At 70.0% G+C, this 55,508-nt stretch carries 56 protein-coding genes and 2 riboswitches (1 of these 58 cut by a window edge); of the genes, 14 read left to right on the forward strand and 42 right to left on the reverse strand.

Going from position 1 to position 55,508, the window contains the following annotated elements:
• Window positions 1–57: 57 nt before the first annotated feature.
• From murC to IE191_RS05590, 17 genes are all read right to left on the reverse strand, one after another.
• Window positions 58–1,482, reverse strand: a complete 1,425-nt coding sequence (gene murC / locus IE191_RS05510; RefSeq protein WP_191323361.1) for a UDP-N-acetylmuramate--L-alanine ligase — start codon at window positions 1,480–1,482, stop codon at window positions 58–60.
• The gene (murG, locus tag IE191_RS05515) at window positions 1,479–2,681 is read right to left on the reverse strand and encodes an undecaprenyldiphospho-muramoylpentapeptide beta-N-acetylglucosaminyltransferase (RefSeq protein WP_191323362.1); all 1,203 of its coding nucleotides are present in this window, start codon (window positions 2,679–2,681) and stop codon (window positions 1,479–1,481) included. Before murG ends, murC begins: the two co-directional genes overlap by 4 nt.
• Entirely contained in the window at window positions 2,678–3,901 is a 1,224-nt protein-coding gene (locus IE191_RS05520) for an FtsW/RodA/SpoVE family cell cycle protein (protein ID WP_373299245.1), read from the reverse strand. Before IE191_RS05520 ends, murG begins: the two co-directional genes overlap by 4 nt.
• Before the next feature lie 5 nt (window positions 3,902–3,906).
• Window positions 3,907–5,202, reverse strand: coding sequence for a UDP-N-acetylmuramoyl-L-alanine--D-glutamate ligase (gene murD / locus IE191_RS05525; RefSeq protein ID WP_191323363.1), 1,296 nt, complete (start codon window positions 5,200–5,202; stop codon window positions 3,907–3,909).
• Complete coding sequence (gene mraY / locus IE191_RS05530; RefSeq protein ID WP_191323364.1) at window positions 5,199–6,263, reverse strand: phospho-N-acetylmuramoyl-pentapeptide-transferase; 1,065 nt, start codon at window positions 6,261–6,263, stop codon at window positions 5,199–5,201. The genes murD and mraY overlap by 4 nt, the downstream gene beginning before the upstream one ends.
• Before the next feature lie 13 nt (window positions 6,264–6,276).
• Window positions 6,277–7,740 carry a UDP-N-acetylmuramoyl-tripeptide--D-alanyl-D-alanine ligase gene (locus IE191_RS05535; protein WP_191323365.1) on the reverse strand — a complete coding sequence of 488 codons (1,464 nt, stop codon included), beginning with the start codon at window positions 7,738–7,740 and terminating at the stop codon, window positions 6,277–6,279.
• On the reverse strand, window positions 7,737–9,203 hold the full coding sequence (locus IE191_RS05540) for a UDP-N-acetylmuramoyl-L-alanyl-D-glutamate--2,6-diaminopimelate ligase (protein ID WP_191323366.1): 1,467 nt from the start codon (window positions 9,201–9,203) through the stop codon (window positions 7,737–7,739). The genes IE191_RS05535 and IE191_RS05540 overlap by 4 nt, the downstream gene beginning before the upstream one ends.
• Window positions 9,200–10,939: a peptidoglycan D,D-transpeptidase FtsI family protein gene (locus IE191_RS05545; RefSeq protein WP_191323367.1), complete on the reverse strand. Its 1,740-nt coding sequence runs from the start codon at window positions 10,937–10,939 to the stop codon at window positions 9,200–9,202. The genes IE191_RS05540 and IE191_RS05545 overlap by 4 nt, the downstream gene beginning before the upstream one ends.
• Window positions 10,936–11,727 carry a hypothetical protein gene (locus tag IE191_RS05550; RefSeq protein ID WP_191323368.1) on the reverse strand — a complete coding sequence of 264 codons (792 nt, stop codon included), beginning with the start codon at window positions 11,725–11,727 and terminating at the stop codon, window positions 10,936–10,938. The genes IE191_RS05545 and IE191_RS05550 overlap by 4 nt, the downstream gene beginning before the upstream one ends.
• The gene (gene rsmH, locus IE191_RS05555; protein ID WP_229815127.1) at window positions 11,724–12,728 is read right to left on the reverse strand and encodes a 16S rRNA (cytosine(1402)-N(4))-methyltransferase RsmH; all 1,005 of its coding nucleotides are present in this window, start codon (window positions 12,726–12,728) and stop codon (window positions 11,724–11,726) included. The genes IE191_RS05550 and rsmH overlap by 4 nt, the downstream gene beginning before the upstream one ends.
• On the reverse strand, window positions 12,725–13,225 hold the full coding sequence (locus IE191_RS05560; protein WP_168556852.1) for a division/cell wall cluster transcriptional repressor MraZ: 501 nt from the start codon (window positions 13,223–13,225) through the stop codon (window positions 12,725–12,727). The genes rsmH and IE191_RS05560 overlap by 4 nt, the downstream gene beginning before the upstream one ends.
• A gap of 403 nt (window positions 13,226–13,628) precedes the next feature.
• Window positions 13,629–13,982, reverse strand: a complete 354-nt coding sequence (locus IE191_RS05565) for a hypothetical protein (protein ID WP_191323369.1) — start codon at window positions 13,980–13,982, stop codon at window positions 13,629–13,631.
• A 17-nt stretch (window positions 13,983–13,999) separates the two neighbouring features.
• Entirely contained in the window at window positions 14,000–14,995 is a 996-nt protein-coding gene (locus IE191_RS05570; RefSeq protein WP_191323370.1) for a cysteine synthase A, read from the reverse strand.
• Between the two features lie 62 nt (window positions 14,996–15,057).
• The gene (gene ccmB, locus IE191_RS05575) at window positions 15,058–15,720 is read right to left on the reverse strand and encodes a heme exporter protein CcmB (RefSeq protein ID WP_191323371.1); all 663 of its coding nucleotides are present in this window, start codon (window positions 15,718–15,720) and stop codon (window positions 15,058–15,060) included.
• Complete coding sequence (gene ccmA, locus IE191_RS05580) at window positions 15,717–16,331, reverse strand: heme ABC exporter ATP-binding protein CcmA (protein WP_191323372.1); 615 nt, start codon at window positions 16,329–16,331, stop codon at window positions 15,717–15,719. The genes ccmB and ccmA overlap by 4 nt, the downstream gene beginning before the upstream one ends.
• 25 nt (window positions 16,332–16,356) lie before the next feature.
• Window positions 16,357–17,148, reverse strand: a complete 792-nt coding sequence (locus tag IE191_RS05585; protein ID WP_191323373.1) for an SDR family oxidoreductase — start codon at window positions 17,146–17,148, stop codon at window positions 16,357–16,359.
• Window positions 17,145–17,762 carry a DNA-3-methyladenine glycosylase family protein gene (locus tag IE191_RS05590; protein ID WP_191323374.1) on the reverse strand — a complete coding sequence of 206 codons (618 nt, stop codon included), beginning with the start codon at window positions 17,760–17,762 and terminating at the stop codon, window positions 17,145–17,147. Before IE191_RS05590 ends, IE191_RS05585 begins: the two co-directional genes overlap by 4 nt.
• A 111-nt stretch (window positions 17,763–17,873) precedes the next feature.
• Here IE191_RS05590 and IE191_RS05595 point away from each other — a divergent pair, with 111 nt between their 5' ends.
• The 5 genes from IE191_RS05595 to IE191_RS05615 all read left to right on the forward strand — a co-directional run bounded on the left by IE191_RS05595 (window position 17,874) and on the right by IE191_RS05615 (window position 21,260).
• Window positions 17,874–18,179, forward strand: a complete 306-nt coding sequence (locus tag IE191_RS05595) for a 2Fe-2S iron-sulfur cluster-binding protein (RefSeq protein WP_191323375.1) — start codon at window positions 17,874–17,876, stop codon at window positions 18,177–18,179.
• A 184-nt stretch (window positions 18,180–18,363) separates the two neighbouring features.
• Window positions 18,364–18,873: a GNAT family N-acetyltransferase gene (locus tag IE191_RS05600; protein ID WP_191323376.1), complete on the forward strand. Its 510-nt coding sequence runs from the start codon at window positions 18,364–18,366 to the stop codon at window positions 18,871–18,873.
• A gap of 22 nt (window positions 18,874–18,895) precedes the next feature.
• A complete protein-coding gene (locus IE191_RS05605; RefSeq protein WP_191323377.1) occupies window positions 18,896–19,471 on the forward strand; it encodes a DUF1285 domain-containing protein in 576 nt (191 codons plus the stop codon).
• Window positions 19,468–20,076 carry an NUDIX hydrolase gene (locus tag IE191_RS05610; protein WP_191323378.1) on the forward strand — a complete coding sequence of 203 codons (609 nt, stop codon included), beginning with the start codon at window positions 19,468–19,470 and terminating at the stop codon, window positions 20,074–20,076. Before IE191_RS05605 ends, IE191_RS05610 begins: the two co-directional genes overlap by 4 nt.
• Window positions 20,073–21,260 carry a CCA tRNA nucleotidyltransferase gene (locus IE191_RS05615; RefSeq protein ID WP_191323379.1) on the forward strand — a complete coding sequence of 396 codons (1,188 nt, stop codon included), beginning with the start codon at window positions 20,073–20,075 and terminating at the stop codon, window positions 21,258–21,260. Before IE191_RS05610 ends, IE191_RS05615 begins: the two co-directional genes overlap by 4 nt.
• A 134-nt stretch (window positions 21,261–21,394) precedes the next feature.
• On the opposite strand, the gene cobU is transcribed toward IE191_RS05615, so the two are convergent.
• Genes cobU through cbiE form a run of 14 tightly spaced genes read right to left on the reverse strand, consistent with a single transcriptional unit; the run spans window position 21,395 to window position 33,051 of the window.
• Window positions 21,395–21,916 carry a bifunctional adenosylcobinamide kinase/adenosylcobinamide-phosphate guanylyltransferase gene (gene cobU / locus IE191_RS05620; RefSeq protein ID WP_191323380.1) on the reverse strand — a complete coding sequence of 174 codons (522 nt, stop codon included), beginning with the start codon at window positions 21,914–21,916 and terminating at the stop codon, window positions 21,395–21,397.
• Entirely contained in the window at window positions 21,909–23,372 is a 1,464-nt protein-coding gene (locus tag IE191_RS05625) for a cobyric acid synthase (RefSeq protein ID WP_191323381.1), read from the reverse strand. The genes cobU and IE191_RS05625 overlap by 8 nt, the downstream gene beginning before the upstream one ends.
• Window positions 23,360–24,313, reverse strand: coding sequence for an adenosylcobinamide-phosphate synthase CbiB (gene cbiB / locus IE191_RS05630; protein ID WP_191323382.1), 954 nt, complete (start codon window positions 24,311–24,313; stop codon window positions 23,360–23,362). The genes IE191_RS05625 and cbiB overlap by 13 nt, the downstream gene beginning before the upstream one ends.
• A complete protein-coding gene (locus IE191_RS05635) occupies window positions 24,306–25,277 on the reverse strand; it encodes an aminotransferase class I/II-fold pyridoxal phosphate-dependent enzyme (protein ID WP_229815149.1) in 972 nt (323 codons plus the stop codon). The genes cbiB and IE191_RS05635 overlap by 8 nt, the downstream gene beginning before the upstream one ends.
• Window positions 25,274–25,996, reverse strand: a complete 723-nt coding sequence (gene cobS / locus IE191_RS05640; protein ID WP_191323384.1) for an adenosylcobinamide-GDP ribazoletransferase — start codon at window positions 25,994–25,996, stop codon at window positions 25,274–25,276. Before cobS ends, IE191_RS05635 begins: the two co-directional genes overlap by 4 nt.
• Window positions 25,993–26,562, reverse strand: a complete 570-nt coding sequence (locus IE191_RS05645; protein WP_191323385.1) for a histidine phosphatase family protein — start codon at window positions 26,560–26,562, stop codon at window positions 25,993–25,995. The genes cobS and IE191_RS05645 overlap by 4 nt, the downstream gene beginning before the upstream one ends.
• Window positions 26,559–27,575: a nicotinate-nucleotide--dimethylbenzimidazole phosphoribosyltransferase gene (cobT, locus tag IE191_RS05650; protein WP_191323386.1), complete on the reverse strand. Its 1,017-nt coding sequence runs from the start codon at window positions 27,573–27,575 to the stop codon at window positions 26,559–26,561. Before cobT ends, IE191_RS05645 begins: the two co-directional genes overlap by 4 nt.
• Window positions 27,572–27,979, reverse strand: a complete 408-nt coding sequence (locus tag IE191_RS05655) for a DUF1636 domain-containing protein (protein ID WP_191323387.1) — start codon at window positions 27,977–27,979, stop codon at window positions 27,572–27,574. The genes cobT and IE191_RS05655 overlap by 4 nt, the downstream gene beginning before the upstream one ends.
• Window positions 27,980–28,011: 32 nt before the next feature.
• On the reverse strand, window positions 28,012–28,620 hold the full coding sequence (gene cobO / locus IE191_RS05660) for a cob(I)yrinic acid a,c-diamide adenosyltransferase (protein WP_191323388.1): 609 nt from the start codon (window positions 28,618–28,620) through the stop codon (window positions 28,012–28,014).
• A complete protein-coding gene (gene cobF, locus IE191_RS05665; RefSeq protein ID WP_191323389.1) occupies window positions 28,607–29,374 on the reverse strand; it encodes a precorrin-6A synthase (deacetylating) in 768 nt (255 codons plus the stop codon). Before cobF ends, cobO begins: the two co-directional genes overlap by 14 nt.
• Window positions 29,371–30,702 carry a cobyrinic acid a,c-diamide synthase CobB gene (locus IE191_RS05670; protein ID WP_191323390.1) on the reverse strand — a complete coding sequence of 444 codons (1,332 nt, stop codon included), beginning with the start codon at window positions 30,700–30,702 and terminating at the stop codon, window positions 29,371–29,373. Before IE191_RS05670 ends, cobF begins: the two co-directional genes overlap by 4 nt.
• A complete protein-coding gene (cobM, locus tag IE191_RS05675) occupies window positions 30,699–31,463 on the reverse strand; it encodes a precorrin-4 C(11)-methyltransferase (protein ID WP_191323391.1) in 765 nt (254 codons plus the stop codon). Before cobM ends, IE191_RS05670 begins: the two co-directional genes overlap by 4 nt.
• Window positions 31,460–31,837, reverse strand: coding sequence for a cobalamin biosynthesis protein (locus tag IE191_RS05680; protein ID WP_191323392.1), 378 nt, complete (start codon window positions 31,835–31,837; stop codon window positions 31,460–31,462). Before IE191_RS05680 ends, cobM begins: the two co-directional genes overlap by 4 nt.
• On the reverse strand, window positions 31,834–33,051 hold the full coding sequence (gene cbiE / locus IE191_RS05685; protein ID WP_373299246.1) for a precorrin-6y C5,15-methyltransferase (decarboxylating) subunit CbiE: 1,218 nt from the start codon (window positions 33,049–33,051) through the stop codon (window positions 31,834–31,836). The genes IE191_RS05680 and cbiE overlap by 4 nt, the downstream gene beginning before the upstream one ends.
• On the opposite strand from cbiE, the gene IE191_RS05690 reads away from it, so the two are divergent.
• Entirely contained in the window at window positions 33,050–33,823 is a 774-nt protein-coding gene (locus IE191_RS05690; RefSeq protein ID WP_191323393.1) for a cobalt-precorrin-6A reductase, read from the forward strand. The genes cbiE and IE191_RS05690 overlap by 2 nt on opposite strands.
• Here the strand turns inward: IE191_RS05690 and cobJ are convergent.
• The 7 genes from cobJ to IE191_RS05725 form a co-directional block, all read right to left on the reverse strand.
• The gene (gene cobJ, locus IE191_RS05695; protein WP_191323394.1) at window positions 33,775–34,548 is read right to left on the reverse strand and encodes a precorrin-3B C(17)-methyltransferase; all 774 of its coding nucleotides are present in this window, start codon (window positions 34,546–34,548) and stop codon (window positions 33,775–33,777) included. The genes IE191_RS05690 and cobJ overlap by 49 nt on opposite strands.
• A complete protein-coding gene (gene cobI, locus IE191_RS05700; protein ID WP_191323395.1) occupies window positions 34,545–35,267 on the reverse strand; it encodes a precorrin-2 C(20)-methyltransferase in 723 nt (240 codons plus the stop codon). Before cobI ends, cobJ begins: the two co-directional genes overlap by 4 nt.
• Window positions 35,264–35,893, reverse strand: a complete 630-nt coding sequence (locus tag IE191_RS05705; RefSeq protein WP_191323396.1) for a precorrin-8X methylmutase — start codon at window positions 35,891–35,893, stop codon at window positions 35,264–35,266. Before IE191_RS05705 ends, cobI begins: the two co-directional genes overlap by 4 nt.
• Window positions 35,893–37,011, reverse strand: coding sequence for a ferredoxin-like domain-containing protein (locus tag IE191_RS05710; RefSeq protein ID WP_191323397.1), 1,119 nt, complete (start codon window positions 37,009–37,011; stop codon window positions 35,893–35,895). Before IE191_RS05710 ends, IE191_RS05705 begins: the two co-directional genes overlap by 1 nt.
• Window positions 37,008–40,292, reverse strand: a complete 3,285-nt coding sequence (cobN, locus tag IE191_RS05715) for a cobaltochelatase subunit CobN (RefSeq protein WP_191323398.1) — start codon at window positions 40,290–40,292, stop codon at window positions 37,008–37,010. Before cobN ends, IE191_RS05710 begins: the two co-directional genes overlap by 4 nt.
• A gap of 12 nt (window positions 40,293–40,304) precedes the next feature.
• A complete protein-coding gene (gene cobW / locus IE191_RS05720; protein WP_191323399.1) occupies window positions 40,305–41,342 on the reverse strand; it encodes a cobalamin biosynthesis protein CobW in 1,038 nt (345 codons plus the stop codon).
• A gap of 194 nt (window positions 41,343–41,536) precedes the next feature.
• Window positions 41,537–41,759, reverse strand: a riboswitch (cobalamin riboswitch).
• Between the two features lie 71 nt (window positions 41,760–41,830).
• Complete coding sequence (locus IE191_RS05725) at window positions 41,831–42,859, reverse strand: HoxN/HupN/NixA family nickel/cobalt transporter (protein WP_229815128.1); 1,029 nt, start codon at window positions 42,857–42,859, stop codon at window positions 41,831–41,833.
• Between the two features lie 207 nt (window positions 42,860–43,066).
• Window positions 43,067–43,301, reverse strand: a riboswitch (cobalamin riboswitch).
• A gap of 151 nt (window positions 43,302–43,452) precedes the next feature.
• Between IE191_RS05725 and IE191_RS05730 the strand changes: the two genes are divergently transcribed.
• Entirely contained in the window at window positions 43,453–44,451 is a 999-nt protein-coding gene (locus tag IE191_RS05730) for a hypothetical protein (RefSeq protein ID WP_191323400.1), read from the forward strand.
• A 4-nt stretch (window positions 44,452–44,455) separates the two neighbouring features.
• Here the strand turns inward: IE191_RS05730 and IE191_RS05735 are convergent, their stop codons facing one another.
• Window positions 44,456–45,340, reverse strand: a complete 885-nt coding sequence (locus IE191_RS05735) for an oxygenase MpaB family protein (RefSeq protein WP_191323401.1) — start codon at window positions 45,338–45,340, stop codon at window positions 44,456–44,458.
• Between the two features lie 101 nt (window positions 45,341–45,441).
• Here IE191_RS05735 and IE191_RS05740 point away from each other — a divergent pair, with 101 nt between their 5' ends.
• Complete coding sequence (locus tag IE191_RS05740) at window positions 45,442–47,196, forward strand: cation:proton antiporter domain-containing protein (RefSeq protein WP_191323402.1); 1,755 nt, start codon at window positions 45,442–45,444, stop codon at window positions 47,194–47,196.
• A 4-nt stretch (window positions 47,197–47,200) separates the two neighbouring features.
• Here IE191_RS05740 and hrpB read toward each other — a convergent pair whose 3' ends face one another.
• Entirely contained in the window at window positions 47,201–49,759 is a 2,559-nt protein-coding gene (gene hrpB / locus IE191_RS05745) for an ATP-dependent helicase HrpB (protein ID WP_191323403.1), read from the reverse strand.
• Between the two features lie 39 nt (window positions 49,760–49,798).
• Window positions 49,799–50,179, reverse strand: a complete 381-nt coding sequence (locus tag IE191_RS05750; protein ID WP_191323404.1) for a glutaredoxin — start codon at window positions 50,177–50,179, stop codon at window positions 49,799–49,801.
• Between the two features lie 189 nt (window positions 50,180–50,368).
• Here IE191_RS05750 and IE191_RS05755 point away from each other — a divergent pair, with 189 nt between their 5' ends.
• Entirely contained in the window at window positions 50,369–50,557 is a 189-nt protein-coding gene (locus IE191_RS05755) for a hypothetical protein (protein WP_191323405.1), read from the forward strand.
• A gap of 19 nt (window positions 50,558–50,576) precedes the next feature.
• Here IE191_RS05755 and IE191_RS05760 read toward each other — a convergent pair whose 3' ends face one another.
• Window positions 50,577–51,590: a polyprenyl synthetase family protein gene (locus IE191_RS05760; RefSeq protein WP_191323406.1), complete on the reverse strand. Its 1,014-nt coding sequence runs from the start codon at window positions 51,588–51,590 to the stop codon at window positions 50,577–50,579.
• Between the two features lie 103 nt (window positions 51,591–51,693).
• Here IE191_RS05760 and IE191_RS05765 point away from each other — a divergent pair, with 103 nt between their 5' ends.
• From IE191_RS05765 to IE191_RS05785, 5 genes are all read left to right on the forward strand, one after another.
• Window positions 51,694–51,996: a chorismate mutase gene (locus tag IE191_RS05765; RefSeq protein WP_191323407.1), complete on the forward strand. Its 303-nt coding sequence runs from the start codon at window positions 51,694–51,696 to the stop codon at window positions 51,994–51,996.
• A 139-nt stretch (window positions 51,997–52,135) separates the two neighbouring features.
• Window positions 52,136–52,819, forward strand: a complete 684-nt coding sequence (gene gmk / locus IE191_RS05770; protein WP_191323408.1) for a guanylate kinase — start codon at window positions 52,136–52,138, stop codon at window positions 52,817–52,819.
• A 4-nt stretch (window positions 52,820–52,823) separates the two neighbouring features.
• Window positions 52,824–53,723, forward strand: a complete 900-nt coding sequence (locus IE191_RS05775) for a metallophosphoesterase (RefSeq protein ID WP_191323409.1) — start codon at window positions 52,824–52,826, stop codon at window positions 53,721–53,723.
• Between the two features lie 77 nt (window positions 53,724–53,800).
• The gene (locus IE191_RS05780; protein WP_191323410.1) at window positions 53,801–54,892 is read left to right on the forward strand and encodes a Zn-dependent alcohol dehydrogenase; all 1,092 of its coding nucleotides are present in this window, start codon (window positions 53,801–53,803) and stop codon (window positions 54,890–54,892) included.
• Between the two features lie 57 nt (window positions 54,893–54,949).
• Window positions 54,950–55,508 carry the 5' portion of an alginate export family protein gene (locus IE191_RS05785; protein ID WP_229815129.1) on the forward strand. It continues 812 nt past the right edge of the window, so the window shows 559 of its 1,371 coding nt (coding positions 1–559); it begins with the start codon at window positions 54,950–54,952; its stop codon lies beyond the right edge, outside the window.

A 55,508-nucleotide genomic window follows, 5' to 3' on the forward strand; every position in this document is an offset into this window, starting at 1 on the left:
GCAAAGCCTCCTCCTCTTCAGAGGAGGGGGTTTGGGGGTGGTGCTGCGACGCATCCGTCATGCGCCACCCCGCAAAGCCACAATCGCCGGCGCCAGACCAGCCGCCCACTTGGTGATATCCCCCGCGCCCAGGCACACAATCATGTCGCCCGCCTGCAACTGCGGCGCCAGTTCCGCCGCCAGCGCCTCTGCCCCGGCGATCAGGTGCGCGCTGCGGTGGCCGCGCGCCTTGATGCCTTCGACCATCGCGGCGCTGTCCACGCCTTCGATCGGCTGCTCGCCGGCGGGATAGACCGGCGCGGCATAGACCACGTCGGCATCGTTGAACGCGGCCTGGAAATCTTCCATGTGATCGCGCAAGCGGGTGAAGCGGTGCGGCTGGACCACCGCGATCACCCGGCCACGCACGCCTTCGCGCGCGGCGGCCAGCACGGCGCGGATTTCCACCGGGTGATGGCCATAGTCATCGATCACCGCCACTTCGCCGCCCGGCACGGTGACTTCGCCCACCTTGGTGAAGCGGCGCTTGACCCCGCCGAACTTGGCAAAGCCGGTGCGCACCAGATCGTGCGGCACGCCCATTTCCACGGCCACGGCGATCGCGGCCAGCGCGTTCTGCACATTGTGGCGCCCCGGCATGGGCAAGTGAATGTCCTCGATGCGCTGGAACGAGCCGTCGCGCTGGCGCAGCACGGCGGTGAAACGATTGCCGCCCGGCCCGGGCGTCACGCCTTCGCCGCGCACGTCGGCCTGGGCGGAAAAGCCATAAGTCACCACGCGGCGGTCGCGCACCTGGGGGATGATCGCCTGCACTTCGGGGTGATCGATGCACAGCATCGCCGCGCCATAGAACGGCACGTTCTCGATGAATTCGACAAAGGCGCGCTTGACCTTGTCGAACGAGCCATAGTGATCGAGATGCTCGGGATCGATATTGGTGACCACGGCGATCGTGCCATCCAGGCGCAGGAACGAACCATCGCTCTCGTCGGCTTCCACCACCATCCATTCGCTGTCGCCCAGCCGGGCGTTGGAGCCATAGGAATTGATGATGCCGCCGTTGATCACCGTGGGGTCGACGCCCCCGGCATCGAGCAGGCAGGCGACCAGCGAAGTCGTGGTGGTCTTGCCGTGGGTGCCGGCCACCGCCACGGTGTTTTTCAGGCGCATCAGCTCGGCCAGCATTTCCGCGCGGCGCACCACGGGAATGCGCGCTTCCAGCGCGGCGACCACTTCGGGATTGTCGCGCTTGACCGCCGTGGAGGTGACCACCACTTGCGCATTGGCGACGTTTTCGGCGCGCTGGCCGATCATCACCGGAATGCCCCGCGCGCGCAGCCCTTCGACGACATAGCTTTCCGCCATGTCCGAACCCTGCACGGCATAGCCCATGTTGTGCATCACTTCGGCAATGCCCGACATGCCGATGCCGCCGATGCCGACGAAATGGATCGTGCCGATTTCGACGCCGACGCCCTTCATGCTTCATTCTCCAGCGCCAGCGCTTCCGCGCCGGCCGTTGCCGGGGCGGCCGTGGCCGCATCCACCCGGATCACATCCATCAGCGGCGCACCGCCAAATCCTTCGACCAGATCAGCGAGGTCTTCCACCGCGCGTGGCAAGCCGCAGTTCCACCCGGCATGGGCGGCATGGCCCAGCCCGGCCGGGTTCATTGCCATGGCCTGGATCTGCTTGGCCAGTTCGGTGGGGGTAAAGCCGGTCTGGCGGATCGCCCGCGCACCGCCGGCCTTGACCATCTCGCGCGTGTTGGCGGCCTGGTGATCGTCGGTCGCGATCGGCAAGGGCACCAGGATCGCCGGGCGGCCCACGGCGGTCAGTTCGGCAATGGTCGATGCCCCGGCCCGGCCGACGAACAAATGCGCGCCCGCCAGGCGGCTGGCCATATCCTCGAAATAGGTGCCGAGTTCAGCGGGAATTTCATGCGCGGCATAGCGCGCGCGCACCGCTTCCAGGTCTTCCGGGCGGCACTGCTGCGTCACTTGCAGGCGATGGCGCAGCGCAGGCGGCAGCATCGCCAGCCCATCGGGCACCACGCTCGCCAGGATCGAGGCGCCCTGGCTGCCCCCCGTCACCAGCACGCGAAACAAGCTGTCGTCGGAAAATTCGGGGAACGGCTGCCCGCGCAGCGCCAGCACTTCGGGGCGGACCGGATTGCCCACCAGGTGGACCTTGCCGGCAAAGCGCGGGTCAAGCCGGTCCACTTCGTGATAGGCCGTGGCAATGGCATCGACCGACTTGGCAAGATAGCGGTTCACCCGGCCGAGCACGGCGTTCTGTTCGTGAATCACCGTGGGAATGCGCGCGGCCCTGGCGGCCAGCAGCGCGGGCAGCGCGGGATAGCCGCCAAAGCCGATCACGCAGGCCGGCTGAAAGCTTTCGAACAGGCGCAGCGCCATCGACCGGCCCTGCCAGATCGCGCGCAGGCCCTTGAGCAGCGCTACCGGATTCTTGCCCAGCCGCCCGGCGGGCAGCACATGGGCGGTCAGGAAATCGGGCTTGCCGGGAATCTTCGCGCCACGCGCATCGGTGATCAGCGCGACATGGTGGCCGCGCGCGTGCAGTTCGGTGGCGAGGGCAAAGGCGGGAATCAAGTGCCCGCCCGTGCCGCCGGCGGCCAGCACGAAATGGCGCGATACGCCGGGTTGGGGTTGTGCAGTCATTTGCGCGTCAGTTCGCCCAGGTGAAAGGTTTCGCGCGTCAGATAAGGGTTGCGGCGCGTGATGGCGAGCAGGAAACCCACGCCCAGCAAAAGCGCGATGGTCGAAGAACCGCCATAGCTGATCAGCGGCAGCGTCATGCCCTTGGACGGGAACAGTTGCAGGTTGACCAGGATGTTGATGAAGGCCTGGCCCGCCAGTTGCGCGACCAGGCCGGTGGCCGCCAGCACGGTGAACAGGTCTTCCTCGTCCACCAGGCGCAGCAGCACGCGCAGCACGATGGCACAGTAGAGAATGACCACCACGGCGCAGGAAATCAGCCCGAATTCCTCGCCGATCACCGAGAAGATATAGTCGGTGTGCGCCTCGGGCAGCGCGTTCTTGCGCGCGCCCAGCCACAGCCCGGTGCCGCTCCACCCGCCGGCCACCAGCGTGCGCATGGCCAGGTCCACCTGGTCGAATTCCGACCCGCCCGAAAGGAACGCATCGATGCGATGGGTTGCGTTGGGATAGAAGAAATAGGCAAGGATCACCGCGACGATCCCCGCGCCCAGCGCCCAGCCGACCCGCGCCAGCGGCAGGCCCGACAGCAGCACCAGCACGAACCACACCCCGCCGAACAGCACGGTGGAGCCGAAATCGGGCTGCGCCATCAGCAGGATCGCCACCAGCGCCATCGGCACCATGGACAGGCGGATCACCGGCATGTGCGGATCGCGCACTTTCCAAGAGAGAATCCAGGCCACGGCAATGGCGAAGCCGGGCTTGAGGAATTCCGAAGGCTGGATGCCCAGCACCCAGCGCTTGGCGCCTTTCACTTCGGTGCCCATGATCGGCACCAGCACCAGCGCCACGATCATCACCCCTGCCAGCATGATCGCCGCGCGGCGCGCGGTATCCTTGGGCAGCAGCGAGACGGCGAACATGCCGATCAGGCCCAGCGCCTGCATTTCCAGTTGGCGCCAGAAGAAATAGAGATCGCCCAACGCCTTCTGGTGGGTGGACAGGCGATGCGCGCTGGCCGGCGAAGCGGCGGCCACGGCAATCGCGCCCACGATCATCAGCACCAGGACCAGGCCCAGCAGCACGCGATCGATCTCGCGCCACCAGATCACCAGTTCGCTGCGCCGTGTGCGCCGGAACCGCTGCATGGCCGAAGGCGAAGGCACGGCGGCAGAGGCGGTGCCCGTTGCCGGGGGCATCAGGGGGCCACCGGAAGTCATGCCGTTCAACTCCCCGCCGTCAGCGCGGCCACGATCTGGCGAAAGCATTCGCCGCGTGCCTCGAAATCGCGGAACTGGTCAAAGCTGGCGCAGGCCGGCGAAAGCATGATCACGTCGCCCGGCACCGCCTGCTCCATCGCCGCGCGCACGGCATCGCCCAGCATTTCCGCGCGGGTGACCGGCAGCACCGGCTCCAGGATTTCGGCAAAGCGCGGCCCGGCTTCGCCAATGGTATAGGCGCGCACGACGTGGCTGAAATGCGGGGCGCAATCGTCCAGGTCATCACCCTTGGGCAACCCTCCCACGATCCAGTGGATGCGCGGAAAGGCGGCAAGCGCCGGCGCGGTGGAGGCCGGGTTGGTCGCCTTGCTGTCGTTGATGAACAGCACGCCGGCCTTTTCGGCCACACGCTCCATGCGGTGCGGCAGGCCGACAAAGCTTTTCAGGCCCGCCTCGATCGTGGCCTCGTCCAGGCCCAGATAGCGCGCCGCGCCCACGGCCGCGGCGGCATTGGCGCGGTTGTGCGGGCCTTGCAGGCTGGGCCACTGCGCCGGATCGCCGGGCAGGTCGATCGCGTTGATGAACGTGAAATTGGCCGCTTCCGGGGCAAAGCGCAGCACGTCGTCGTCCAGTTCGGCCTGCATGTCGACCAGCGCGAGATGGCCCAGTGCCTGCATGCCGAACAGCCGCGCCTTGGATGCGACGTAGGCGTCATAGCCATCGTAGCGATCAAGGTGATCGGGGCTGACGTTGAGCAGCACGGCCACATCGGCATCGAGCCGCTGCGTCAGGTCGATCTGATAGCTCGATAGTTCCAGCACATAGACCCCGCCGGCGGGCAGCGGCACCTGCTCCAGGATCGGCTTGCCGATATTGCCGCCCATCAGGCTGGGCACCCCGGCCTGCTGCAACAGGTGATGAGTCAGCGCCGTGGTCGTGGACTTGCCATTGGTGCCAGTGATCGCCACCACGCGGTGCGGCGGCAGATCGGCGCGGGCTTGGGCAAACAGTTCGATGTCGCCGATCACCGGCACCCCGGCGGCGCGGGCATGGGTGGCAATCGGATGGCGGTTGAGCGGCACGCCGGGCGAAACCACGACGCCGGCAAAGCCGGTCAGGTCGATCGCCAGCGGATCGGCCAGCGTGGCGCGCCCTTCCAGCGCGGCGCGCGGTTCCTCGCGCGCGTCCCACGCCGTCACTTCGGCGCCACTGGCCAGCAGGCATTCCACCGTGGCCATGCCCGAGCGCGCCAAGCCCAGCACGGCATATTTCTTTCCCGCAAAGGCAGACGAGACGATCATCGCACCTTCAGCGTGGCAAGGCCGAGCAGCGCCAGCACGATCGAGACGATCCAGAAACGGATCACCACGGTCGATTCCTTCCAGCCCAACTGCTCGAAGTGATGGTGGATCGGGGCCATGCGAAACACTCGCTTGCCGGTGCGCTTGTAGACAAAGACCTGGACGATGACCGAGACCGCTTCCATCACGAACAGCCCGCCCACGATCGCCAGCACAATTTCATGGTGCGCCGCCACGGCGATCACGCCCAGCGTGCCGCCCAGCGCCAAGCTGCCGGTATCGCCCATGAACACCGCTGCCGGCGGCGCGTTGAACCACAGAAACGCCAGCCCTGCGCCCATCACTGCCGCGCAATAGATTGCCAGCTCGCCCGCGCCGGGCACGTGGGGAATGCCCAGGTAATGGGCATAGTCGGCGCGGCCCGCGAGATAGGCGATGATCGCGAAGGTGCCGCAGGCGATGATCACCGGCATGATCGCCAGGCCATCGAGCCCGTCTGTCAGGTTCACGGCATTGCCCGCGCCGACGATCACGAAGGCGGCAAACACGAAGTAGAACGGCCCCAGCGGGATATAGAGATTGCTGAAAACCGGCACATAGAGGTTGGTTTCGGTCACCACCAGCCACGCCGCGATACCGGCAATGACGAATTCCAGCAGCAGGCGGACCTTGGCCGGCACGCCCTGGTGCGCGTACTTCGTCACCTTGTCGTAATCGTCGAGAAAGCCGATCAGGCCGAAGCCCAGCGTCACGATCAGGCAGGCCCAGACATAGCGGCTGGACAGGTCCATCCACAGCAGCAGGCCAAGCACGAGCGCCGTCACGATCATCAGCCCGCCCATCGTCGGCGTGCCGCGCTTGGCAAGGTGGGTTTGCGGCCCGTCCTCGCGGATCGGCTGGCCCTTGCCCTGACGGATGCGCAGCATGTTGATGAAACGTGGCCCTATCAGCAGGCCGATCATCAGCGCGGTCAGCAACGAGGCCCCGGCCCGGAACGACTGGTAGCGGAAGAGATTGGTCAGGCCTTCATAGTGCAGCCAGTGGGCCAGGAGATAGAGCATTCACCGTTCCTTGTCAGGCCAGCGCCTTCACCAGCGCGCCCAGACCAACCGAATTCGAACCCTTGACGAGGATCGCGTCCCCGCCCGCAATGCCGATCCGCGCCAGCACATCGGCGGCCTCGGCGCTGGTCTGCACATGATCGACTTGCAGGGGCGCTGCAAGCGCGGCGGCGCCGCTTTTCCCCAAGGCGTCGGCCAATGCCGCCATTTCGGGGCCAACCAGCACGGCATGGGCAATCCCGGCGCCAAGCAGCGGTTCGGCCAGTTCGGCGTGATAGCGGTCCTCGTCCGCGCCCAGCTCGCGCATCGCGCCCAGCACGGCAATGCGCCGCGCCGCAGGCGTCTTGCCCAGTTCGGCCAGCGTCGCCGCCATCGAGGCGGGATTGGCGTTGTAGCTTTCGTCGATCAGCAGGGCTTGGCCGCTGCCGTCGCCGCCCGGCGCCGCCAGGGTATGGCGCGCGCCGCGCCCGGCAAGGCCCGCCATTTCCGCGAGCGCCAACCCGGCCGCGCCCAGATCGCCACCGGCGGCCTGCACGGCCGCCATCACCGCCAGCGAATTGATCACCCAGTGATCGCCCGGCTGTGCCACGGTGTAGCACAGCTTGCGGCTGCCCAGGTCTGCCGTCACCAGCGAGCCGCCACCCGGCGCCGGCACCACATCGAGCAGGCGCACGTCGGCATGGGCGGCGCGCCCGAAGGCGATGATCGTGCCGGCGTGCTGCGCCGCTTTGGCGCGCAGGCGCTCATAGTGCCGGTTGTCGGCCGGAATGATCGCCACCCCGCCTGGCTCCAGCCCTTCAAAGATCTCGCCCTTGGCGTCGGCAATGCCCTCTTCGCCGCTGAAATGGCCGATATGGGCCGGGGCGATGGTGGTGACGATGGCCACGTGCGGGCGCACCAGGCGGGTGAGCGCGGAAAGCTCCCCGGCGTGGTTCATGCCCATCTCGAACACGCCGAACTGCGTGCGCGCGGGCATGCGCGCCAGGCTGAGCGGTACGCCGACGTGGTTGTTGTAGCTTTTCACGGAGCGGTGCGCCCGGCCCCGGCTGCCGCGATCGAGCGCGGCAAACAGGGCTTCCTTCACCGACGTCTTGCCTGCCGAACCGGTCACGCCAATCACGCGCGCCTCGGGCGCGATCCGCGCGCGCGCGGCGCGGCCTAGGGCATCAAGCGCGGCGGTGGTATCGTCCACCAGCACATGGGGGTGCAGCACCGGATGCTCGACCAGCGCGGCCGCAGCGCCTTTGCCGAACGCGCCACCCAGAAAACGATGGCCATCGGCGGTTTCGCCGCGCAGGGCGAGGAACAGGTCGCCCTCCATCACCTCGCGGCTGTCGAACGCCACGCCGTTTACGGCAAAGGCGGTGGATGCCTTGCCACCGGTTGCCGCCGCGATCTCGCCTGCGCTCCACAAGGCCAGCGGGGTGTCGTCCTCGGCCTCCAGCGGCCAGTCGATCAGGGCGGCAGTGGCGCTCATCCGGTTATCTCTCCCACGCATTCGCGGGCCACCTGCACGTCGTCGAACGGCAGCACCCGCATCGCTTCTCCACGCCCCACGATCTGTCCCTGTTCGTGGCCCTTGCCGGCCACCAGCACGATATCGCCCTTGCCCGCCTGGCTGACGGCAGCGGCAATCGCGGCGCGGCGGTCAGCCACTTCCACGGCCCTGCCATCGCACCCGGCCATCACGGCCGCGCGGATCGCGGCCGGGTCTTCGCCGCGCGGGTTGTCGTCGGTCACGATCACCACGTCCGATCCGGCGCAGGCCGCCGCGCCCATCGGCGCCCGCTTGCCCGCATCGCGATCGCCACCGGCACCGATCACGGTGATCAGCCGCGCCCCCACATGCGGGCGCAGCGCGGCAATCGCCGCCTCGATCGCATCGGGCGTGTGGGCATAATCGACATAGACCGGCGCCCCGGCCCGATTGATCGCGGCGCGCTCCAGCCGCCCGCGCACCGGTTGCAGGCGCGACAGCGCATCGAGCGTGGCACCCGCATCGCCGCCGCTGGCGATCACCAGCCCAGCCGCGACCAGCGCGTTGGCCGCCTGATAGGCGCCGATCAAGGGCAGCGTGACCTTGCGCGTGGCACCGGCGTGGACGAGTTCCAGCACCTGCCCCAGTTGCGTGGGGGTGCGGCTCGCCAGGCGGATCGCTTCGCCCTTCTCGCCCACGGTCAGCACGGTCAGGCCCCGCGCCGCCACATGGGCCAGGGCCTTGTCGCTCCACGCATCGTCCGCCCAGACCACCGCCGTGCCGCCATCGGCGACGACTTCATCGAACAGCCGCATCTTGTCCGCAAAATAGGCGTCCATCGTCTCGTGATAGTCGAGATGGTCGCGGCTCAGGTTGGTGAACCCGCCGGCCACCACCCGCAGCCCTTCGTTGCGGAACTGCGAGAGGCCGTGGCTGGAGGCTTCATAGGCCACATGCGTCACGCCTTCGCGCGCCAGGCCGTGCATGTTGGCCAGGAAGGTGACGATATCGGGCGTGGTCAGGCCGGTGGAAACGCTTTCATCGGCCGTGGTCACGCCCAGCGTACCGATCGAGGCCGCCGCATGCCCGGCCATGCGCCAGAGCTGCCGGGTCATTTCCACGGTGGAAGTCTTGCCGTTGGTGCCGGTCACCGCCACCACGGTTTCGGGCACGGGGGCAAAGAACGGCGCGGCGAGATGGGCAAACAGGCGGCGCGGGGTGTCGCTGGCCAGGTGCAGCGCGCCGTCCACTTTCGCTTCGGGGCGGGCGACCACGGCCACCGCCCCGGCGGCGATCGCGGCGGGAATGAAGTCCTCGCCATTCACCTGCGCCCCGGCAAAGGCGCCGAACACCGTGCCCGGCGCAACCTTGCGGTTGTCGATGGCAAAGCCGGTCACATTGATGTCGCCTGCCGCCTCGGGCAGCGTCACGCCGGCAGACCGTGCCAGCACACCCAGCTTCATTCACCTTCTCCATTGCCGATCAACGGCGAAAGATCCGAAATATCCACATCGCGGCTGGCATCGGGCACCACGCCCAGCAGCGGCCCGATGCGCGGCACCACGCGGCCCACGATCGGCGCCGCATTCCACGCCGCCGTGCGCTGGCCCGACGTGGCCGCCGTGCCCTGCGGTTCATCGAGCATGGCGATGACCACGTAGCGCGGCTTGTCCATCGGGAACGCAGCGGCGAACGTCGCCACCAGCGAGGTCTTGCGATAGCCGCCGTTGCCCGGCTTTTCGGCCGAGCCGGTCTTGCCGCCCACGCGAAAGCCCGAGGCATCGGCCTTGCGGCCCGTGCCATCGGCCACGATCATCCGCAAGAGCTGGCGGATGCGCGCGCTGGTCGAGGCCTTGAACACGCGCGTGCCGGCCGGAATGTGCGCCGGATCAACCTTGAACAGCGTGGCCGGGCGCCAGATGCCGCCGTTGACCAGCGCGGCATAGGCGCAGGCCAGGTGCAGCGGGGTCACGGCGATGCCGTGGCCATAGCTGACCGTCATCGTGGTGATCCGGCTCCAGTCGCCGGCCTTGTTCTCGCCGCGCGGCCACAGCGGGAAACCACGCGCGGGCAATTCGATGGTCGGCCGCTGGTTCATGTGCAGCGCCATCATCGTCTGCTTGAGCAGCGGCCCGCCGAGCTTGTCGGCCACTTGCGCCGTCACGATGTTGGACGAATGGATCAGCGCCTCGGGCACGTTGAGCGAGGCACCGAAATTGTGGCTGTCATGGATCGTGCGCCCGGCGATGTGCAGGGGCGCGGCCGGATAGCGTACGGAAAGATCGGTCACCACCCCGGCATCGATCGCGGCGGCAATGGTGATCGGCTTGAACGTGGAGCCAAGCTCATAGACCTGGTTCGACACGCGGTTGAACACCAGGTCGTTAAAGGCGCGGTCGGACCGGTTGGGATTGAACGAGGGCAGCGAGGCCAGCGCCACCACTTCACCGCTGTCCACATCGAGCACGATGCCCGCCGCGCCCTTGGCATTGCTCTCCTGCATGCCGCGCAGCAGTTCGTCTTCCAGCGCGCCCTGCGCCCGCGAATCGATCGACAGCGCCACCGGCGTGCCGCGCTGCGCCGGATCGAGCAGGCGCGGTTCCAGCACCTGCTCCATGCCGACATGGCCCTTGCCCTCTTCATCCACATAGCCGAGCACGTTGGCCGCCAGCGAGCCTTGCGGATAATAACGCTGGTTCTCGCGCGGGAACTCCAGCGCCGGCTCGCCCAGGGCAAAGACCTTGTTGGCCTCTTCGGGCAACACGCGCTTGCGCAGATAGCTGCCCCGACCCGATTTCAGGCGCTCGACCAGATCCTTGTAATCGGCATCGGGAAAGATCTGTACCAGCGCGCGGGCCACTTCCTCGGGCGTCTTGACCAGGGGATTGCCGCCCTCGCCCAGCGCCTTGGGATTGAACCACAGCGAATAGGAGGGAAACGCGCGGGCCAGCGGCACGCCGTTGCGATCGGTGATCTCGCCACGCGGCGGCAACAGCGCCTCGGCCAGCGAGCGGCGATCGGGCGCCTGCTCGAACAGGCCAAGCTGGGTCAGCCGCACCAGGGCGGTGAGCGTCAGGAACACGAAGCCCACCGCCACCACCAGGACGCGAACCTTGGCAGTGACCAGCAGGCGCTGGCGCACGCTGGCCAACTGGACGCGGCCCGTGGCGATGGCGGCCGAGGCGGTAAGCTGGTTCACCGGCTCGTCTTCACTCCTGTCTTGCGATCCCCGTGGATGGTCTTCTGCGCGGTCTTCACCGCCGGCTTGGCCTCCCTGCCGGATTTCGCCGCGGATTTGGAGTCCGACCGGGCAGATTTGCCCACAGCCTTAGTTTGTGCGCCACCTTCGCGGGAAGCCGTAGACTTGGCCTTGTCCACCGTTGCCGTGCGCTTGGCGATGGGCTTGCCGTGCTTTTCGCGCTTTTCGTCGGCCGCATCGGCCTGTCGCGCGCCGGCTGCGTGCAGCGTGCCGAGCTTTTCCGCCAGCGTCGCCGTCGCGGCGGCATGGTCGAGCGCGCGGCTGCGTGGCTTGCCAGCCCCGCCATCGTCGTCCGCGTGTTCGGCTTCATGGGTTTCGGAAAGCGGCCGCACCGCCGCATTGCTGCCCGAAAGCGCCGGGAATGCAGCGGCGGCAATCACGCTGTCATCCACCGTGGCAACGCGAATCGGCGCCGGGGCATCGGGCTCGGCCGGCTTGCTCAGCACCGCAAGCTGGCGCTCGTTTTCCAGGTATTGCCCGGCCACCGGGGCGACATAGCCGAATTCCAGATCGTTCCACGCCTTGAGCTGCTGCTGGTTGGCGCGTGTCTCGAATTCCGTTTCAAGATACATCTTCTGCTGCTTGAGCGCCACGATCTGCCCCTCGGCGCGGTGCACCTGGCTGCGCAGGGCATTGACCCGGAAAGACAGAATCATCACCAGCGCGCCGCACACCGCAAGCAGCGCGAGCCAACCGATCGACCGCAGGCGTTGGGCAGACAGGATCATGCCGATTGGCTCCCCGCACTTTGCGAAAACGCACGCGCCCGGGCAGTGGTTCGCACCGCCCAGCGCAAGGTGGCAGACCGGGCGCGCGGGTTGCGCGCCTCTTCCTCGGCCCCCGGTCGGATCGCCGCCGAAGGCTTTTCAAAGACCGCCGCAAAGGCTTGCGCCTGGGGCGGGAGATGGCGCGAACCAGACGGCAGGGCACCGGCAGCCTCGCGCAGGAACTGCTTGACGATGCGGTCTTCCAGGCTGTGGAAGCTGACGACGGCCAGGCGCCCGCCCGGCGCGAGCAGCCGCTCGGCCGCATCGAGCGCGGCGCGCAACTCGTCCAGCTCGCCATTCACATGGATGCGCACGGCCTGGAAGCTGCGCGTTGCCGGATCCTTGGCCGCGCCGGGGCGATAGCCCAGCGCCTTGCGCACCACGGCGGCAAACTGCGCGGTGGTGGTCAGCGGCCGCGCGGCCACCACCGCGCGCGCCACGCGGCGCGACTGGCGCTCTTCGCCATAGACATAGAGCACGTCGGCGATCGCCGCCTCATCCGCCTCGTTGAGGAAATCGGCGGCGCTCATGCCGTCTTGCGACATGCGCATGTCGAGCGGGCCATCGCTGGAAAAGGCAAAGCCGCGTTCGCGCTGGTCGAGCTGCATCGAGCTGACCCCGATATCGAGCACCACGCCGGCCACTTGCGTCACCCCCGCTTCGGCAAGGGCCGTGGCCATTTCCGAAAAGCGGCGCGGATGCAGCACCAGGGTGGGCGCAGCGCCGGTGGTTTCGGGCCATTGCTGCCCGGCGGCAATCGCATCGGGATCGCGATCGAACGCATGCACCGTCGCGCCCTGCGCCAGGATCGCGCGGGTATAGCCGCCCGCGCCGAACGTGCCGTCAACGATCACGTCGCCGGCCTGCGGGGCCAGCGCGGCGATCACTTCATCGAGCAGCACGGGAATGTGCGGGGCCTGCGCGGGCACGAGGGCGGAAGGGGGCGTGGTGGCGGCGCTCACTTGCGCTTCCCCTTCTGCGCGGCTTCGGCCAGCAGGGCGCGGCAGGTGGCCTTGGCACTGTCCCAACCGCTGTCCATCTCGAACAGAACTTCGGGCGCCCAGATCGTGAAGAATTCGCCGCCGCCGTGGAAATAGAGCGCGTCGCTCACGCGGGCCTGCTCCCCGAGGTGATCGGGCAGGATGAAACGACCGGATTCGTCAAAGCTGGCACGCAGGAAACCATAGAGTTGGGCAGCACGGGTATCGGGATCGAAGTCTTCCCCACGCTTGAAGGCCATTTCCTCTTCCCGGGCGATGCGGGCGGGAAAGGTTTCCACGCGGGACAGCCCGAAACCGGTGAGGCAGGGGAACTTGTGATGGCGATCGAGGCACAGCAGGCGCTGGCCCTGCGAGGCGTCTTTCACGGTGGCGCGGAAGTCTGCGGGCAGGACGAAGCGGTTCTTCTCGCCACGCGGCGAGAAGCCCTGCCCCCAGTAGTTTGACGGTGCTCCCGCCACGTCCCGTCACCACCTTGCCCGCCGGACAAAAGCTTCCCGTCATCAGCCGATGTGCGCACACCAGCCGAACCATCCCCCACGGATGCGACATGAAAGCTTGTCCCGATGGCGCCATGCTATCGCGGGAGCCTCCGGGCGAAAAGGGGAAATTACGGGAAAGAACGGTCAGAACCTGATTCAATTGGGGTTTTTTATGGTATTTTACTCTTAACCAAACCAATGTTCATGATATGTTTCATCCTGAAACCCTTGGAATCCCGCCAGTTTCCGAATCACGGCCATTTCGGAGGTGCTTTTTCCCGTGCTTTCCCGTGCCAAGCCGGGAATCAGGCGCTGCCCGTCCCGCGTTTTCCCAGACCAGACCTGGCCCAGTCTTGGCGCATGGAAACGGCCGCGTGGCCGCTCAGTGTTGCGGAGTGTTGGTCGGTTGCGGGGCCGGGGCGGCGCCCACCGGCAATTCGGGGGCAACGCCCATGTCCACCAGCGGATCGTTGGCTGCGGTGGAGCTGGCCTCCACCGTGGGATCGAGCGCGGCCGCGCGGTTGGCCAGCGTCACGCGCTCCATGATCACGTTGGCCAGGCTGATCAGCAACAGGATCGCGCCCAGTCCGAACAGGCCCACTTGCAGGCGATAGACCGCCTGGGCGCGCAGTTCGCGCGGCGAAAGGGGAACGTGGTGGACCGGCGCAACGGGCGCAGCCGTGGCGGCCCCGAACGGGGAAACCTTGCGTTCGCGTTGCAATCCAAACAGCGCCATCGCGCCGCTATACCGTATTACTCAAGCCACGGGAAGACCGGCAGCCCCTTGGCCCGCAACCACTCGGGATTGTAGAGCGAGGACAGGTAACGGAAGCCGGTGTCGCACAGGATCGTGGCGACCCTTGCGCCCGGCCCTATCTGCTTGGCGAGCGCCACGGCGCCGGCCACGTTGATGCCGCTCGACAGGCCCAGGCACAGCCCTTCCTCGGCCAGCAGGCGCTCCACCCAATAGAGCCCTTCCTCGTCGGAAATGCGGAACTGGGCGTCGATCGGCGCGCCTTCCAGATTGGCGGTGATGCGCCCTTGGCCGATGCCCTCGGCCACGGAAGACCCTTCGGCCTTCAACTCGCCATGCGCGTAATAGTTGTAGAGCGCGGCGCCATGCGGATCGGCCAGGCCCACGGTGATGGCCTCGTCAAAGGCCTTGAGGCCCATGCCCGTGCCGGCGATCGTGCCGCCGGTGCCGGCCGCGCAGATGAAGCCATCGATGCGCCCGTCCATCTGCGCCCAGATTTCCGGCGCGGTGCTTTCGATGTGGGCGCGGCGGTTGGCAATGTTGTCGAACTGGTTGGCCCAGATCGCGCCATCGGTTTCCTCGGCAATGCGGCGCGAGGTGTGGACGAAATGATTGGGGTTGGAAAAGGGCGCGGCGGGCACCAGCACCAGTTCGGCCCGCAGCGCGCGCAGCGTGTCCATCTTCTCGCGCGATTGCGTCTCGGGCATCACGATCACGCTCTTGTAGCCCAGCGCATTGGCCACCAGCGCCAGGCCGATGCCGGTGTTGCCTGCTGTCCCCTCCACGATCGTGCCGCCCGGCTTCAACGCGCCGCGTTCCTCGGCATCGCGCACGATCCACAGCGCGGCCCGGTCCTTGACCGAGGCGCCAGGGTTGGCGAATTCGCATTTGCCATAGATCTCGGCACCGGCCGCTTCGCTGGGACCGGCCAGGCGCACGAGCGGGGTGTTGCCGATAAGGGAGAGGCTGTCGGAAACGATCGCGGGAGCAGTCATGCCCCGGGAGGTAAGGCGCCCTGACGCAAACGGCAACTCAATTGCGCTTGGGCAGGGAAAAGCTATTCGCGTGTCGCCCGTATCGCCGCCGCCCCGGCAAAGGGCGCCACGGCCAGCGCCACCAGGCTGCACGCGGCCAGCAGGCCAAGCCCGCCCTCCCCACCCGGCTGCAACGAGCCGGCGCCAAAGATCAGCAGCGGCACGGTAAGCGGAATGGCCAGCAGCCCGCCCAGCGCCGCCCCGGCACGCAGGCCGGCGGTGAGCGCGGCAATCGTCACCCCGATCGCGGCCAGGCCCGGCGTGCCGAGCAGCAGGCCCCATTCGACCATCGCCAGTTGCCCGCCATCGAGCGAGAGCAGCCCCGCCGCCAGAGGTGCGGCCAGCAGAAGCGGAACGCCAAAGCTGATCCAGTGGGCGACGATACGCACCATCAGCAGCACTTCTTCCGACAGGCCGCGCAGCGCCCACTGGTCGAACAGCCCGGCTTCCACGTCCGGCTCCACCAGTCGGTCGAGCGGCAGGATCGCGGCGAGCAGCGCCGCAACCCAGATCACCCCTGCCCCGGTGCGACTCAGCAGGCGGGCATCCGGCCCCACCGCAAAGGGATAGAGCATGGCCACGGCCAGAAAGAACAGCAGCGGCAGCGCCGCCCCGCCGCGCCCCTGCGCCCCGCGCAGCAGCAGCGCCAGATCGCGCCGGAAGATCGGCCAGAGCCGCGCAATCATGCCCAATCCTCTTCGCCATTGGCGGCTTCGCCTGCGGGGACATGGTCGGCCATGGCCAGAGTCCTGAGGCCCGCCAGCGCCAGCGGCTGGTGTGAGGCGATCACCACCAGCCCGCCGGCGGCACGATGCGCCTCAATGCCGGCCTGCGCCTGCCCCGCCCACGCGGTGTCCAGCCCGTTGAGCGGCTCGTCGAGCAGCCAGATCGGCGCCTGCGCCGCCGCCAGCCGGGCCAGCGCCGCGCGCTTCTTCTGCCCGGTGGAGAGATAGCGCACCGGCACATCGGCCAGATCGGCCAGGCCAAAGGGATCGTCCGCGCCCGGTGCCGTGCGGTCGATCGCGTGCCAGAACGCCAGCGCGCGGCCCAGCGGCAGGTGCCCATCGAGCGCCAGCCGCTCGTCCACCAGCGCCAGCGCGCCGTCGCGCTCCACCGTGCCGGCAAAGGGCCGCATCAGGCCGGCCAGGATGCGGATCAGGCTGGATTTGCCGATGCCGTTGGCCCCGGCGAGATGCAGCGCCTCACCCGGCCCCAGGTCAAGCTGCACGCCCCGGAACAGCACACGATCACCGCGCCGGCAGGCCAGATCACGGGCAACAAGGCGGGGTGCGGTCATAGGATCAGGCCCTAACGCTCAACCCTCACCGCCGCAACCGGCGACGCAGGGCGCCCGGCAGCCAGCGCGCGGCAAAGGCCAGGCGCCGCGCCGTGGGGCCGACCAGCGTGTGCAGCCGCGCGCCATGCACCGCCTGCCACGCCGCCTGCGCCACGTCTTGCGGCCGCCCGATGTCCAGCCGCTGGCGCTGCACCACATCGCGGATCGTGCCCGGCGTGGCCGCATTGGGCGCCTGCTCGATCAAGGGCGTGGCAATGAAGCCGGGCATCAGGCTGCGCACGGCAATGCCATCGCCCGCCCATTCGGCATCGAGCGCTTCGGTCAGCGCGCGCAGCCCGGCCTTGGTCGCGGCATAGGCGCTGGTGCCAGGCGTGCCATAAAGCGCCGCTGCGCTCGCGGTGTTGAGCAGGCAGACCGGCCCGCCACCGGCCTGCGCCGCCGCCTTGAGCCAGGGATAGGCCGCCCGCGCCCCCAGCGTGGCACCGGTGAGATTGATGACAATCACCCGCTCGATCTCGGCCACGCTGCAATCGGCCAGCCTTCCGCCCAGCGGCACCCCGGCGTTGTTGGCCACCACATGGATCGCACCGCCACCCGCCTGCGCCGCAGCGGCCAGCGCGGCGTCCCAGGCGGCCGCATCGCGCACATCGAGCAAATGGGCAGACCAGCGCCCGGCCGGCAACAGCGCGCCGGTCTGCGCCATGCCCGGCACATCGACATCGGCCAAGGCAACGAACCAGCCCGCCTGCGCAAAACGCTGCGCCATCGCGCGGCCGATGCCCGAGGCGCCGCCGGTCACGAACAGACAGCGGCTCATAGTGCGGGATTGGCGTAGCAGTGCCAGGTGAACAGCGCGAGTGCTCCCCGGTGCGGGCGCCAGGGTTCGGCCAGGGCGCGGGTGTCCTTCTCGCTCGGCCGGTCCGGCAGGCCCAGCAGCTTGCCCAGCCCCACCTGGACCGCCAGGTCTCCGGCGGGCCAGATATCGGGCCGCCCTTCGGCAAACAGCAGGTAGATTTCCGCCGACCAGCGCCCCACGCCCTTGATCCGCACGAGTTGCGCGATGGCTGCCTCGTCATCGGCGGGCAGCGCGGCCAGATCGAGTTCGCCCGAAACCACCAGTTCGCACAGCGAGCGGGCATAGCCCTGCTTCTGCCGCGACAGGCCGCAGCCGCGCAGGGCATCGAAATCGGCGGCCAGCAGGTCTTCGGGCGGCATCGCCTCGCCCAGCAGCGCTTCCAGCCGCGTCCAGACCGAAGCGGCCGCCGCCACGCTCACCTGCTGCCCCACGATGGTGCGCAGCAGCGTGCGATAGCCGGTCTCGCGAATGCGCGGCTCGGGATAGCCCACTTTGGCCAGAGCCGCGGCGAACGCCGGGTTTTGCACGGCAAGGTGATCGAGCCCGGCCCTTATCGCTTCTGCCGAAAGTCCCATCGGGCGCCGCATCCCTTCGCACTTGCCAATAGATAGGCAGGGCTTTAGCAGCCGGGACGAAGGGCGAACAGAGAGGGATGCGAATCCCGCCCCCATGAGGAGCTTGTGACCATGCCGAAGCTTGTTGTCGTCGATCGTGCCGGTTCCGAAAAGACCATCGAAGTGGGCAGTGGCCTCACCGTGATGGAAGCCATTCGCGACAATGGTTTCGATGAATTGCTCGCTCTGTGCGGCGGCTGCTGCTCGTGCGCGACCTGCCATGTCTATGTGGAAGACGGCGGCGACGCCCTGCCGGCGATGAGCGAAGACGAAAACGACCTGCTCGACAGCTCCGATCACCGCACCGCCACCTCGCGCCTGTCGTGCCAGTTGCCCGTGGTCGAAGGCCTCAAGGTCACCATCGCACCGGAAGACTGATCGGGCCATTCCCCGCAAAAGGCGCGCCGGGGGCAACCCTGGCGCGCTTTTTTGTGGGCAATCCCCGGCCACGACGCAGCCACCCTGCCGGCGCGCGGCCCTTGCCCCCCTGCCCCCCAGCGGCTATCGGCCCGGCGACTTTTCGATTCCCCCCCTTCTTCCTTGCGCAAAGGCGCCCGCTCCCTTGTCCACGATCATTCCCCTCGCCGATGTCGATCCGCAACTGGTCGAAGACCTGCTCGACATGGCGTTCGAGCCGGAGCGCCGCCAGCGCACGGCCTATCGCCTGCGCGAGGGGCTGGACTGGCTGCCCGGCCTGTCGTTTGCCGCGCTGGACGAGGACGAGATGCTGGCCGGCACGATCCAGTGCTGGCCGGTGGCGCTCACCACGCCGGAAGGCCGCAAGGTGCCGATGATCATGGTCGGCCCGGTGGCGGTCATGCCCGGGCAGCAGGGGCGCGGCTATGGCAAGGCACTGGTCACCGCCAGCCTCACCGCGATCGATCCGCGCGCGCCGCTGCCGCAGGTGATGATCGGCGATCCGGAATATTACGAGCGGTTCTTCGGCTTCAGCAATGCTCACACCGGCGGCTGGCAATTGCCCGGCCCGTTCGACCAGCATCGCCTGCTGTGCCGCACCGCCAACCCTGCCGTCCTTCCGGGCGAAGGCATGCTGGGGCCTTGGCGGGGCTGATCAAGTCTGGCAGTGGCGGGGAGTGCCCTATGAACCTCCCCCCGAACTGGCCGGCCTTTCGCTGAGCGAAATCGCCGCCCTGGCGCAAGAGCGCCGCCTGCCCCCGCTGGACCAGTGGACCCCCGCGCACAGCGGGGAAAGCCACATGACGATCCAGGCCGATGGCGCCTGGCTGCACGAAGGCAGCCCGATCACCCGCCCGGCCATGGTCCGCGCCTTTGCCACGCTGCTGATGCGCGATGCGCAAGGGCAGCACTGGCTTGTCACCCCGCATGAACGGCTGGCGATTGCGGTGGACGATGCCGCACTGGTTGCCGTGGACATGGAAGTGCGCCACGATCCCGCCAGCGGCCAGGCCGTGCTCGCCTTCCGCCTCAACACCGACGATATCGTGCTGTGCGGGCCGGAGCATCCGCTGCGCGTGGCCGGGACGGCCGACGTGCCGGCGTTCTACGTCGCCGTGCGCCACGGCATCGAGGCGCGGCTCAACCGCAGCACTTATGGCCAGTTGATCGCCCATGCGCTCGCCATCTCGCCGCCCGAAGACCTCGCGGTGGAAAGCCGTGGCGCGCGCTTTGCCCTGGTGCCTGCGGCGTGAGCGAGGCCCTGCTGGCCCGGCTTTCCGCCCTGCACCGGGCCGGGCATGCCGGGCCTGACCCCGATCTGATCGCCGACTGGCGCGTGGTGCCCGATGGCCTGCGCCCCGCCGCCGTGCTGATCGCGGTGACCGACAGGACCGACCATCCCGATGGGCCGGGCGTGCTGCTGATCCACCGCCCCAGCCACATGCGCGCCCATCCCGGCCAGGCCGCCTTTCCCGGCGGCAAGATCGAGCCGGGCGAAACCCCGGTGGAAGCTGCCCTGCGCGAAGCGAACGAGGAACTGGGCATCGATCCGGCCCAGGTGCAGGTGATCGGCCCGACCGACCGCTATCGCACCGGCACGGGGTATGACATCACCCCGGTCCTCGCCGTGGTGCCCGAAGGACTGGCGCTGCGGCCCAATCCGGCCGAAGTGGCCGGCTGGTTCGAGCCGCCACTGGCGCTGCTGATGGACCGGCGCGGCCATGGCTGGATCGAGGCGGAATGGAACGGCCGCAAGGGCCGCACGATCGAGATCCTGTGGCAGGGCCACCGCATCTGGGGCGTGACCGCCGCGATCATCGCCAACCTTGCCAAGCGACTGGAATGGCCCACGGCATGACCACCAAGACTCTGCCCGCCGCCGCCTGGACCGGGCGCGAAGACCTCGCCGCGCTTGTCGCCGCGCTCGATCCCCAGGGGCTGAGCACCTGCCGCTATGTCGGCGGCGCGGTGCGCGACACGCTGCTGGGCCTTGCGGTCAAAGACATCGACATGGCCACGCAGCACCGGCCGGAGGAAACCCAGGCCCTGCTCAAGGCCGCCGGCATCCGCCAGGTGCCCACCGGCCTTGCCCATGGCACGATCACCGCCGTGCTGCCCGGCGGCCCGGTGGAAATCACCACGCTGCGGCAGGACGTGTCCACCGACGGGCGCCACGCCACCGTGTCCTTTTCGCAAGATTGGCGCGAGGACGCCGCGCGCCGCGATTTCACCATCAACGCGCTCTATGCCGATCCACGTACCCTGGCACTGAGCGACCATTTCGGCGGGCTCGACGATCTCGCCACGCGCACCGTGCGCTTCATCGGCGATGCCGAGCAGCGCATCCGCGAGGATTACCTGCGCATCCTGCGCTACTTCCGCTTCCAGGCGCGCTTCGGTTCCTTGCCGGCCGATGCCCAGGCCGAGGCGGCCTGCGCCGCGCTGGCACCGGGGATGAAAGGCCTCTCGCGCGAGCGGATCGCCAGCGAACTGCTGGGCCTGCTCGGCCTGCCCGATCCCGCGCCCACGGTGGCGCGCATGGCCGAGCTTGGCGTTCTGGCGCAAGTCCTGCCCGAAGCCGATCCGGCGCCCCTGCCCGCGCTGATCGCCGCCGAAGCGCGCGAGGGGCTGGCGCCCGACGCACTGCGCCGCATGGCCGCGCTGCTGCCCGCCGATCCGGCCCTGGTCGAGCAGGTCGCCGCCCGCCTGCGCCTCTCGGTGGCGCAGCGCAAGCGCCTTGCCAGCGCAGCCGGGCGCCACCCGCTCGACGCGATCAAGCCCGCGCGCACGCTGGCCTATGAACTGGGGCGCGAGGAAGCACTCGACCGGCTCATGCTGGCCGGGCGCAGCACTGGCGATCTTTCTGATTGGGCCACGCCACGCCTGCCGCTCAAGGGCGGGCAGATCGTGGCGCGCGGCATCGGCGCCGGCCCAGACGTCGCCCGCATCCTGCGCGCCGTGGAAGCCCGCTGGGTCGCCGAAGGCTTCCCCGACGAAGCCCGCGTGATGCAGTTGCTGGACGAGGAACTGGCCAAGGGGTGAGACGGGGCGCGTGATATCCACCACCCCCCAACCCCCTCCTCTGAAGAGGAGGGGGCTTTTGCGTCTCACTCCCCCTCCTCTTCAGAGGAGGGGGTCGGGGGGTGGTGCGCGCCACAACACAACGCCCCGAACTCCTACTTCAACCGCAAAGCCAGCCCCGCGCAGACCAGCTCGACCTCGTCGCAACAGGCCGCCAGGCGCTGGTTGGCCCAGCCCGCCTCGTCGCGAAAGCGGCGGGCCAGGGCGTTGTCGGGCACGATGCCCTGGCCCACTTCGTTGCTGACCACGATCACCGGCCCCGCCGCCCCGGCCACGGCCCGTTCCAGCGCGGTGAGCGCAGCGGCGATGTCGTGTTCGGCCAGCAGCAGGTTGGTCAGCCACAGCGTCAGGCAATCGACCAGCAGGACACGGCCCGGCGCCGCTTCGCGGGCAATCGCCCCAGCCAGGTCGATCGGCGCCTCCACCGTACGCCAGCGCGCGTCGCGGTCGGCCTGGTGGCGGGCGATACGGTCGGCCATCTCGCCGTCGAAGGCCTGGGCCGTGGCGACATAGACCGGGGCCAGCCCGGTCTGTTCGGCCCGCATCTGGGCATGGCGGCTCTTGCCCGAGCGCGCGCCGCCAATCACGAAAAGATTGGGCACGAAGAGGCTAGGCATCGCGCGCCTTCGCCGCCACGGCGAGCAGGCCGTCAAGATCGAGATGCCGCTCCAGTTCGGCGGCAATCTCGTCGAGCGCGGCATCGACCACCGCGCCATGGTCCGCCCCGTCGGATACCCCGCCGGTCCACGCCAGCAAGGCGCCGCGCAATCCCGGCTCGCTCAGCCCACCGTGGACATAGCTGCCGATCACCCGGCCATCGCCGCTGATCGCGCCATCCGCGCGCGTGCCGTCGAGCAGGGCGAAGGGCCGCGCGCAGTCCGCGCCGGATGTCTGCCCCATGTGCATCTCGAAGCCGGTGAACGCCTGCCCCAGCGCCTGCCCGCTGACCCGGCGCAGCGCCTTGCTCGCCGTGAGCATGGTGGAAACGTCGAGCAGGCCCAGCCCGGCGATCTCGCCCGGCGGGCCTTCGATGCCCAACGGATCGGCAATGGTCCTGCCCAGCATCTGATAGCCGCCGCAAATGCCCAGGATGCGCCCGCCCCGGCGATGGTGAGCGAGAATGTCGATATCCCAGCCTTGCGCGCGCAGGGCGGCCATGTCCGCCAAGGTCGCTTTCGATCCGGGCAGCACGATCAGCGCGCAATCGCCGGGGATCGGCTGGCCGGGCGGCACCATGACCAGATCCACGCCGGGTTCCGCCTTCAACGGATCGAGATCGTCGAAATTGGCAATGCGCGGCAGGATCGGGCAGGCCACGCGCAGCGCGCCCGCGCCCGCTGGCACCGCCCGTTCCAGCACCACGGCATCCTCGCTCGGCAGCCGCGCGCTGGCCGCCAGCCAGGGCACCACGCCAAACCCGCGCCAGCCGGCCAGCGCCTCGATCTGGCGATAGCCATCGGCAAACAGCGCCGGATCGCCGCGAAACTTGTTGATCACGAAGCCGCGGATCATCGCCGCATCCTCGGGATCGAGCACCGCGCGGGTGCCGACCAGCGCGGCGATCACCCCGCCCCGGTCGATGTCTCCGGCCAGGATCACCGGCACCCCGGCGGCCCGGGCAAAGCCCATGTTGGCAATGTCGCCCGCGCGCAGGTTGATTTCGGCGGGCGAGCCGGCGCCTTCGACCACGACCACATCGGCGCGGGCGCGCAGCCGCTGCCAACTCTCCAGCACATCGCCCAGCAGCGCGCCGCGCCCCTCGCGGAAATTGCCGCTGCCCAGCGTGCCGCGCACCCGGCCATGGACCACCAGTTGCGAGGTGTGATCGGCCTGCGGCTTGAGCAGCACGGGGTTCATGTCGGTGTGCGGTGCCACGCGGCAGGCCATGGCCTGGAGCGCCTGCGCCCGGCCGATCTCCCCGCCGTCCACGGTGACGGCGGCATTGTTCGACATGTTCTGCGGCTTGAACGGCAGAACCTTGAGCCCCCGGTTGGCCAGCGCGCGACAGATGCCCGCCACCAGCACCGACTTGCCCACATCCGATCCGGTGCCCTGCACCATCAACGCGCCCATGCTGCTCCCTTCCACGCAAACGCAATGACCAGCGCGATCAGCAGCGCGCAGGCCCGGCGATAGAGCCGCAGCGCGCGCGCCACATCCTGCGCGTTCGCATCGGCGCGGCCATCGCCGATCCAGGCCTTGGCGTGAACCACGCCGTCGTAGGCCACCGGCCCGGCCAACCGCAGGCCCAGCGCCCCGGCCATGGCCGCCTCGGTCCACCCCGCATTGGGCGAAGCATGGCGCGCGTGATCGCGCCACAGCACGGCCCAGCCAACCCCGCCCGCCAGGCACAGCACCACGCCGCCCAGCCGCGCCGGGATGAGGTTCAAGCCATCGTCGAGCCGCGCCGCCGCCCAGCCGAACGGCCCCCACGGCGCCTCGCGATGGCCGATCAGGCTGTCGGCGGTGTTGATCGCCTTGTAGGCCCAGAGGCCCGGCAGCCCGCCCATGACCAGCCAGAACAGCGGCGCGGCCACGCCGTCGCAAAAGCTTTCCGCCAGGCTTTCGATCGCGGCACGGGCCACCCCAGCGGAATCGAGCGTGGCGGTATCGCGCCCCACGATCATGCCTACCGCCCGCCGCGCCGCCGCCAGATCGCCCCGCGCCAGGGCCTGACCCACCGGCTGCACATGATCGTACAGGCTGCGCAGTGCCAGCCCCGGCCAGGCCAACAGCCCCAGCACGGTCCAGGCCCATGGCCCAGCCATCCGCAAAGCCAGCGACTGCACGGCCCAGCCCCCGCCGATCGCCAGGACCAGCAGCACCAGCACTGTCGCCACGCCGAGCAGGCGCCGCCGCGCCGCGCTCCAGCCGGCGCGGTTCCAGGCGCGCGCACAGGCGCCGATCACGCGGGCAAACCCGCCGACCGGATGGCCGATGCGGGCATAGAGCCAGCCCGGCCAGCCCAGCGCCAGGTCGAGCACCAGCGCCCCCAGCACGGCCGCCTCAGCCACGGTCGGGCAGCGCCGCAATCAGCCGGGCGAGCGCCGCCGCGTCGGCCGGCAGGCCCAGCCGCAGCCAGCCCGGCTGTTCGGCAAAGGGCCGCGTCAGGATATGGCGGCGCGCGAGCCGCTCGAACAGCGCGGCGCCATCCACCCCATGCAGCAGGCGGAACAGCGGACAGGCCCCTTGCACGGCATAGCCCTTGGCCATGAGCGCGGCATCGAGCGTGGCTGCCTGCGCCGCCAGCGTGGCGCGCGCCTGCGCGATCCACGCTCCGTCGCGATAGGCCGCCGTGCCCACCGCCAGCGCCGCCGCGCAGACAGGCCAGGCCCCGAGCCGCGCCCGCACCCGCGCCAGTAGCGCGCGCGGCCCGATCACGAAGCCCAGGCGCAGGCCCGCCAGCCCAAAGAACTTGCCGAACGAACGGAACACCACCAGCCGCGCCTCGTCGCTCACCAGCCCGGCCAGGCTCTGCGCGGGGTGCGTATCGGCAAAGGCTTCGTCGAGCAGCAGCCAGCCGCCATCGCCGCGCTGGTGCAGCATGGCTTGCAGCATGGCGGGGCTCAGAAGGCGTCCATCGGGGTTGTTGGGATTGGCCAGCACCAGATTTCCGGCGGGCGCGGCCAGCAGATCGTTCACCGCCACGCTGCCGCGCAGCATGTCGCCATGGGTGCGATAGGCGGGCGCCGCGTGAAAGCCCCTACCCTCCAGCAGAGCGCCCACCAGGCGCAAGCCGATCTCGGTGCCGGGCACGGCGCAGACCTGCTCTGCCGCGCAGCCGAAATGCGCCGCCGCCGCACGTTCCAGATCGCGCAGCGCGGCTTCATCGGGCAAGGCCTGCCAATCGACCGGCAGTGCGGGCGCATGAGGCCAGGGACAGGGGTTGATCCCGGTGGACAGATCGAGCCACGGCCCCTCTCCAAATTGCGCGCGCGCCGCCGCCAGCCCACCGCCGTGCCAGGTGAACCGGTTCAGCTCCACAACCGCGCCTCCACGCAGAGGCCCAGCAACAGAACGGTTTCGTTCCATTCGATCCCCGCGCCATGGCCATCGCCGGAAATGCCGCCTATGCGAGTCACGATCCACCCGCCCCACAGCGCGATCCCCGGAACGGCGAGCAGCAGCGCGGGACAGCGCAGCGCTGCAACAGCCAGCGCCACGGCCCAGAGCGCCAGGTCGCGCCCGCGCACCACCCCGGCAAAGCGCGCGCCCAGCCCGGCATGAAGCGGCGCGATCCAGCGCGCCCAGGCCAGCGGCCCGATGCGCGCGACAAAGGGCACCAGCACCACGCCGGCCAGCGCGCCTTGCGCCACCAGCGCATGCAGCAGCACCAGCTTGGCCAGCACCTGCACCGCCAGCGCCACCGCGCCAAAGCTGCCAAGGTGCGGATCGGCGAGCACTGCCAGCAGCCGCGCGCGATCCCGGTGCGCCGCGCCGCTGGCATCGGCCAGGTCAGCGAGGCCATCGAGATGCAGCGCCCCGGTGATCGCCACCCAGGCGACAAGGCCCGCCTGCGCGCCGCACCAGGCGTCGAGCCAGGCCCCGGCCCAGGCGGCACCCGCCACCCCCATGCCCACGATCAGGCCCACCGCAGGAAACCAGCGGATCGAGGCGGCAAAGTCGTGCGCCGTGGCTGCCACGCGCGGCGTGGGCAGGCGGGTGAGGAACTGCGTGGCCAGCACGAACCCCTTCACGTGGCCAACCCCACGACCTGCGCGGTCGGCCGCGCCCCGGGCCAGACCCGCAACGACAGCAGCGCGGCATAGGGCAGGTCGAACGCCCAGGCCTGTTCCCGCGCAAAGCCGCAGAGCACCGCCAGCGCCGCACGCATCGCCCCGCCATGAGTCACGACGAGAACATCGCTTCCGGGCAGCTCAGCCAGCGCCGCCCCTACCCGCGCGTGCAGCGCCGACCAGCGCTCCCCGCCCGGCGGGGCATGGGCATCGGGATCGACCCAGAACGCGGTCAGCGCCGCGCTGCTCACGTGCGCCGGATCGAGCCCGTCCCACGCGCCGAAATCCAGCTCACGCCAGCGCCGGTCAAGCTGCACCGGCAGGGCGCGTGGGCTGGCGATGGCCTGCGCCGCCTCGGCACAGCGGCGCAGGTCAGAGGCCACGATCGCGGCCACGTCCAGCCCCTGCGCACGCGCGGTGCAGGCCGCCAGCCCTTCGGGCGTCGGCGCCATGTCGGCGTGGCCCAGCAGCAGGCCGGGCTTTGCCGGCGCGCCATGGCGTAACAAGTGCAGCATGAAGGGTGTCACAGCCCGGCCGCCACGCCCGCTTGCGCAAACGTCGCCATCTGCGCATGGGTGGCCAGCGCCGCGCGGATCACCCCCACAGCCAGCGCCGCGCCGCTGCCTTCGCCCAGCCGCAGGCGCAAGTTCAGCAGCGGCTCCAGCCCCAGCCGCGCCAGCAGCCGCACATGCCCCGGCTCGGCCGAGCAATGCCCGGCGAGGCAGTGATCGAGGATGCCGGGCACGGCCACCGCCAGCGGCGCCACGGCCGCGCAGCCGATGAAGCCATCGAGCACCACCGGAACGCGCAACTGCCGCGCCCGCAGCACGGCACCGGCCATGGCGACAATCTCGCGCCCGCCCAGCCGGCGCAGCGTTTCAAACGGCGTGGGCGCGCCCTGGCCATGGCGGGCCAGCGCCTGATCCACCACAGCGGTCTTGCGCGCCACACCGGCCGGGTCCAGCCCGGTGCCCGGCCCGACCCATTCCGCCGCGCTGCCACCCAGGCTCTGGGCGCAAAGCGCGGCAGCCGCCGTTGTGTTGCCGATGCCCATTTCGCCCAGCGTCAGGATATCGAGATCGGGCGTCACCACCGCCGCCCCGGCATTGAGCGCGGCCAGGCATTCCGCCTCGCTCATCGCGGGGGATTGCGTGAAATCGGCAGTGGGCTGGTCAAGATCGAGCGGGACGACCACCAGGTCCAGCCCGGCCGCCCCGGCCAGCGCATTGATCGCCGCGCCCCCGGCGGCAAAGTTGGCCACCATGGCGGCCGTCACACTGGTGGGAAAGGCGCTGACACCGTGAACGGTAAAGCCATGGTTGCCGGCAAAGATCGCGGTGCGCCCCTTGGCAATCGCCGGACAGGCACGGCCCTGCCATCCGGCCATGAACACCGCGATGTCTTCCAGCCGGCCCAGCGAGCCACGCGGCTTGGTCAGCTCATCCTGGTGCGCGCGAGCGGCGGTCAGTGCATCGCCATCGGGCGCGGGCAGATCGGCAAGCGCCGCAGCAAAGGCGGCGGGAGACGCAAACACGCTCATGCCGCGACGAACCCGGCCGGCGGCGTGCGGCTGATGAAATGGCCTTTCACCCCTTGCGGCCAGTCCTTGAACGGGACGCGGCCATGCTCGCTCTGCGCATAGGCGGCGGCATAATCGAGAATGGCCTTGGCCGCTTCGGCGTCCGGTGCGAAACGCCCCAGCACATAGCCGACCTTGCCCGGCGCGCGCAGGTGCACGGTGCAGTGGTCCTTGCAGGCAAACAGGCAGGCCATTTCCTGCACGGCGATCCCGGCATAGCGCGCATCGCCCTGCTGCACGCTGCGCAGCGCCTCTGCCAGGCGCGCGCCACCGCGCTGGCCGGCTTCGTCCTCGCGCAGGTCGGCACTCAGGCGGCAGGTGGTGCAGGCAACCACGGCGGGGCCATCGTCAACGGGGGTGAGCATGGTGAAAATCCTTGTCGTGCAAAAGGAAAGTGTCAGAATTCGATGCCGGCCTGGGCTTTCACGCCAGAGCGGAAAGGATGCTTGACCTGGGCCATTTCGGTGACGAGATCGGCCGCCTCGATCAGCGCATCGGGCGCGTTGCGGCCGGTGACGATCACATGCTTGCCTTCCGGCCGCGCGGTCAGCACGGCCAGCACTTCGTCGAGCGGCAGATACTCGTAGCGCAGCACGATGTTCAGCTCGTCGGCCAAGACCATGGCATAGGCCGGATCGGCGATCATGCGCGTCACCTCATCCCACGCGGCGCGGGCCGTGGCCACGTCGCGGGCGCGATCCTGCGTGTTCCAGGTAAAGCCCTCGCCCATCGGCTTGAATTCGACATGGTCGGGAAAGGCATCGAACACGGTCTTTTCGCCGGTGGTCATCGCGCCTTTCACGAACTGCACTACGCCCACGCGCATGCCGTGGCCGATGGCGCGCACGACCATGCCCATGGCCGCGCTGGTCTTGCCCTTGCCCTTGCCGGTATGGACGATCAGTAGGCCTTTTTCCTGCGTCTTGCTGGCCATGATCTTGTCGCGCGCGGCCTGCTTCTTGCGCATCTTGTCCGCATGGCGCGCCTCTTCATCAACCGCTTGCATCGGCCGTTTCCTTTTTCAGCAGATAGATATCCATGATCCAGCCATGCTGCGCGCGCAGCGCGGCGCGGCGGGCGAGAATGCATGGGCCGGCCTGGGCCAGGCTGCCGTGCTCCAGCGCTTGCTGCTCCATGCCCAGATAGGCGCCCCACCAGATGGTCAGGCCCGCCGGATCGAGCGCCTGGAACGCGCCGCCGGCATCGAGCATCACCGCCACATGCTGCGCCCCGGCGGGCCAGCCATGCTGGCGCAACAGGCGCCCGGTGGTGATCGTCACCGGCCCGGCCAGCGGATTAAGCGGAATGGCGTGAGCGGCGGTCAGCACCTGAAGGCTAGTGATGCCGGGCACGACCTGCACATGCAGCGCCAGCCCCTGCGCCATCAGCCGTTCCGCGATCCGCAGGCTGCTGTCATAGAGCGCGGGATCGCCCCACACGAGCAGGGCCGCGCGCCCGCCATGCGGCAGCGCCCGTTCCAGCGCGGCCTGCCAGACGCGCGCGATCGCATCGTGCCAGGAATGCACGGCTTGCGCATAGTCGCCCGCACCATCGCGCAGCGGCATGGCGAATTCCACGATGGCCACCGGCCGCGTCAGCACTTGCGCGCAGATCGCGCGGCGCAGGTCGATCAGCCCGGCCTTGTCCGCGCCCTTGTCGGGCAGCAGGATAACGTCGGCCGCGTTCATCGCCCGCACTGCCGCCAGGGTGAGATGGTCGGGATTGCCGGTGCCGATGCCGATCAGGTCGAGGTGGATCATGCCACGTCTCCCGATCCGGCGATCAGGTGGAAGAACGAGCCGGTCACCCGCCCGCGCCGCGATCCGGTTTCGGCCACCGCCGCGCCCGTGGCATCGCTCACCTCGGCCAGCGGCGCATCGTCTTGCGCCAGGATCGTGCAATAGTGGAACTCGTGCCCGCGCAGCGCCGTGCTCGCCGCCAGCGCGCCCACCGGCGCCAGCAACCGCGCCGCGCGATAGCCCAGGTGCAGCCGCCGCTGGGCATGGCTGGTTTCCAGCCCGAGCAGCCCGGCCATGGCATGGCGCGCGCCCGCCTTGTCCACCAGCCCCTGCCCCAGCACCATGTAGCCGCCGCATTCGCCGTGCACCGGGCGGGTCTGCGCATGGTGGCGCAAGCCGGCGAGAAAGCGCGTGGCCGCCGCGATCCGCCCGGCGTGCAGTTCGGGATAGCCGCCCGGCAGCCAGACCATGTCGGCCTCGCCTGCCGGGGCTTCGTCGGCCAGCGGCGAAAACGGCAGGATCTGCGCGCCCGCCGCCTGCCAGCCCTGCAACAGATGCGGATAGAGGAACGAGAACGCCGCATCGTGCGCCACCGCCAACCGCTGCGCCGGGGGCGGCGGCAGCGCGGGCGGCGCAGCGGCGCGGCCATTGGCCATGGGCACGGCCTCGGCCAGCGCCACCAGCGCGGCAAGATCGACATGCCCGCGCACAAAATCCGCCAGGCGATCGAGCGCGCCAGCCAGGTCGGGATGCTCCAGCGCCTGCACCAGCCCCAGGTGCCGCTCGGGCAAGGCGAGATCGGCCCGGCGCGGCAGCGCGCCCAGCACCGGCAGGCCGACCCTGGCCATCCCGTCGCGCAGCAGCCGTTCATGGCGCGCGCTGGCCACCTTGTTGAAAACCACCCCGGCCACGCGCACCTGCGGATCGATCCGGGCAAAGCCCAGCGCGGTGGCCGCCGCCGATTGCGCCTGGCCCGAGGCATCGAGCACCAGCACCACCGGCCAGCCCAGCCGCCGCGCCACATCGGCACTGGCGCCATGCCCCAGCGCGCCCGCGCCGGCAACGCCGTCGAACAGGCCCATCGAGGCTTCGGCCAAGGCCAGATCGGCCCCCGCCGCCTGCGCCGCAAGGCTGTCTACCAGCCCGCCCGTCATCGCCCAGCTATCGAGATTGAACGAAGCGCGGCCCGTGGCGGCGCGGTGAAACGCCGGATCGATATAGTCCGGGCCGTTCTTGAACGGCTGCACCGCCAGCCCGTCCTGCGCCAGGGCGCGCAGCAGGCCGAGTGTCAGCGTGGTCTTGCCCGCGCCCGAACTGGGCGCGGCAATCATCAGGCCGGGCACCGTCATGCCGTGGCGCCTTGCGGGCGGAAACGGCGTTCGTAATCGGCGGCATAGAGCCGGCTGGCGGCAAAATCGGCGGCCCCCAGCACGCGGCCGACCAGGATCAGCGCGGTGCGCTCCATTGTGCCGTCCACCGCCGCCGCCACCGTCTCCAGCGTGGCGCGGACCACGCGCTGATCGGGCCAGGAGGCGCGCCAGACCACCGCCACCGGGCAATCGGCGCCATAGTCCGGCAGCAGATCGGCCACCACGCTGGCCAGGTTATGGATCGAAAGGTGAATGGCCAGCGTCGCCCCGGTGCGGGCAAAGGCGGCCAGGTTCTCGCGCGGGGGCATCGCGCTGGCGCGGCCCGGCGTGCGCATCAACACCAGCGACTGGCCCAGCTCGGGCAGAGTCAGTTCCGCCTCCAGCGCGGCGGCGGCAGCGGCGAAGGCGGGCACGCCGGGAGTGATGGTAAAGGGAATGTCCAGCGCCCTCAGCGCGCGCACCTGCTCGCCCATGGCCGACCAGATCGACAGGTCGCCCGAATGCAGCCGCGCCACATCCTGCCCGGCGGCGTGGGCCTGGGCCATCTCGGCCACGATCGCGTCCAGCGCGAGCGGCGCGGTGTTGACGATCCGCGCGCCGGGCGGGCAATGGTCAAGCAGCGCGGGCGGCACCAGCGATCCGGCATAGAGGCACACCGGGCTTTGCGCGATGCGATCGCGCCCGCGCAGCGTGATCAGATCGGCCGCGCCGGGGCCGGCACCGATGAAATGGACCGTCATCGTTCAATTCCTGTGGCAAGCGCACATGTGGCCGTGCGATCGGGGGAAACACAGCGCGGCGCGAGCAGACGCGCGCCAGGGCCCGCCCCGGCCAGTGCCGCCGCTTCGGCCAGGCTGCCGGTGCCGCGCGCGCGCAGGCTGGCGGGGGACCGGGTGGGCGTGGCACAGCCCGCCAGCGCCGGCGCGGCGATGGCCAGCAGGGGCAGGCCGAGCGCCTGCGCCAGCGGAGCGAGCGCCGGAGCCTTGTCTGCCGCCGTGGCCAGATGCGTGACGCGCGGCTGCCCGGACTTGCATTGGGCCTGGGCCAGAGCGAGCGCGGCGCGCAGCGCGGCCTGATCGGCAGCGGCGCGAAATCCGAAACCGGCGACGATCATCGCACCACGCTCCACTGCACGACCGGGTAGCGCGCTTTCCAGCCGGTGCGCGTGCCGAGTGGCACCGCATCGGCCAATTCGATGCGCAGCAGATTGCCCCCAACCTGCCCGTGCCAGGTGGCGAGCAGCGCTTCGGATTCCAGCGTGACGGCGTTGGCGACGAGCCGGGTGCCCGGCCGCAGGCGGGGCCACAGCACTTGCAGCAGGGCCGCCGACAGGCCGCCGCCGATGAACACCGCATCGGGCAGCGGAGCATCGGGCAGGCAGGCGGGCGCGCGCCCGGTGATCACGCGCAGGCGATCGGCGCCCAGCGCCAGGGCATTGCCCCGCGCGCGGCTGGCGCGCAGCGGATCGCATTCCACCGCCACGGCGCGGTTGGCCGGATGGGCGAGCAGCCATTCGATGCCGATCGAGCCGGAACCGGCGCCGATGTCCCACAGCAGCTCACCCGCGCGCGGCGCCAGCGCGGCAAGGGTGAGCGCGCGCACCGGCGCCTTGGTGATCTGCCCATCGGCGGCAAACAGCATGTCGGGCCGCCCGGCGCCGAGCGGCAGGGCAAAGCCCGCGCCGGCAACGGCCAGGCCCACGGCAACCGGATGCTGCACATCATGCAGCGCAAAGTGATCGGCGCGGACCACGCGCACCCGCTCGCGCGGGCCGCCCAGCGCCTCCAGCACATGCAGGTCCGTCTCGCCAAAGCCCAGCGCCGCCAGCCAGGCCGCGAGGTCGGCCACGGCGGCGCCATCGCGCAGCAAGACCAGAATGCGCCGGCCAGGAGCCAGATGCGGGCGCAGGCGCATGAGCGGTGCGGCATGAAGGCCCAGGCAGGCGCAATCCTGCAAGGCCCAGCCCAGCCGCGCCGCCGCCAGCCCAAAGGTGGAGGGCGCGGGATGCGCCACCCACTCGGCCCGATCGAGCCGGGCAATCACGCTGGAACCGCCACCGAACCAGAACGGATCGCCCGAGGCCAGCATCACGACCGACCGCCCGCGCAGCGTCAGCAGCAGGTCGATCCCCGCCGCAAAGGGCACTGGCCATTCCAGCACCTTGGCCGTAAGCGGGCCGAGCAGCGCAAGATGGCGCGGCGGGCCGAGCACGAATTCGGCCCGGTCCAGCGCCGTGTGTGCGGAGGGCGAGAGGCCGGCGCGGCCATCTTCGCCGATGCCGAGGATCGTCAACCAGGGAGCCGCTTGCGCCATGCCCGCTTCAGCCATGCCGAACATCCTGCTGCTGGGCGGCACGACCGAGGCGCGCGAGCTGGCGCCGCTGCTCGCCGCGCGCGGCATTCGCGCCACGCTGAGCTATGCCGGGCGCACTCTGGCGCCGCGCGTGCTGCCCCTGCCCACGCGCATCGGCGGCTTTGGCGGCGTGGCGGGCCTGGTCGCCTGGCTGCGCGCCGAGGGGATCACCCATGTGGTCGATGCAACGCACCCGTTCGCCGCGCGGATGAGCGCCAATGCCGTGGCCGCGACGCAGGAAACCGGCGTGCCGCTGCTGGCCTTCACCCGCCCCGCCTGGCAGGCCGGGCCGGGCGACCGCTGGCAGCATGTGGCCGATCTGGATGGCGCGGTGGCCGCGCTCGCCGGCCCGGCGCGGCGCGTGCTGCTGGCGCTGGGGCGGCAGCATGTCAGCCTTTTTGCCGCGCAGCCGCAGCACCACTATGTGCTGCGCTTCGTCGATCCGCCCGAGGCGCCACCGCCGCTGCCCCGGCACGCGCTGGTGGTCGATCGTGGGCCGTTCACGCTGGACGGCGACCTGGCCCTGCTGCGCGACCACGCGGTGGACCTGGTGGTGTGCAAGAACGCCGGGGGCAGCGCGGCACAGGCCAAGCTGATCGCCGCGCGCGCGCTGCGCCTGCCGGTGATCATGATCGATCGCCCGTTCATCCCCCCGCGCCAAGAAGTGCACGATGCGCAAGCCGTGCTGGACTGGATCGCTCATGCGCCAGCCCCCACACCGCTCGCAGGAACGCTGCGCGGGGTATAGAGCACCGGGCCGCTGGGGCGGTGGAACAGCCGGGTCTGGCTCGATCCCACGATCACCATGGTGCGCATGTCGGCCATCTCGGGTGTGGCCTGGGCCAGCGGCACGATGCGCAATTGCTCCTCCGGCGTGGAAACCGCGCGGGCGAACAGCACCAGGCGCTGCGCCTCGCAACAATCGCGCAGCACCGCGAGCGTGCGGGCAAAACCCTGGGGCCGCGCGCGCGAGCAGGGGTTGTAGAACGCCATGGCGAAATCGGCCTGCGCGGCCAGGCGCAGGCGCCGCTCGATCAGCGGCCAGGGCTTGAGATTGTCGGACAGGTTGATCGCGCAGAAATCGTGGCCGAGCGGCGCCCCGGCGCGCGCGGCGGCGGCGAGCATCGCGGTGATCCCCGGCAGCACCTGCACCGGCACGTCCGCCCAGTCTGCCGGGCCATGTTCCAGCACTTCGAACACCGCCGCCGCCATGGCAAAGACGCCCGGATCGCCCGAAGAGACGAGCACGACCTGCCCGCCTTGCGCCGCCAGATCGAGCGCATGGGCAGCGCGTTCGCGCTCCACCCGATTGTCCGAGGGGTGCAGCCTCAGCCCGGCACGCGGCGCCACGCGGGCGACATAGGGGATATAGCCCAGCACGTCGGTCGCCACCGCGAGCGCGGCGGAGACTTCGGGCGTGACCTGTCCCGCGTGGCCGGGGCCGAGCCCGGCGATGGTGAGCGTGCCGGTCATGGGCGGCGGCCCTGGCCGTGGATCAGCAGGATGGCGAAATAGGGCGTGACCGCCTCGGCCTGGGCCAGCGGGGTGACGCGCTGGGTGGGCATGGCGGCGTGCTCCACCAGCCAGGCTTCTGCGGTGCGCCCGGCGGCGGCCACGGCGCGGCGCAGCTTGGCAAGGTTGCGCCCGATCTTCATCACCACCAGCGCATCGGTATCGCGGATGCGGCGGGTGAGTTCGGCCTCGGGCAGTGTGGCCATGGCCACGGTCAAGACATCGTCGCCCCAGGTGATCGGCAGCCCCGTGGCGTTCCAGGCGCCGGCCATGCCGGTGATGCCGGGCACGACCTGCACCGGCACTTGCCCTGTCAGTCGGCTGTGCAGGTGCATGAACGAGCCGTAGAAGAACGGGTCGCCCTCGCACAGCACGACGACGTCTTCGCCTGCGCGGGCCAGATCGGCCAAGCGCTGCGTGCAATCGGCATAGAACGCCGCCAGGCAGGCGTTGTAGCGCGGGTCGCTGACCGGAATTTCCGTGGTGACGGGATATTCCATGGCGATTTCCACTGCATCGGGGCGCAGCAGATCGGCCGCGATGCGGCGCGCATGGCCGGGCCGCCCGGCCTTGCGGAAATAGGCGATGTGGCGCGTGGTGCGCACCAGCCGATCGGCGCGCACGCTCATCAGGTCGGCGGCGCCCGGCCCCAGGCCGACGCCGTGGATCGTCCCGCTCATTCGGCGTCGCTCGCCAGGGCGTTGATCGCCGCCACGGTGATCGCGCTACCGCCCAGCCGCCCCGCCACGATGCAGCAGGGCACCTGCCCCCAGGCCCACAACGCATCCTTGGATTCGACCGCGCCGACAAAGCCCACCGGGCAGCCGATCACCGCCACCGGGCGCGGGCAGGCCGGGTCTTGCAGCATGGTCAGCAGATGGAACAGCGCGGTCGGCGCATTGCCGATCGCCACCACGCTGCCCGCCAGATGCGGCCGCCACAATTCCAGCGCGGCGGCCGAGCGGGTGGTGCCCAGCGCGGCAGCTAGGCCCGGCACGAGCGCATCGTGCAGCGTGCAGATCACGCGGTTGGCGGCAGGCAGGCGCGCGCGGGTGATCCCTTCCGACACCATCCGCGCATCGCACAGGATCGGCGCGCCGCCCCGCAGCGCATCCCGCGCCGCCTCGGCAAATCCGGCAGAAAAGCGGATGTGCGGCGCCAGCTCGACCATGCCGGCGGCGTGGATCATCCGCACTGCCACGCGTTCTTCATCCGGCGTGAAGCGCGCCAGATCGGCCTCTGCCCGGATCGTGGCGAAAGACTGGCGATAGATGGCCGCGCCATCGGTTTCATAGACGTAGGGCATCAGCGGCTTTCGCAATGGGCCAGCACGGCCCGGGGCGTGAGAGGGGATGCAGGGGCGCCTGGCCCCGCCCAGTCGAACCGGCCATCGGCCCGCCCGATCAGGGTGTTGGTGGTGGCGCGCGTGCCGGCGCAGCGCTTGGCACAGCCCGAAACGTGCAGCGTTCCCGCCACCAGCGGCGCCAGCACGCGCGCCAGATCGCGCGTGGCCACGCCCGCCTGCGGACAGGCCGGGGCGCCGGGGCAGGCCTCCACGCGCAGCAGCGGATCGGCCGGATCGGCGATCAGACCCGCCACCGCGCCCGGTGCAGCCCCTTCGGCGACGATCACGCGCCATGGGGTGAGCCGAAGGGCCTGCGCGCCGGGCACGGCGAGCGCGGCGGCCAGCACCGGGGCTTCCACTTGTCCGAACGGCGCGGCATGGGCCATGCCCAGCGCGCAAGGACCGGGTTGCAGCAGTGGCGCGGGCGCGGCGGGTCGGTCCTCGCCCTGCGCCCAGGCGGGCAGCGGCGCGTCATGGCGCGCCATGCGTCCGGCCTGCGCCCCGCCGCTTTCGGCAAACCAGCGGGCCAGCGCGATCAGGCCGGTCGCTTCCTCGCCCGGTGCCAGCGCCACGCCCGTGGCGCGCCCGGCCGCGCGCAGGATCAGGCCGCCGCCAGCGCCGCGCTCCACCCGGAAATCGCCCGGCTCGCGCAAGAGCAGCGGCGCCGCGCCGGCATCGATCACGAAGCCCACCTTGCCGGGCAATTCGGGCCATTCACCGCTGCGGGCGACAAGATCGTCGGCAATGCGCTGCGTATCGTCGCCCGCGCGCCAATCGGGCGCGACCAGCACGTTGCGCCTTGCTTCCACCGCCGGATCGGCCGAGACCAGGCCCAGCGCCAGCAGTTCGCGCAGCGCAGCCTGCCAGCCCGCTTCGCTCAGCCCGCGCAGTTGCAGGTTGGCGCGGCGCGACACGTCGATCAGGCCATTGCCTTGGCGCCCGGCCAGATCACACAAGGCCAGCACGGCATCGCGCGGCAGGCGCGCGGCGTGGGGCTTGATCCGCAGCAGCAGGCCATCGCCAGCGGCCATCGGGTGCCAGGCATCGGGGCACCAGCCCGCCACGCGAAAGCCGCTCATGCGCCCAGCTCCGCCAGAATGGCATTGCGCCGCGTGGGCCACAGCCCGGCGGCATGGAGCGCGGCAAAGCGCGCCTGCATCGCCGCCAGCGCCGCCGGGTTTTCCCGCGCCAGGAACGCGCGCACCGCCTCTGTCCCCAGCGTGGCGTGGTAATAGAGATCGAAAAGATGCGCCGGCACGCTGCCGGGCGCGAGATGGGCAAAGGCGCCGAGGTGATCGAGCATGGCCGAAAGCTCTGCCCCGCCGCGAAAGCCATGGCGCATCATGCCCGCGATCCAGCCGGGATGGGCCGCGCGGGCACGCACCACGCGGGCCAGCTCCTCGCCCAGCGGCCGCGCCACCGGCCGCGCGGGATCGCGGTTGTCGAGGTGATAGAGCGCGGCCTGCGCGCTCCCACCGGCAACTGCCTGCGCGGCGGCAAAGCCGGCTTCGTGCGTGGCATGGTCGGCGCCGAGCAGCAGGTCGGTCTCGGGCAGATCCTGCGCATGGACAAAGGCCTGCGCCGCCGCCACGCGGGCGCGCAGGCCAGCGGCATCGTCTTGCGGCGTTGTGGCGTCGAGCGCGTGGGACGAGGCGGCCAGCCAGGCCTCGCCCGCCGCGCGGCGGCTTTCGGCGCCATAGCGTTCCGCCGCCGCGCCGATGCCCGCGCCATAGCGGCCCGGCCCCGGCCCATAGACGCGCGGGGCCGGCGCCTGCCCGGCAAAGGGATTCCATTCGGGCGGCTCGTCCCGCCCGCACAGCGCGCGCACCGCCTGGCCGAACAGCACCGGCAGCATCGGAAAGGCATCGCGCAGCAGGCCCGAAACCCGCAGCGTGACATCCAGGCGCGGATGGTCGAGCCGGGCCAGCGGCAGGATTTCGACGCCGGTCACCCGCTCGCTGCCCGCGTCCCACACTGGGGCGGCGCCCAGCAGGTGCAACGCCATGGCAAAGTCCTCGCCCGCCGTGCGCATCGTCGCCGAACCCCACAGGTCCACCACCAGCGTGCGGGGATAGTCGCCATGATCCTGCAAGTGGCGGCGCACCAGTTCCTGCGCCAGCACCACCCCTTGCGCATGGGCGGCGCGGCTCGGCACGGCGCGCGGATCGATGGCATAGAGATTGCGCCCGGTGGGCAGCACGTCGGCCCGCCCGCGCCAGGGCGAACCGGCCGGGCCAGCTGCCACCCTTTGTCCCGCCAGCGCGGCCAGCAGCCCGTCGCGCTCCGCCGTCCCTTGCGCGCCGCGCCCGAACACGTGGAGGCCATCGCCATACTGGCTGTCTTTCACGTCGCAGACAAAGCGATCGATCCGGGCAATCGCCTCGGCTGCGCTGGCTGCGGGATCGAGGCCCAGTTCCGCCTCCAGCCCAAGCGCCTGCGCCTCGGCCCGGATTGCCTTGACCAGCCGGTCGCGCCGCGCCGGATCGAGGCCAACGGCGCCGGAAAACTCGTCGAGCAGGGCCTCCAGCGTGTGTAGCCCGGCGCCGCCTTGCGCGCGGCGCAGCGGCGGCGGCAGATGGCCCAGCGTGACCGCGCCGATCCGCCGCCGGGCCTGCGCGGCTTCTCCCGGATCGTTGACGATGAACGGATAGACCACCGGCAGCGCCCCGGTCAGCGCCTCGGGCCAGCAGGCCGCAGACAGCGCCACGGCCTTGCCCGGCAGCCATTCCAGCGTGCCGTGGGCGCCCACATGGACCAGCGCATCGGTCTTCTGCGCGCGCAGCCACAGGTAGAACGCGACATAGCCATGGCGCGGGCAGCGCGACAGGTCGTGATAGGCTTCGTCGCGCTGCGCCCGTTCGCCGCGCTCGGGTTGCAGCGCCACCAGCGCCCGGCCACAGCGCAGCGCGGCAAAGTGGAACGCGCCATCGCGGCAGGCTGGATCGCTTTCGGGCGCGCCCCAGGCTTGCGCCAGATCATCCTGCAAGGCAGTGGGCAACTGCGTCAGGGCGGCGCGGTAGGCGGTGAGCGGCCAGGCCAGGGTTTCGGCCGCCAGTCGCCGCGCCAGATCATCGGGCGGCGTCACGGCATAGCCCGCCCCGGCCAGATCGGACAGGATCGCCTGCGTCGAGGCCAGGGCATCGAGGCCAACGGCATGGGCCATCGCCTCGGCCTTGCCGGGATAGGTCGAAAGCACCAGCGCCACGGTTCGCTTGGCCACAGGGCGGCGGGCCAGCGCGATCCAGCCCTGCACCCGCGCGACGATTGCGGCAATGCGATCGGCATCGGGGGCGTGGACCTGACGGGCAAAACCCAGCGCCGCATCCTGCGCGCAGGGCTGCTTGAAACTGGCGACGCCGGCCATGATGCGCCCGTCGATCTCCGGCAGGACCACGTGCATGGCAAGGTCTGCCGGCGAAAGCCCGCGCGCAGAGGCGGCCCAGCCCTCACGCGGCGCGGTGGCCAGGGCCACCTGGAACACCGGCGCGCCGGTGGCATCGAGCGGGGTGTGCCCGGCATCGTCCCGCGCGGAAAAGGCCGTGGCATTGATGATCGCGGCGGGGCGCCAGTGGTTTAACGCCGCCTCTGCCACGCGGCGCGACTGCGGTTCTTTCAATGACGTTACGTAAAGCCCGTGCGCCGCCAGACCAGCCGCTTCCAGTGCGGCGATCAGTGCGGCAATGGCTGCGCAATCCTGCGCCGCCAGATAGGCGCGGTAAAAGACTACGGCCACCAGCGGCCGGGCCGGATCGGGCCGCAATGCCAGCGGGTCGCCCGCGCCCGCCTGTGGATGCCAGGCGCCGGCCATGGGTAGCGGTACAATGTCTGCGGCCAGATCCTCCGCCACCGGCAGCCCCCCCGCCCGCGCCAGCATGGCCAGCGCGGCGCAGGCCGCCTGCGGCCCGCCCGCGTCGCAGGCCTGCGCCAGCGCGGCGAGCGTGGCCGGCGGCAGGGTGGACGCTTCATCGAGCTGCGCGTCGGCCCGGCCATCAGCGGGCAGCACGGCCAAGGCGATGCCCCGCGCCCGCGCCAGCGCCGCCACCTGGGCCAGGCCATAGCGCCACCACGATGCCCCGCCGATCAGGCGGATCAGGATCGCCCGCGCACCCTCGCCCGCCGCATCGAGCGTCTGTTCCACATAAGTATCGACCGAAAGCGGATGCTCCAGGGCGGCCAGGTTGGCCAGGCGCAGCGCCGGAAACGCCGGATCGCCCGCGCGCGCCAGATGCCACCCGGCGGCAAAGGCGGCCAGGTCGCTGTCGGAAAACGACAGCACGACAAGCGGCGCGGGCGCCTGCCCCAGATCGCGGGGCAGCGCCGTTTCCTCCAGCCCGTGGCTTTCGCGGAACAGGACGTGCATGGGTGGCAGGCCTCAGGCGGCCAGCACCGCCCGGATCGTCTGCGGCTCCAGCCGTTCGCGCTCGGCAATCGCCACCAACTGCCCGGCGCGCGGTTCGCCGGGGCGCCAGGGGCGGTCATACTGGTGGCGCACCCGCGCGCCCACCGCCTGGACCAGCAGGCGCATCGGCTTGCCCGCCACGGCAACGTGGCCTTTCACCCGCAGCACGCCATGCTCGCGCGCCAGCCGCTCGATCCGCGCGGCAAGCTCTGCCGGATCGGCAATCTCGCCCAGCGGCACCACCGTGCTGGCAAAGTCGTCATGCTCGTGATCGTCGGCGCCATCGTGGTGCGAGGGGCGCGCGGCAATGTCGTCTTCCGCCGCCGCGTTCAGCCCCAGGATCACGCGCGGATCGGCGGCGCCTTCGGCCAGTTCGACGATCGGCACCGCGCGCGGGGAAGTCTGCGCGATCACCGCGCGCGCCTGCGCCAGCCCCGCCGCGCCGGCCAGGTCGCCCTTGGTCAGCAGCACCATGTCGGCACAGGCCAACTGGTCTTCAAACACTTCGGCCAGCGGGGTTTCATGGTCGATGCCCGGATCGGCCGCGCGCTGCGCCTCCAGCGCGGCGAGATCGGGAGCGAAGCGGCCCGCCGCCACCGCTTCGGCATCGGCCAGCGCCAGCACGCCATCCACGGTGATGCGGCTGCGGATCGCGGGCCAGTCGAACGCCTTGAGCAGCGGCTTGGGCAAGGCCAGGCCAGAGGTTTCGATCAGAATGTGATCGGGCCGGGGATCGAGCGCGAGCAGGCGCTCGACCGTGGGAATGAAATCGTCGGCCACGGTGCAGCAGATGCAGCCATTGGCCAGTTCGACGATGTTGTCGGCCGGGCAATCGGGAATGGCACAGGATTTCAGGATATCGCCATCCACGCCCAGGGTGCCGAATTCGTTGACCACCACGGCCAGCCGGCGCCCGCCGGCGTGGCGGATGAGGTGGCTGATCAGCGTGGTCTTTCCCGCGCCGAGAAAGCCGGTCACGATAGTGACGGGCACTTTTGCCAGATCCGGCATGCACAAAACCCTTCCGCGCGCCGAGCGACGGACACGCGGCAGGGCTTCACCGGACACGATCCGGCCGGGCGCGCGGCAGCGGGCCGGCGCACGAGGCGCCCACCACAACGCGACCCGTGCAGCCCCAGCCGCACAAGTCTTCGTCGCCCAGACGGAAGTGTTACCGTGCCCGGACCATCCCCTGGATCAAGGCAAGAGCGACCAGTGCGCCGGCAGGTCTCCTGGCTCGTGGGTCAGGGCTTGATGCACGCCTTCCCAGGTTCGCTGTGGAACCCAGTGGCCATCCCCGCCGAAACGGGGATCGGTGCATCGCGCTCGCCACTTACAGTTGCAGGGACAGCTACGGATTTGGGGCCAGGCCCCGCACCGTATTCCCGATTAAGCCCCTCTCGGGGCACCGACGCGATCTTTGCGAAACGCAAGGCCGAGGCCTGCGCTTCGCGACCGGGTGTAGCCGAGTTCCCCGGCCAAGCCAACCGGTCTTGGCATCAAGCCGCGCGCACCACGTCGATTTCATCGAGCCGCTGCCAGCGATAGATCGCCGCGCTGGCCAGCCAGCAGACCACGAACAGGCCGATGATGGCAAAGCCCAGGTTGTTGAAATTTCCGGCAAGATCGGCCGCCAGCCGCCACGGCGCACCATGCAGGCCCAGCTTGCCGCCGATCAGCGCGGCCGCCTCGATCCCACCGATCACGATCGCCACCAGCGCCGAAACCAGCGTGATCGTGATGTTGTAATAGAGCTTGCGGATCGGCTTGACGAAAGCCCACTCATAGGCGCCGAGCATGACCACGCCGTCGATGGTGTCGACCAGCGCCATGCCTGCGGCAAACAGCGCGGGCAGCACCAGCACCGTGCCCAGCGCCAGGCCATTGGCGGCCTGGCTGGCGGAAAGGCCGAGCAGCGCCACTTCGGTGGCAGTGTCGAACCCCAGCCCGAACAGGAAACCCAGCGGCGCCATGTGCCACGCGCGCGTGACCAGGCGGAACATCGGCCGGAACAGCCGCGCCAGCAGCCCCCGGCCGGACAGCAGCAGGTCGAGATCCTCCTCTACATAGGCGCCCCCGGCGCGCACATGGGCAAAGGTGCGCCACACCCCGCGCAGGATGACGAGGTTCATGGTGGCGATGGCAAACAGGAACAGCGCCGAAACGGTGGTGGCGATGATCCCGCCCACCTCGCGAAAGGCGTCGAAGCCGGCGAGCGCGGTGGCGGTCAGCGCCACCACGATCGAGGCGATGGCGATGATCGTGGCGTGGCCCACGGCAAACCACAGGCCCACGGCAATCGGCCGCTGGCCCTGCTGCATCAGCTTGCGCGTGACATTGTCGATCGCGGCGATGTGATCGGCATCGACCGCATGGCGCAGGCCCAGCCCCCAGGCGAGGACGGCCGTGCCCAGCATGAGCGGCTGGGCATGGAACAGCGCTAGCGCCCAGAGCCAGACGAGCGCATTGGCGACGACCAGCGCAGACAGCAGCACGGCAATGCGGCGGCGCAGGGACGGTTTGGGCAAGGAAGACGCGCGCACGGCATCAGGCGCCCGCAAACGGGCGAAACGGAAGAGAAAAGACACCAGAAGACAGACTCCGGCCAGGGTTGCGACCCGGTCGGCACCCGGCCTTGGCGCGCGCCACAGGGCGCCCGCGCGCAGCCCTGCGCCGGCCAAACGGCGTCGCTCTGACGGAACGAACCGTGCCACGGCCATCCCCTGGACCAAGGCATGAGCGACCATGCGCCGGCCGGTCTCCTGGCTTGCGGGTCAGGGCTTGATGCATGCCTTCCCAGGCCTCGCCCGCTTCGGCGTCCGGCCCAGTGGCTGCCCTCCCCGCCGATGCCGGGGAAAGCGCTATGCATCGCGCTCGCCGCTTACAGTTGCAGGGACAGCCGCGGCCTTGGGGCCAAGGCCCCGCACCGCATTCCCGATTGAGCCCTCTCGGGCACCGGCGCGATCTTTGCCCGGCGAAACCTCCGCCCGGCCCCCAAGGCATAACCAGACACCCGCGCCCACGCAACGGGCTTGGCAAGTGCGCGCGCCTTGCCAGCCTGCCAGCAGCGGCTATGCTGCCAGGCCGACAGGCATCAGCGCCTGTGCGGGAGGCTCTGGCCATGACGTTCGCTGCACGTCTGCACCACCATCGCGGCGCACTGCGCTTCGCACCGTTCGTGGTGATCGGGCTTGCCATGCTTGCCGAACGCCTGCCCCTGGCGCAGCGCCATCCGGTCCTCGCCCTCGCGCTGCTGCTGTGGCTTGCCGCCGACAGCCTGCTGTTGGCCTGCGTGGCGACGACGGAAAGCCGTCGGCCCGGCGCCGGACAGATCGTGGCCCGCCTGGCCGGAGCCTGCGCGATCGTCACGCTGGCCGCGCCACCGCCGCTGCAAGCCGTGCTGCGCGCCACGCCTGTCGTGCTGGCCGCAATGGGGCTGGTCGTGCTCGCCCATCTCGCCCTTGCGGCCAGCCGCGCGGTGCGTGGCTGGCACGACAGCCAGGGCGTAGCGCGGTGGGAGCGCGTGGCGGGACAATTCCTGCCGCTGCCCTTGGTGCGCTTTGCCCGGCTGGAACTCACGGTGCTGCACATGGCCCTGCTGCGCTGGGGCGGCCCGGCCGATGTGCCGCCCGGCGCGCGGGCCTTCGCCTATCACCGCCATCTCACGCCGATGGCCGCCACGCTGCTGGCGCTCTCGGCCATCGAAGTGGCTGTCTATCACGTCTTCCTCGGGCACTGGAGCCGCTGGGCCGCCGTGGCGATGTTCGTGCTCAGCGATCTCGGGTTGGTCTATCTGGTCGGGCTGGTGAAATCGTTCCGGTTCCGCCCCATCCTGCTGGACTCCGACGGCCTGCGCGTCCGCGCCGGTTTCCTGATCGACGTGGCCGTGCCCATCGACCGGATCGAGCGCGTGACAATGGCTGTGGACGGCGCGGAAATCCGCGATCCGGCAACGCTCAACGCCGCCCTGCTCGCCTGGCCCAATGTGGTTGTCCACCTCAACGCGCCGCTGCCCCATGGCCCGGCCTGGCGCCGTCGCATGTGCCTGCGCGTGGCATTCCGGCTGGACGACCCCGAACCGCTCGTGCGCCTGCTGCGCTGGCGCCTGAATCAGCCCTGAGACGTCAACCCTGAGGCGGCGGATCGCGTCGCGCCGGGGCGAAGGCCCATTGCAGGGTGCGGGCCATCGCCATGGCGCCGCCGCGCACCAGGGGCGTTGCCGGCAGCGGCAGGCGGCGGCCGTGCAGCGCCTGTGCCCAGGCAGGCATGAGATCGACCGCCGCCTGGAACAGCAGGTGCTGCGCCGGGGCCGCCGCGAGCGAGGGGGCTGGCTGCGACAGCACCATCCGGGCAACCCGGCGGGTGCGGGCATCGGCGCGCAGTTCGGGGCGGAACGTGGCGATCAGCGCATCGGCCTGCGCCCGCGTCTCTGGCACCGGATCGGCGCCCAGCCGGCGCGCCACCAGCGCCGCCTGCTGCATGTAGGCATCCTGATCGGCGCGCGACATGCCCGGTTCGCCATAGGCGATCCACGCATCGAGAAAGCCGATCGCCTCGCACACGTGAACCCAGGCGAGCAGATGCGGATCGTCGGCGCGATAGGGCGTGCCATCGGGCAATACGCCGCGCACATGCTCGTGCACGGCCCTGACCTTTTCAATCGCGGCATCGGCCAGCGCGCGATCGGCATACGTGGTGACGGCAATGAACCGCGCGGTGCGGCGCAGGCGGCCCAGCATGTCCTGCCGGAACGCGCTGTGGTCCCACACGCCCGCCAGCGCGGCCGGGTGCAGCATCTGCAACAGCAGGGCGGTAACCCCGCCGATCATCATCGTGGTGACATCGCCATGCACCCGCCAGATCACCGAATCGGGCGCAAACAGCGCATTGGCCGAGCGCACCACGGGGCGTTCGCCTTTTCCCGGATCGTGGAACAGCGCCTGCACCCGCTCGACCAGCAGGCGCCGCACCTGCGCGGCGGGATCGAAGCGAGGGAGGGTGCTGGCCATGCCCCACGATAACCCCAGGCACCCGCCCGGCGCCAGCGCCAAGGCCGCCGCCCGAAAGGGTATGTGTTGACGTCACGCCCAAGGAAGGCGAGTCAGGGGGCATGAACCAGCCCCCCTCGATGCTTCACGACGGTTTCCTGCTGCTTGGCTTTGCCATGGTCTTCGTGCTGGTGTTCCGCCGGCTGGGCCTGGGGGCCACGCTTGGCTACCTGCTGGCCGGCGCGGTCGTCGGCCCGCAGGTGCTGGGCCTGGTGGGTGAGGCGGAGCAGAAGCTGGGCATTGCCGAACTGGGCATCACGCTGCTGCTGTTCCTGGTCGGGCTGGAACTGAACCCGGCGCGGCTGTGGCGGATGAAGCGCGATATCCTGGGGCTGGGCCTGTTGCAGGTGGTGCTGTGCGGCGCGGCGATCACCGCCGTGATCAACTTCGGCACCGATTTCAGCCTGACCGCCGCCATCGCGCTGGGCCTGCCGCTGGCGCTCTCGTCCACCGCGCAGGTGCTGCCGATGCTCCAGGCCTCGGGCCGGTTGCGCACCCCGTTCGGCGAGCGGACCTTTGCCATCCTGCTGTTCCAGGACTTGTCGATCATTCCGATGATCACCCTGATCGCGGCGATGAGCCGCAACCCGGCCGACGCCAATGGCCCTCCGGGCTGGCAACTGGCGCTATACACCGTGCTGGCCATCGTTGGCCTGATCCTGGCCGGGCGCTATCTGATCCGGCCGCTGTTCCGCCTGATCGGCAACCTGGGCGAGCGCGAGATGTTCGTGGTCGCCGCGCTGTTCACGGTGATGGCCTCGGCCGCAGTGATGGAGGCGCTTGGCCTGTCCACCGCGCTGGGCGCGTTCATCGCCGGGGTCATGCTGGCCGACAGCCCCTATCGCCACGAACTGGAAGCCGATGTGGAGCCGTTCCGCTCCATCCTGCTCGGCCTGTTCTTCCTGGCCGTGGGCATGATGCTCGATCTCCACGCGATTGCCGAACGGCCGCTGTTCGTGCTGGCCATGGCGCTGTCGCTCGTGGCGGTGAAGGCAGCGGTGATCATGGGCATCGGCCTGGCGTTCCGCATGTCCTGGCGCAGCGCGCTGGCGCTGGGCCTGCTGCTGAGCCAGGGTGGCGAATTCGGCTTCGTGCTGTTCGCCCAAGCGCAACACGCGCAACTGATCGCGCCCGAGGCGGCCAGCCTGTTTGGCGCGATCGTCACGCTGTCGATGGCCACCACGCCGTTCCTGATGGCGCTGACCAAGCCACTGCGCGCTGATCCGGGCAAGACCAAGGGCGCCGAGCGGCAAGGCCCGACCGGGGACGCGGCCAATGCCCTGATCGTGGGCTATGGCCGTTTCGGGCAAACCGTGGCGCAGATGCTCAATGCCAGCGGCCTGTCGGTCACGCTGATCGACACCGACGTGGAAATGATCGACGTGGCCGGCGGCTTTGGCGCCAAAGTCTATTTCGGCGACGGCACCCGGCTCGACCTGCTGCGCCAGGCCGGGGCAGACGAAGCCGCGCTGATCCTGTTCTGCATGGATGGTGACCAGATGGACGCTGCGGCGCTGGACGCCGTGCACCAGGCGTTTCCCCAGGCGGCGATCTTCGTGCGCGCGTTCGATCGGCGCGCGGTGGTGCGGCTCAAGGATTCGCCCGCCAAGTGGGTGATCCGCGAAGTGATGGAATCGGCCGTGAAGATGGCGCGCCTGGCGCTCGCCGAAACCGGGGTGAGCGAGGAAATCATCGCGCGGGCCGAAGACATGTACCGCGTGCGCGACAAGGAACGCCTGAAAATCCAGTTCGAAGGCGGCGACTTGCGTGCCGCGCGCGATCGCATCATCACCGAGCCGCAGGCCCAGGAAAGCTAACGCCTCAGCTCTTGCGCGATGCCTCGAAAGCGTTGCGCGTCTTGAGGCTGGGGTCTTCGGCCCAGGGCTGGTCGGGCCAGCGATGGCGCGGATAGCGGCCTTTCATGTCCTTCACCACGTCGCGCCACGATCCGCGCCAGAACGCAGGCAGATCGGCGGTGGTCTGGATCGGCCGCCCGGCGGGCGAGGTGAGCGAGAGCAGCAGCGGGCGCGGCGGCTGGCCGATCATCGGATGGCGATCGAGGCCGAACAGCGCCTGCACCCGCAGTTCCACCGCCGGGCCACCTTCGTGGGCATAGTCGATGGCATGGCTGGTGCCGGCCGGCGAGCGGTATTGCGCCGGGGCCAGCCGGTCCAGCGTCTGCCGCTCGTTCCAGTCCAGCCGGCTTTCCAGCGCCTCGTGCAACTTGCCCGCGCTCACCGCCAGATCGCGGCGGCCGGCGAGCAGCGGCGCCAACCACTCCTCCAGATCGGCGAGCAGCGCACCTTCGTCCAGCGCGGGGAGCCCGGCATAGCGCCCGCGCGTGAGCAGCGCCCGCGCCGCCTGGCCCAGCGGCAGAGCCTCCAGCCCCTCGCGCCGCACCACATCGAGCAGCAGCGCCGCCACCGCCGCCGGATCGGGCGCGGGATCGGGCACGCGCGCCAGCACGATCGCGCCCAGCCGCCGCTCCAGCCGCGCTTCCACGCGGCCTTCGGCAGCGTTCCAGGTCAGGCTGTGGCGTTGCTCCAGCCGGTGCGCCAGCCAGGTGGTGACATCGTCCTCGTCCAGCGCCAGCGCGCTCATGATCCGCGCGCCCTTGGCTTCCCCTTGCGCATCGCCGATCACCAGCCAGCGCGCGGTGGCGAGCGGCGAAGCCGGATCGAGCCGATAGCCCCGCCCGCCCGAGGACAGCCACTCCTCGCCACTGGCACTGCGCGCGCGGGCAATGCGATCGGGGAACGCCTCGGCCAGCAGCACCGCGAGCGGCGGCCTTGCGGCGTTGCGCGCCACGTTGTTTTGGCGCCCTTCGACAAGCTCAGGGCGAACGGGAGGGGAGGAGTTGGTTTTCGTCAAAGGTCCGTTCGGGCTGAGCTTGTCGAAGCCCACTGGCGCCCCGCGCGCCTCCCGATCGGCCGCCGCCGCCCAGCGCGCGGCCAGCTTGCGCGAGGCGTCGGCCCGCGTGCCGCGATCGCCCTGCCAGCGGTCAAACCGCCGCGCCAGGTCTTCGCCGCTGCCGCCCAGCCCGCGTTCCTGCAACAACAGCGCCAGCCGCGCGGCATCCTGCGCCGCGCCGTGGCGGGCGGCAAAGAGCAGCATGTGCGCCAGTGCCGGCTCCATCGGCAGGCGCGCCATGGCGCGGCCGTGGGCCGTGATCCGCCCTTCCCCGTCGAGCGCGCCCAGCGCCACCAGTGCGCCACGCGCGGCGGCCATGGCGGCGGCGGGCGGCGGGTCGATCCAGGCCATCGCCGCCGGATCACCCGCGCCCCATTGCGCCAGAGTCAGTGCCAGCGGCGCCAGATCGGTGTTGAGGATTTCGGGCGGATCGAACGGCGCGCGCCCGGCATGGGCCGCTTCCTCCCACAGGCGATAGGCCACGCCCGGCCCCTGGCGCGCTGCGCGGCCCGCGCGCTGCGCCGCGGCGGCCTGGCTGGCGCGCGTGGTGACCAGCCGGGTAACGCCGGCCACCTTGTCGAACTCCGCCCGGCGCGACAGCCCGGCATCGACCACTACGCGCACGCCGTCGAGCGTGAGCGAGGTTTCGGCAATCGCTGTGGCCAGCACCACGCGGCGGCGGCCTTGGACATCGCGGCGGATCGCGGCACGCTGGCCGGCCGGTTCGACCTGGCCGTGCAAGGGCAGCACCAGCGCCGTGGGCAGGCGCTGCGCCAGGATTTCGGCGGTGCGATCGATGTCGCGCACGCCCGGCAGGAACGCGAGGATATCGCCCTCCTCCTCGGCCCAGGCCAGGGCAATGGCATTGGCCATGGCCTGTTCGGTGCGCAACTGCGGGCTGCTGCCCAGCCAGCGCAGGCGCAGGGGATGGGCCTTGCCCGCGCTTTCGATCACCGCGCAATCGGGCATCAGCGCGGCAAAGCGCGTGCCGTCCAGCGTGGCGGACATCACCACCACGCGCAGATCCTCGCGCAGCACGCCCTGCGCTTCCAGCGCCAGCGCCAGGCCCAGGTCCGAATCGAGATGCCGCTCGTGCGCTTCGTCGAACAGCACCGCCGAAACGCCCGCCAGTTCCGGATCGGCCAGGATCGTGGCGACGAAAATCGCCTCGGTCATCACCAGCACGCGGGTGCGGGCTGAACGCTTGCTGTCGAGCCGGGTCAGATAACCCACGGTTTCGCCCGGCGCTTCGCCGAGCAGGTCGGCCATGCGCTCGGCCGCGGCGCGCGCGGCCACGCGGCGGGGCGAAAGCAGGATCACCGTGCCCGTGCACCAGCTTTCGCGCAGCAGCGCGGTGGCCACGGTCGTCGTCTTGCCGGCGCCGGGCGGCGCGATCAGCACGGCATTGGGCTGCTGCGCCAGCGCGGCCAGCAGATCGGGCAAGACGGCATGAATGGGCAGATCGGTCACGCCGCCGCCCTTACTGCCTTGCCCCAAGCTTGGCGAGCATCAGCTCTGCGCGCGCAGCTTTTCCAGTTCCTGCGATTCGGCAAAGGCCTCGCGAATGCGGCGGAACGGCCCGGCCATGACATAGGCGTAGAACGGCGCCTTGGCCGGATCGAGCCCGGTCTTTTCCGCATAGAGCGCCACGATCGCATCGGAATCGGCGATGACCCGGCCCGGCTCCACTTCCAGCGCCGGGAACGTCACTTTGTCGAGATGCGGGGCCAGCGCGGCGCGGATTGGCGCTTCGTGCTCGTCGCCCGGCCAGAACGCGCGCACGTCCACCTGGTCGAACTGCCCCGCCTCGCTCAGGAACGCTGCCACTTTCAGGCAGAACGGGCAGGAACGCTTCAGATAGAGCACGGGGCGAAACGCGGGGCTGGTCATGCTGGGGCCTCGGGAAAAGGGAAGAGACGGGAGGGATAGTCTCATCTTAGGCGGCGCCCTGCCCGTGGCAAGCCACTGCGCCGAATCGGGGCAAAGGTGCCCATGTGGACCGGTGCGGGGGCCGCCGTTTCATGGTAAAACATCGTCAATCGTGCCCGTCCGTGGCACCTGTTGCCCCGAGAGGACGCGATGTTTCTCGACGTGAAGGATTCGTGGCCGCCTGCCCCGCCGAACCAGCAGCCAGAGCCTGCGCCCCGGCTCACGCCACGCCGCCAGCGCATCGTCATGGTGATCCTGGCGATCAACCTGCTGATGCTGCTGATTGGCCCGCTGGCCGGGTCTTCGGTGATCGAAGGGCTGGTGCAGGCGTTTCGCTGAACGCCCGCCCCGCCTGCGCTCAATAGCGGCGCGCCACCGCAAATTCTGCCGCTTCACCCATTGCAGACTTGGCCGCGCTGGCCGGGAAGCCGGCAATCGCATCGATCGCGCGCTGCGCATAGTGGCGCGCCCGCTCGCGCGTGGCGTTGACGGCATCATGCTTGCGGATCAGCGCGATTGCCTGGGCCAGGTCTTCGTCGCTGTTGCGGTTGCCGGCGATAGCGTCGCGCCAGAAGGCCCGCTCGTCTTCGCTGCCGCGCGCATAGGCGAGGATCACCGGCAGAGTCATCTTGCCTTCGCGGAAATCGTCGCCCTGGTCCTTGCCCATTTCCGAAGCATCGGAATCATAGTCGATGGCATCGTCGGCCAACTGGAACGCAATGCCCAGGTTGCGGCCATAGGCATCGAGCGCCAGTTCGTCTGCCTCGGGCCGTTCGGCCACCACGGCCGCAATGCGGCAGGCCGCAGCAAACAGCGCCGCAGTCTTGGCGTTGATGATGGAAAGATAGCGTTCCTCGCTGGTTTCCACCTGGCGCTGGGCCACCAACTGGTCGACCTCGCCCTCGGCGATCACCGCCGAGGCGCCCGACAGGATGCGCAGCACCTTGAGCGAGCCATCCTCGACCATCAACTCGAAGCTGCGCGAAAACAGGAAATCGCCCACCAGCACCGTGGCCGGGTTGCCATAGATGATGTTCGCGGCCTTCTTGCCGCGCCGCATGTCCGATCCATCGACCACGTCATCGTGCAGCAGCGTGGCGGTGTGGATGAATTCCACCGCGGCGGCCAGCTTGAAATGGCGGCTGCCGCCATAGCCCAGCAACGACGCGCCGGCGAGCGTGAGCATCGGGCGCATGCGCTTGCCGCCGCCGGCGATGAGATGACCGGCAAGCGCCGGGATCAACGGGATGCGCGATTGCATCCGGTCAAGAATCACGGCGTTCACGCTGTTCATGCCATCGGCCACCAGCGCCATCAGCGGCGCCAGCGAGGGTTCGGCCTTGCGGGGGAGCGTATGGAGGGTAGCAGTCATCGCTGCCCGCTTGGCGCGTGGGGCACGGCTTGGCAAGTCGCAAGTTGCGCGGTAGCGGCAAAGCGAGACATTTGCCGCCCCACAGACGAAAGCCCACAAGCACATGAGCGCATCCGCCGAAGGCACCGATCCGGTTCTGACCGGCTATCGCCAGAGCATCGACAACATCGATGCGGCGATGATCCACATCCTGGCCGAACGCTTTCGCATCACCCAGGCAGTGGGCGCCTATAAGGCCGAAAAAGCCTTGCCCGCCAGTGATCCGGGCCGCGAGGAACGCCAGATCGCGCGCCTGCGCAAGCTGGCCGAGGATGCCCGGCTCGATCCCGAATTCTCCGAAAAGTTCCTGCGTTTCATCATCGAGGAAGTGATCCGCCACCACAATCAGGCCAAGGCCGCGCAGTAACGGCCCGCCGGTTCCCTGCCCGAAAGGGCGGGCAATCGGGCCAGGCCGTCAGGTGACTTGGTGCCGCAGGCCCCGGAATCTTCGCAATCGCAGCAAGCCCGCGCTTGACCGGCGGGGCGGCCATGGTCCATCTGCGACCATGGCCGACAGCGCATTGCCCCAAACCACGCCCGACTCCCTCGCCTCCGGCCGCGCCGATGCGCTGCATCGCCGTGGCCTGATGCTGATTCTCTCGTCCCCCTCGGGCGCAGGCAAGACCACCATTGCCAAGCGGCTGCTGGCGCACGATCCCCAGATCGAAGCTTCGGTTTCCGCCACCACCCGCCCGATCCGTCCGGGCGAAGTGGATGGCCGCGACTATCATTTCGTCGACCGCGCCGAATTCGACCGCATGGTGGAAGCCAACGAATTCTATGAATGGGCCGAAGTCTTCGGCAATTGCTATGGCACGCCCAAGGCCCATATCCGCGCCCGCCTCAAGGAAGGCGGCGACACCCTGTTCGATATCGACTGGCAGGGCACGCAGCAGCTTTACCAAAAGGCCGAGGCAGACGTGGTGCGGGTGTTCATCCTGCCGCCCAGCATCGAGGAACTGCGCCGCCGCCTGACCGGGCGCGGCACCGACAGCGCCGAAGTGATTGCCGCGCGCATGGCCCGCGCCAAGGCCGAGATCAGCCACTGGGACGGCTATGACTATGTCGTGGTCAACGACGATGTCGATGCCTGCTATGCCCAGATCTGCCAGATCCTGGCAGCCGAACGCCTGAAGCGCGCGCGCCAGACCGGGCTGATCGGCTTTGTCCGCGAACTGACCCGAGCCTGATCGCTTGGACGGCGACGAGGACGCCAGCCCGGTGCCACCGCCCAGTCCCATGGCGGCGCTGGGTCGCCTCGTCGGGCGCCGCATCCTGCCCTTGCTGGCGCTGCTCGTGCTGCTGGTGGCAAGCTGGGGTTACTGGGTGGAAACCTGGATGCCCGTGGTGCGCCATGCCACGGTCACGCTCGATCAAGCGGCAATGCGTGGCCAGCGCCTGACTCTGGCGCTGGTCTCGGACATTCATGTAGGCAGCCATGGCATGTCGGCCGCGCGGCTCGATCGCGTGGTGGCGCTGATCAATGCGCAGCGGCCCGATGCCATCGTGCTGGCAGGCGATTTCGTCAACGGCGAGAAGCCGGATGACCCCGCGTTCCATCCCGAGATGCTGGGCGGCCCGCTGTCGCGCCTCCGCGCGCCGCTGGGCGTCTATGCCGTGATGGGCAATCATGACAGCGCGACCGATCCCGTGGCGGTGACCCGCGTGCTGGAACGCGCCGGGATCACCGTGCTCAACGACGAAGCGGTGCGGCTCGGCCCGATCGCGCTCTTGGGATTTGACGACTATACCCGGCGCCACTTGCGGATGGACCAGATCCTGGGCCGGGCGCGGGTGCTGGGCGGGCCGATCGTGGCGGTGGAGCATGCCCCCAACCTGGGCCACACCCTGCCGCCCGACGTGCCCGTGCTGCTAGCCGGGCATACCCATTGCGGGCAGATCGACATCCCCGGCCTGTCCACTGCCAACAGTCCGATCGACGGGCGCAAGCTTTATGACCCGGCGTTTCGCTGCGGGCTGATCGCGACGGGCAGGCACCACGTCTTCGTCACCGCCGGGGTGGGATCGGGCTCATTCCCGCTGCGTATCGGTACGCGCACCGATTTCTGGATGATCACGCTCACCGGCCGTTGACGGCCGGCGCGATTGGCGGAAAAGAGCCGCACCGGCGGGCACCATGCCACGCCGGCACGCAACCGAGGATGCCGCTCATGAAGGCCGCCGTATTGCATGCCCCCGGGCAGCCGCTGGAGATCGCGGATCTGGTGATCGACCAGCCCGGCCCGCATGAAGTGCTGATCCGCACTGCGGCCTGCGGCCTATGCCATTCCGACCTGCATTTCATCGATGGCGCCTATCCCCATCCCCTGCCCGCCGTGCCGGGGCACGAGGCCGCCGGCATCGTCGAGGCCGTGGGCAGCGAAGTGCGCCGGGTGAAGCGGGGCGACGCGGTGGTCACCTGCCTGTCGGTGTTCTGCGGCACTTGCGAATTCTGCCTGAGCGGGCGCATGGCGCTGTGCCTGGGCAGCGGCACGCGCCGCCCGCGCGGCGCCGCGCCGCGCCTGGCACAGGCCGATGGCACGCCGGTGCAGCAGGTGCTCAACCTGGGCGCGCTGGCCGAAATGATGCTGGTGCACGAAAACGCCTGCGTCGCGATCCGGCCGGACATGCCGCTCGATCGCGCCGCGCTGCTGGGCTGCGCCGTGACGACGGGCGCGGGCGCGGTATTCAACGCCTGCAAGGTCACGCCGGGCGAAAGCGTGGCGGTGATCGGCTGTGGCGGGGTGGGCCTGGCGGCGGTGAACGCGGCACGCATTGCCGGCGCGGGGCAGATCATCGCGGCCGATCCCTCCCCCGAAAAGCGCGCACTGGCCACGGCGATGGGCGCCACCGACACGATCGATCCCACCGCCGATGGCGCAGCCGCCACGATCGTGGAGCGCACGCGCGGGGGGGTGGATCACGCGATCGAGGCGGTCGGACGCCCGGCATCGGCCGATCTTGCCGTCGGTGCGCTGCGCCGGGGTGGCACGGCGACGATCCTGGGCATGATGCCGCTCGACCAGAAGGTAGGCCTTTCGGCGATGGACCTGCTTTCGGGCAAGAAGCTGCAAGGCGCGCTGATGGGGATGAACCGCTTTCCGGTGGACCTGCCCCGCCTGGTCGATTTCTACATGAACGGGCACCTCAAGCTGGACACCATGCTGACCGCGCGGATCGCCCTGGAAGACGTGAACCAGGGCTTTGCCGCGCTGCGCCAGGGCCGGGGCGCGCGCGCCGTTGTGGTCTTTGCCGGATCGTAATTCCGCTTAAGACCGCTTTCATGCCGGCTTGGCAGGCGCGGGGCTATGCCCGGCGCCATGCCCAAGCCCAAGTCATGCCTGCCCGCCCTGCTCGCCAGCCCGCTGCTCGTGCTGGCCTCTCCTGCTTTTGCAGCAGAGGCCAAACCGGCAGATGGCCTTGCCATCTCCGGCCAGGTCCGCGTGCGCTATGAGGTGATCGACGGCCAGGCCCGTCCCAATGCCAACCACACCGATCAGATCATCAACACCCGCGCCACGATCAAGGCGGTGTGGACCAAAGGCCCCTGGCAAGTGGTTGGCGAGCTGTGGGACGCACGCGTGTTCAACGACAACGCCGGCACACCGATCACCACCGGCGAAATCAACGCGCTGGAACTCGTCCAGGGCTATGTCGGGCTCGATCTGCCCGGCGCGCTGGGCCAGGGCAGCAAGCTCAATGTCCGGCTGGGGCGCGAAACGCTTAACATCGGCTCGCGCCGCCTGATCGCGGCCGACGACTATCGCAACACCATCAACAGCTATACCGGCCTTCATGCCGAGGCGCAGTGGCGCGGCGGCTGGCGCGGATCGGCCGTGTTCACCCTGCCCGACCAGCGCCTGCCGCTCGATCGCCGCG

It is taken from the genome of Novosphingobium pokkalii (assembly GCF_014652855.1).
GTDB lineage: Bacteria > Pseudomonadota > Alphaproteobacteria > Sphingomonadales > Sphingomonadaceae > Novosphingobium > Novosphingobium pokkalii.

What these genes read in the sequence shown, in the direction of transcription:
- murC (WP_191323361.1), bottom strand. Translation starts at nt 1,482, where the DNA reads ATGAAGGGCGTCGGCGTCGAAATCGGCACGATCCATTTCGTCGGCATC.
- murG (WP_191323362.1), bottom strand. Translation starts at nt 2,681, where the DNA reads ATGACTGCACAACCCCAACCCGGCGTATCGCGCCATTTCGTGCTGGCC.
- IE191_RS05520 (WP_373299245.1), bottom strand. Translation starts at nt 3,901, where the DNA reads ATGACTTCCGGTGGCCCCCTGATGCCCCCGGCAACGGGCACCGCCTCT.
- murD (WP_191323363.1), bottom strand. Translation starts at nt 5,202, where the DNA reads ATGATCGTCTCGTCTGCCTTTGCGGGAAAGAAATATGCCGTGCTGGGC.
- mraY (WP_191323364.1), bottom strand. Translation starts at nt 6,263, where the DNA reads ATGCTCTATCTCCTGGCCCACTGGCTGCACTATGAAGGCCTGACCAAT.
- IE191_RS05535 (WP_191323365.1), bottom strand. Translation starts at nt 7,740, where the DNA reads ATGAGCGCCACTGCCGCCCTGATCGACTGGCCGCTGGAGGCCGAGGAC.
- IE191_RS05540 (WP_191323366.1), bottom strand. Translation starts at nt 9,203, where the DNA reads ATGAAGCTGGGTGTGCTGGCACGGTCTGCCGGCGTGACGCTGCCCGAG.
- IE191_RS05550 (WP_191323368.1), bottom strand. Translation starts at nt 11,727, where the DNA reads ATGATCCTGTCTGCCCAACGCCTGCGGTCGATCGGTTGGCTCGCGCTG.
- IE191_RS05565 (WP_191323369.1), bottom strand. Translation starts at nt 13,982, where the DNA reads ATGGCGCTGTTTGGATTGCAACGCGAACGCAAGGTTTCCCCGTTCGGG.
- IE191_RS05570 (WP_191323370.1), bottom strand. Translation starts at nt 14,995, where the DNA reads ATGACTGCTCCCGCGATCGTTTCCGACAGCCTCTCCCTTATCGGCAAC.
- ccmB (WP_191323371.1), bottom strand. Translation starts at nt 15,720, where the DNA reads ATGATTGCGCGGCTCTGGCCGATCTTCCGGCGCGATCTGGCGCTGCTG.
- ccmA (WP_191323372.1), bottom strand. Translation starts at nt 16,331, where the DNA reads ATGACCGCACCCCGCCTTGTTGCCCGTGATCTGGCCTGCCGGCGCGGT.
- IE191_RS05585 (WP_191323373.1), bottom strand. Translation starts at nt 17,148, where the DNA reads ATGAGCCGCTGTCTGTTCGTGACCGGCGGCGCCTCGGGCATCGGCCGC.
- IE191_RS05590 (WP_191323374.1), bottom strand. Translation starts at nt 17,762, where the DNA reads ATGGGACTTTCGGCAGAAGCGATAAGGGCCGGGCTCGATCACCTTGCC.
- IE191_RS05595 (WP_191323375.1), top strand. Translation starts at nt 17,874, where the DNA reads ATGCCGAAGCTTGTTGTCGTCGATCGTGCCGGTTCCGAAAAGACCATC.
- IE191_RS05615 (WP_191323379.1), top strand. Translation starts at nt 20,073, where the DNA reads ATGACCACCAAGACTCTGCCCGCCGCCGCCTGGACCGGGCGCGAAGAC.
- cobU (WP_191323380.1), bottom strand. Translation starts at nt 21,916, where the DNA reads ATGCCTAGCCTCTTCGTGCCCAATCTTTTCGTGATTGGCGGCGCGCGC.
- IE191_RS05625 (WP_191323381.1), bottom strand. Translation starts at nt 23,372, where the DNA reads ATGGGCGCGTTGATGGTGCAGGGCACCGGATCGGATGTGGGCAAGTCG.
- cobT (WP_191323386.1), bottom strand. Translation starts at nt 27,575, where the DNA reads ATGAGCGTGTTTGCGTCTCCCGCCGCCTTTGCTGCGGCGCTTGCCGAT.
- IE191_RS05655 (WP_191323387.1), bottom strand. Translation starts at nt 27,979, where the DNA reads ATGCTCACCCCCGTTGACGATGGCCCCGCCGTGGTTGCCTGCACCACC.
- cobO (WP_191323388.1), bottom strand. Translation starts at nt 28,620, where the DNA reads ATGCAAGCGGTTGATGAAGAGGCGCGCCATGCGGACAAGATGCGCAAG.
- cobF (WP_191323389.1), bottom strand. Translation starts at nt 29,374, where the DNA reads ATGATCCACCTCGACCTGATCGGCATCGGCACCGGCAATCCCGACCAT.
- IE191_RS05670 (WP_191323390.1), bottom strand. Translation starts at nt 30,702, where the DNA reads ATGACGGTGCCCGGCCTGATGATTGCCGCGCCCAGTTCGGGCGCGGGC.
- cobM (WP_191323391.1), bottom strand. Translation starts at nt 31,463, where the DNA reads ATGACGGTCCATTTCATCGGTGCCGGCCCCGGCGCGGCCGATCTGATC.
- IE191_RS05680 (WP_191323392.1), bottom strand. Translation starts at nt 31,837, where the DNA reads ATGATCGTCGCCGGTTTCGGATTTCGCGCCGCTGCCGATCAGGCCGCG.
- IE191_RS05690 (WP_191323393.1), top strand. Translation starts at nt 33,050, where the DNA reads ATGCCGAACATCCTGCTGCTGGGCGGCACGACCGAGGCGCGCGAGCTG.
- cbiE (WP_373299246.1), bottom strand. Translation starts at nt 33,051, where the DNA reads ATGGCTGAAGCGGGCATGGCGCAAGCGGCTCCCTGGTTGACGATCCTC.
- cobJ (WP_191323394.1), bottom strand. Translation starts at nt 34,548, where the DNA reads ATGACCGGCACGCTCACCATCGCCGGGCTCGGCCCCGGCCACGCGGGA.
- cobI (WP_191323395.1), bottom strand. Translation starts at nt 35,267, where the DNA reads ATGAGCGGGACGATCCACGGCGTCGGCCTGGGGCCGGGCGCCGCCGAC.
- IE191_RS05705 (WP_191323396.1), bottom strand. Translation starts at nt 35,893, where the DNA reads ATGCCCTACGTCTATGAAACCGATGGCGCGGCCATCTATCGCCAGTCT.
- IE191_RS05710 (WP_191323397.1), bottom strand. Translation starts at nt 37,011, where the DNA reads ATGAGCGGCTTTCGCGTGGCGGGCTGGTGCCCCGATGCCTGGCACCCG.
- cobN (WP_191323398.1), bottom strand. Translation starts at nt 40,292, where the DNA reads ATGCACGTCCTGTTCCGCGAAAGCCACGGGCTGGAGGAAACGGCGCTG.
- cobW (WP_191323399.1), bottom strand. Translation starts at nt 41,342, where the DNA reads ATGCCGGATCTGGCAAAAGTGCCCGTCACTATCGTGACCGGCTTTCTC.
- IE191_RS05730 (WP_191323400.1), top strand. Translation starts at nt 43,453, where the DNA reads ATGACGTTCGCTGCACGTCTGCACCACCATCGCGGCGCACTGCGCTTC.
- IE191_RS05735 (WP_191323401.1), bottom strand. Translation starts at nt 45,340, where the DNA reads ATGGCCAGCACCCTCCCTCGCTTCGATCCCGCCGCGCAGGTGCGGCGC.
- IE191_RS05740 (WP_191323402.1), top strand. Translation starts at nt 45,442, where the DNA reads ATGAACCAGCCCCCCTCGATGCTTCACGACGGTTTCCTGCTGCTTGGC.
- IE191_RS05750 (WP_191323404.1), bottom strand. Translation starts at nt 50,179, where the DNA reads ATGACCAGCCCCGCGTTTCGCCCCGTGCTCTATCTGAAGCGTTCCTGC.
- IE191_RS05755 (WP_191323405.1), top strand. Translation starts at nt 50,369, where the DNA reads ATGTTTCTCGACGTGAAGGATTCGTGGCCGCCTGCCCCGCCGAACCAG.
- IE191_RS05760 (WP_191323406.1), bottom strand. Translation starts at nt 51,590, where the DNA reads ATGACTGCTACCCTCCATACGCTCCCCCGCAAGGCCGAACCCTCGCTG.
- IE191_RS05765 (WP_191323407.1), top strand. Translation starts at nt 51,694, where the DNA reads ATGAGCGCATCCGCCGAAGGCACCGATCCGGTTCTGACCGGCTATCGC.
- gmk (WP_191323408.1), top strand. Translation starts at nt 52,136, where the DNA reads ATGGCCGACAGCGCATTGCCCCAAACCACGCCCGACTCCCTCGCCTCC.
- IE191_RS05780 (WP_191323410.1), top strand. Translation starts at nt 53,801, where the DNA reads ATGAAGGCCGCCGTATTGCATGCCCCCGGGCAGCCGCTGGAGATCGCG.